Source organism: Clavibacter sp. VKM Ac-2872 (assembly GCF_015351105.1).
Classification (GTDB): Bacteria; Actinomycetota; Actinomycetes; order Actinomycetales; family Microbacteriaceae; genus Clavibacter.
Genome location: NZ_JADKRR010000003.1, coordinates 332,182 through 378,729, shown reverse-complemented (window position 1 = coordinate 378,729; position 46,548 = coordinate 332,182). Strand labels below are relative to the sequence as shown.

Genomic DNA, 46,548 nt, shown 5'->3' with positions numbered 1-46,548 from the left:
GCACCACCGCCGTCACCGACCAGCTCGTCGTCGGCATCGCCAAGATCACCGTCAACACCAAGTAGCACCCCACCCGGGCTCGACCCCGGGACAGCACCACCTGCGATCACAGCAGAACGCATCGACGGCCTCGTCTCCCCTCCGGGAGCCGGGGCCGTCGGCGCGTGCGGGGGCGATCCCGCTGCGGTCCGCGCGAGCTCAGCCGATCGTGACCTCGAAGCCCGCGACGCTGCGCGTCACCGTGCCGGTGGCGAGCTCGACGAGGAGCGTCGTCACGGTCGTGTCGCGGGGGTTCCGCGGGTAGTCGTCGCTGGCGCCGCGCGCCGGATCCGGGACCGTCTCCAGCACCGCGAAGCGGCCGTTGGGGGTGACGGAGAGGCCCGTGATGCGGGTGGCCGGGTCCGCGGGGACGTAGACGTCGCTCGCGCGGCCGTCGCGCACGACGACGAGGCGCTGCCGGGCGGTGCCCGTCGTGGGATCCAGCGCCGTGCGCACGCGGAGCACCGCGCCGTCGTCGCCGGGCACGAACGAGATCGCCCCGTCGTACTGCAGGTCGGCGCCGCCGGCCTCCGTGGGCAGCCTGGTCTGCTGGGCCGTGCGCAGGTCGATCTCCGTCGTGGAGCCGGGATCCGTCACCGCGAGCCGGGTGCCGTCCGCGGAGAACGGGCCGAGCGTGCCGTGACGGCCGAGGGGGACGATGGGGGACGAGCCGTCGATCGTCACGAGGTACAGGTCGCCGTCCTGGCCGTGCGCCACGAGCTGCGGGCGCCCGGGCACGAAGCCCCAGGCCTGCGCGCTGATCGGCTGGCCGTCGAGCCCGAGGACGGGCGTGGGCGCGGCGGCCGCCCCGACGTCGTCGACCATGAGGGTGTCGTCGAAGGGGCCGCCGTCCGCGCTCGTGAAGCGGAAGCCGATCGTGGTCCCGGTGTCCTCGGCGCGGAGGTCGCGGAGCGCGCCGCGGCCGGGGAGCGGCAGGTCGGCCTGGCCGGATCCGTCGAGCGCCGCGATGACGAGGCCGTTCGTGCCGTCGTCCTGGAGCGTCGCCACGATCAGGGACTGCCCCACGACGGCGTACTCCTGGATCTTCGTGGCCTGGAACACGACGTCGCTCGCGCCCTCGCCCGTCCCGGCGACGCTCTGCCGGAGGATCCGGTCGGGCTGCTGCTCGCCGCCGCGGACGAGCACGTACATGCCGGGGTCGCCCGTGCGGAACGCGGTGCGGAGGTCGGACGCCGGGCCGCCGCCGACGCCCTGGACGCCGTCGATCGACACGGTGTAGTCCGCGTCGTAGGCCAGCGGGCGGGTGAAGTCGATGATGACGCGGTCGGCCTGCGTGTCGACGGTGAAGTCGGCGCCGGGCTCCATCCGGATGCGCGACGCGTCGACGGGCTGGATCGGCCGGTTCGCGGCGAGCACGAGCCGCTGCCGGGACTGCTGCACGACGGCGAGCGGATCCACGTCGGTGCGCACGAGCCGCGGCCCCTGGCTGCCGGCGACCGCGAGCAGGCCGCCGCAGGCGAGCACGAGGACGAGGACCACGGAGGTGAACGCCCGGCGGAAGGCGCGCGGGGAGGCGGGGAGGTCGGTCACGGGCGGCTCAGTAGACGTAGGGGTCGGCGGGCTGGTCGACCGGCTCGACGCCCTGCGGCATCACGGCGAGCGGCTGGCGGCTCTTCGCGCTCGGGTTCGAGGCGAACGGGCCGGTGACGCGCACCCACTCGTCGGTCTGGAGCGTCGACTTCCAGTCGGGCTGGTAGACGGGCACGCCGACGGGCTGCGCGTCGACCGCGCAGCAGGTGACGACGAAGCGGGTCACGTAGAAGACGTCGTCGGGATCGTCGGGATCGGCGCTCACGAAGCCCGTGATGTCGACGGACTTCGAGGTGAAGAACGTCGGGTCCGTGGTCTGCGCGAGGAGCTGCGACCAGTCCTTGACGCCCAGCGTGGAGAAGTCGCTGGTGCCGAGGAGCTCCTGGTCGGGCGCGGCGTCGGAGGCGACCGTGCTCGAGTTGAGGGCGCGCTGCGTGACGGTGCTCTGGGTGAGCGTGCGCGGCGGGAGCACGAGGACGGCGACGACCGTGACCGTGACGACGGCGGCGACGGCGACGCGGGAGACGCGGGCGCGGAGGGTGCTCCGGGCGGCGGGGGACGGGGATCCGCCGCCGTCGTGGTCGTGGTCGTGGTCGTGCGCGTGGTCGTGGTCGTCGGCCGCCTCGGCCGGGCGGAGGGCGAACCCGGCGATGGTCGCGACGAGGCCGATGACCGCCATGATCCCCGTGAAGACGAAGTAGCGCGGGTGGATGTAGAGGCCGAGCTGGCCCGTGACGGTGAGCCACAGCGTCGAGACGATGCACGCGGCGAGGAGCACCAGGCCCACGGTGGAGGAGGCGCGGCCACCCGCGGCACGGCGGCCGCGGGCGCGGCGGAGGGCGCTCGTGGTCCGGGCGCGGGGTGCCCGAGCCTCGTGGTCGTCGAGCATCCGGTCGTCAGGCGATGGCATTGACACCCCATCCCAGCGCGAGGCTGATCAGCGCGACGACCGAGGTGATCATCACGAGCGTGCGGGTCGAGTACGTGGTGCGCATGAGCGCCAGCATCTTCACGTCGATGACCGGGCCGAAGACCAGGAAGGCGACGATGCCGCCGGGCAGGAACACGGATCCGAACGAGAGCACGAAGAACGCGTCCACGTTGGAGCAGACCGACACGACGAACGCCAGGAGCATGAGCGCGAGCACCGAGAGGATCGGGCTGCCGCCGAGCGTCACGAGCACCTCGCGCGGCACCGCGACCTGGATGAGGCCGGCCAGCAGGGATCCGATGACGAGCGCCGGCATGATCGTCGTCGCCTCGCGGCCGAACAGCGAGATCGACTTCCGGACGCGCGCGCCGCCGTGCGCGTGCGGGTCGGGCAGCGCGCACTCGGCGCGGAACTCGTCGGTGCGGAGGCGGTCGGGCTCGGGGTGCAGGCTGAACAGCCAGCCGACCACGTTCGCGATGAGGAAGCCGCCGACGAGGCGGGCCACGAGGATCCAGCCGTCCCAGCCGAAGGCCGCGTGCGTCGTGATGATGGTGATCGGGTTGAGGATCGGCGCGGCCAGCAGGAACGTGATCGACTCCGGCACCGTGAACCCGCGCACCACCAGGCCGCGGGCGAGCGGCACGTTGCCGCACTCGCAGACCGGCAGCGCCATGCCCAGGAACGAGATGCAGGCGCGGCGGGCGAACGGGTTGCGCGGCAGGCGGCGCTCGATGACGCCGGGCGGCACCCAGACCTGCACGACGATCGACAGCACGATGCCGAGGATCACGAACGGCAGCGACTCGACGATGACGCTCACGCTCAGGGTGACGAGGTCCTGGAGACGGTCGGGGAGGACGCCGTCGCCGAGCGCCGGTGAGGCGGCGCGCAGCGCGAGGAGCAGGAGGACGAGGGCGAGGCCCGTCGCGAGGCCCGTCCGGAGGCCCGCGGGGGTGGCGCGGGCCGGGCGCGGGGCGTCGTGGTCGTGCGGGTGGCGGGGGCCGTCGGGGACGCGGGTGGCGGTGGCGGTGGCCGTCGCCGGGGCGACCGCGGCGACCGCGGCGGAGGAGGCGTCGGCGGGCCGGCCATCGCGGGTCCGGCGTGCGCGGCGCGGGCGGGCGGGGCGGTCGAAGGGGGACGCGTCGTCGTCGTCGGGCTCCCAGGGGGTGCGCCGGTCCGTCATCGCGGACCGGTGGCCGCGGGCCGGGGTCCGAGGGGCGTGCGCACGGCCTCCACCCTAACCGCGCTGAGAAGCGTCCTCAGCAGCCCGGGCGGTGGGGCGGCGGAAGGGGGAGGCCGACGTGATGGTCGGGCCGCCCGCCGAGAGCGGCATCGGGTCGTCCCGCAGGCGCCGACGCAGGGCCTCGGCGGGGGAGGGCGGGGACGTCACCGGTACGCCGCCGGGAGTGCCGGGCACGCGTCGGCCAGCCGCTCGTCCATGGCGTCGGGGAACGGGGTCCAGGGACGCTCGGCGCGCACGCCGGCGATGAAGTCCTCGACGGCGGGGACGTCGCCCTCGTAGGGGCTGCCCTCCGCGGCGTAGCAGGGGATGAGGAAGGAGAGGTAGTAGTCGTGGATGTAGGCGAGGTCGGCGTCGGTGCGCCCGCCGGTGTCGCGCAGGGGGAAGCGGACCGAGCACGTGTAGACGGCGACCGGATCCGCGTCGGTGATCGTGTAGCCGGCCTGGCCCTCCATGTAGGCGGAGACGCCCGCGTCCCGCAGGCAGGCGACCTGCTGCTCGGCGTGGTCCTCCTCGTCGTCGATCACCCGCTCCGTCGCGACGTCGGGCCGCACCGCGTCGGGCTGCTGCTCGAGCACGAGGCCCCATTCCCGGTCGGCGCGGACCCGCAGTCCCTCGGCCAGCTCGGCGTCGGTCGGCGGGACCCGGACGGGCGGATCGGCCGTGAAGTCGGGGACGACGGATCCGCGTCGGCCGTCGGGCGTGCCCATCGCCTGCCCGCGCGGGGTGGCGGTCGAGGTCACGGCGGAGCCGACGTCCTCCGAGGTCGGCGGCGAGGTGGCGGTGCGGCCCGCGTCCAGGACGCCCGCGGCGGACGCGACGCCGAGGCCCGCGAGCACGATGGCGCCGGCGGCGATCGCGGCGAGCGGGCCCGGCCGGATGGCCCGGCGGCGCGCGGGCGCGGCGGGGGATCCGGCGTCCGTGTCGTCCTCGGCCGCCGTGGCCGGCGTGGCCGCGACCGCGGGCCGCTCGGCCGCCAGCAGCGCCGCGCCCTCGTCGACGAGCCGCGCCTCCTCCGCGAGCAGCGCGACGAGCGGGGCCGGCAGCACGGCGTCGTCGTAGCCGGTGCGCGCACGCAGGTCGGCGGGGACCTCGACGAGCGGCGCGGCGGATCCGTCGCGGCCGTATGCGGTGCGTCGCAGCTCCTCGAGACGGCGCGCGGCCTCGGGATCGTCGCGCAGGCGCCGGGCCAGCGCGGCGTCGGGGGCGTCGAGCGGGTCGATCATGCGGCCTCCTCGTCGTGGGCCCGGACGTCGTCGTCGGGGCGGCGACCGTGTCCCGCCAGGCTACGGCGGCGGATCGTCCCGGACGAGGCCCCGTCCGGGTCACGGCGGGCGCCCCGTACCCTGGGCGGGTGGCTACCACCTTCATCGCCTGGATCATGACCGTCGCCGGCGCCCTCGTGGCTCTCGACGCGCTGGTCACGGTGGTCGTCGCGCGCCGCGCCGGCCGCGGATCCGCTCGCCGCACGTGGATCCAGCTCGCCACCGGCGTCGCCGGCCTCGCGCTCGGCGTCCCGCTCCTCGTCACCTCCTGACCGCGCCGTCGCGGCCGGATCGGGCCAGGATCCGGACATGACCCGTGACGACCGCCCCGCCCTCACCGACGCCCAGCTCACCGCCCGCGACCACGTCCCCGGACTCGTGCACCACGTCGTGCTGTTCCGGCTCCGCGACGGCGCGACGCCCGCCGATCGCGACGAGGTGGAGCGGCGCTTCCGGGCGCTCGCGGATTCCCCGCACCCGGACGGATCCGGTCCCTACATCCGCTCGCTGCACGCCGGTCGGCAGTCGAGCCCCGAGGGCGTCGGCCGCGGATTCGAGCTCGGCTTCGTGCTGACCTTCTCGTCGGAGGGCGACCGCAACACCTACCTCGGCGCGCCGCTCGTCGCGGATCCGGCGCGCATCGACGCGCAGCACGCCGCGTTCACGGACTTCGTGGGGCCGCTGCTCGCGCCGGATCCTCACGGGGTGCTGGTGTTCGACTTCACGGAGCCGGAGGCGGGGGGCGCCGTCGGGGTCGCGCGTCGGGGACCCGGCGACCAGCATGGGTGAGGACGCCCGCCGCCCCCGATCCGCCGACGAGACGAGTCCCGTGCCCGCATCCGCCCGCCCCTCCGCCTCCACCCGCACCGCTCCCGGCGGTCGCGACGACCCGACGACCCGGGCGCCGGATCCGCGCCTCGACGCGCAGACGCGCCGCCCGCAGCCGTGGATCCGCGCCGTCGCGGTCGCGCTGCTCGCCTGGGTCGTGCTCGGGCTCGGCCTCGGCCTCGCCATCGGCATCGCGGACGCGGTGGTGCAGGCGACCGGTGCCGGCCTGCTCCTCGAGGTCGTGCTGCAGGCCGTCCTGATGGCCGCGCTCGTCGTGCCCGCCGTCGTCCTCCTGCGGCGGCGGCTCGACCGCAGGAGCCTCGCGAGCCTCGGCCTCTCGCGGCGGGTCGGGCGGCCGATCGCGCTGGGCGTCGGGGTGGGAGCGGTGACGGGCGCGGTCGTCTGGGTCCCGGCCGGCCTCCTCGGCTGGATCCGGGTCGACGGCGTCGACCTCGCCGCGTTCGCCGGCTTCCTCCTCCTCAACGGGCTCGTCCTCGCGCTCTACGAGGCGATCCCGGAGGAGCTCGCCCTCCGCGGGTACATGTGGACGAACCTCCGCGACGGTGCCGGCCTCGTCGTGGCCACGCTCCTCACCACCGCCCTCTTCCCGGCGATCGGCGTCGTCATCGAATCCGGCCGCTGGATCCTGCTGACCATCGCCGGATCGGACACCGGCGCGTTCACGCCGATCCCCGCCGGGAACGACGCGGTCGTGTACGTGCTCCAGCTCGCGTTGTTCGGCCTCGCGCTCGTCGCCGCGCGGCGGATCCCGATGGAGGGCGCCCTCCTCATCGGGATGGCGTTCCACTGGACGCAGCTCACGGTCACCCGCGTGGTGCTGGGCGGGATGGACTGGGCGTCGTCGGGCTGGGACGTCGTCTTCGTCGAGCCCGACGCGATCGCGCTGGTGCTCGCGCACATCGTGCTCGCGGGCATCGTCTTCGTCGCGGTGCGGTGGCGGCGGGAGCGGCAGGCGCCCACGCTGCGGGCAGCGCGCGGAGGCCGCGTCCAGGGACCCGACCTACGGTAGGTATGTCCATGCGATCGCATGGATCAGTGGCTCCGCCCATGAGACGCGGGCCGCCGTCCCCGACTCGTCAGGAGACCCCATGACCACCACCCGCTTCACCGACAAGGTCGTCCTCATCACCGGCGGAGGATCCGGCCTCGGCCGCGCCGCCGCCGTCCGCCTCGCCGCCGAGGGCGCCCGCCTCGCCCTCGTCGACATCTCCGAGCAGGGCCTCGCCGCGACCGACGAGGCCGTCCGCGCCGGCTCGCCCGACGCCGAGGTCCTCACCGTCATCGCCGACGTGTCCGAGGAGTCCGACGTCGACGCGTACGTGCAGCAGACCGTCGCGCGCTTCGGCCGCATCGACGGGTTCTTCAACAACGCCGGCATCGAGGGCCGCCAGAACCTCACCGAGGACTTCACGGCCGCGGAGTTCGACAAGGTCGTCGCGATCAACCTCCGCGGCGTGTTCCTCGGCCTCGAGAGGGTCCTCGCCGTCATGCGCGAGCAGGGGGCCGGCATGGTCGTGAACACCGCCAGCGTCGGCGGGATCCGCGGTGTCGGCAACCAGTCCGGCTACGCGGCCGCGAAGCACGGCGTCGTGGGCCTCACCCGCAACTCGGCCGTCGAGTACGGGCAGTTCGGCATCCGCGTCAACGCCATCGCGCCCGGTGCCATCTGGACCCCCATGGTCGAGGCGTCGATGAAGCAGATCAGCGCCGACGACCCGCGCGGCGCGGCCGAGGAGTTCATCCAGGGCAACCCGACCAAGCGCTACGGCGAGGCCGAGGAGATCTCGTCGGTCGTCGCGTTCCTGCTCTCGGACGACGCGGCGTACGTCAACGCGGCCGTGCTGCCGATCGACGGCGGGCAGTCCGCCAAGTACTGAGCGGCGCCGATCGCGCCGATCGCGCCGATCGCGTCGGCCGCGTCGGCCGCGTCGGCCGCGTCGGCCGCGTGGGCGGTCGGCGCGGTCACGGCTGTCGGCGCGCTCAGCCGAACGGCGCGGTGGGCACCTGGCAGGTCACCGGCTGGCCGGGCGCCGCGGTCGACGACGCGATTACCACCCGCGGGGAGCGGGCGGGACCGCGGCGGCGGTATCCGGGTCGTCGGCGCCTCAGACCACGGCGCTCCGCAGCGGCGCCGTCGCGAACTCGCGCATGCCCTCCTCGAAGGTCATCCGCGGCTCCCAGCCGAGCTCCGTGCGCAGCCGCTCCGACGACGCCGTGATGTGCCGCACGTCGCCGAGCCGGTACTCACCCGTGGTGACGGGCGCGGATCCGCCGGCCTCCCGGGCGAGCGCCTCGGCCATCTCGCCGATGGTGTGCACGGTGCCGCTGCCGACGTTGAAGGCCCGGAAGGATCCCGCCTCGCGGTCGGCGGTCCAGGCGAGCGCGGCGAGGTTGGCGCCCGCGACGTCGCGGACGTGCACGAAGTCGCGGCGCTGCCGGCCGTCCTCGAAGACGCGCGGCGCCTCGCCGCGCGCGAGCGCCGAGCGGAACAGCGAGGCGACGCCCGCGTAGGGCGTGTTCTGCGGCATGCCCGGCCCGTAGACGTTGTGGTACCGCAGCGCGGCCGCACGACCACCGGTGGCGCGGGTCCACGAGCTCGCGAGGTTCTCCTGCGCGAGCTTGGTGGTGGCGTACACGTTGCGCGGATCCAGCGGCACGTCCTCGCCGATGAGCGCGGGGACGAGCGGTTCGCCCGTCGCGCGGTCGAGGGGATCGAAGAGCCCCGCGTCGAGGTCGGCGACGCGGCGGGCGGGCGGGCGCACCGGGCCGTCGGCACCCCGGTAGGCGCCCTCGCCGTAGACGACCATGGAGCTCGCGAGCACGAGGCGGTCGATGCCCGCGCGCGTCATGGCGGCGAGGAGCACGGCCGTGCCGCCGTCGTTCGTCGTCACGTAGTCGGGGGCGTCGAGGAAGTCGACGCCGAGGCCGACCTTCGCGGCCTGGTGGCACACGACGTCGACACCGTCGAGGGCGCGGGCGACCTGGTCCGGATCCGTGACGTCGCCGTGCACGAGCTCCACGCGCGGGTCGATGTCCGGGGCGCCGCCGTGCACGTCGGCGCGCAGCGAGTCGAGGATCCGCACGCGACGCCCCTCCGCCAGCGCGGCCTGCACGATCGCGCCGCCGATGAAGCCCGCGCCGCCCGTGACGAGGAGGATCCCGTCGCTCACGAGCGCGCGCCCGACGTCTCGCCCGCGCCCGAGGTGGGCCGCGCGAGCACGGACGCGACCGCGTCCGGGTCGATGAGCGGCCGTCCGCGGTAGTCGTCGGGGATGGCGCGGACGACCGCCTCGATCGCCCGCACGATGCGCGGCTGGGCCTCTCGGAGGCGTGTGAAGACCAGGTCGGCGGTGACGGCGTCGCCCTGCTCGCCCGGCAGCGGCGCGAGGCCCGCGTCGGCGTCGGTCACGAACGACAGGTTCACCGTGCCGATGTTGAGCTCGGATGCCAGCACGACCTCCGGGTACTGCGTCATGTTGACGATGTGCGCGCCCGCCTGGCGGAACCAGAGCGACTCGGCGCGCGTCGAGAACCGCGGTCCCTGGATCACGACGACCGTGCCCGAGGTGCGCAGCGGCCCGGCGGGATCCGCCCGGTCGCCGCCCTCGAGCTCCACGAGCGCGGCGGCGGCGCGCGCGTGCAGCTCGGGGTCGAAGGGATCCGCGGCGGAGAGGTGCTGCACGACGCCCTGGTCGAAGAACGTGTCGGGGCGGCCCCAGGTGCGATCGAGCAGCTGGTCCGTGAGCACGAGCGATCCCGGCGGGTAGTCCGGCGAGACGCCGCCCACCGCGGACGACGACACGATGGCCGCGACCCCGAGCGAGGCGAGCGCCCACACGTTCGCCCGGTAGTCGATGAGGTGCGGCGCCACCGAGTGGTCCGCGCCGTGGCGGGTGAGGAACGCGACGCGGCGGCCGGCGAGCTCGCCGACCGTCACCTCGCTGGAGGTGGGCCCGAACGGCGTCTCGATGCGGTGCGACGTGCTGGTCGCGGGGTCGAGGAGGGCATAGAGGCCGGATCCGCCGATGACGCCGATGTCGGCGCGGGGGGCGGATGCGGGTGCGGAGACGTGCGTCGGTGCGGGGGTGTCGGTCACGGGAGCTCCTTCGGGGGCGGTGGCAGCAGTCAACCAGGGCTCGCCGGACCCGGGCTCCGCCTCGGCGGCCGAGCCCGGGATCCGGTGGACCGCATCAGTTGAGAGGCCGCGTCCCCTCGGGCAGCGCGCCGCCCGCGTAGAGGTCCGTGGCGGTGTCCTGCAGGGCGGTGAGCGCGACGCGCTGGGTCCACGGGCCGTAGGAGATGCGGCCGACGCCGAGCTCCTCGAAGCGCGCGGGGGAGAGGGATCCGGGGATGCCGATGACGGTGAGGCGCTGCGGGCCGACGGCCTCGACGAGGGTGCGCACCTCGTCCTCGGTGAGCGGGCCGGGCACGAAGACGCTCGTGGCGCCCGCGGCCATGTAGGCGCGCGTGCGCTCGACGGCGTCCGCCAGGATGTCGGAGCGATCGCGGTCGCCGCCGAGCACGTACGCGTCGGTGCGCGCGTTCAGCGCGAACGGCACGCCCTCGGCCTGCGCGGCGGCGACGGCCGCCTCGACCGCGCGGATCGAGTCGTCGAGGGGGCGCATGCCGTCCTCCAGGTTCGCGCCGACGACGCCCACGCCGATGGCGCGGCGCACGGTCTCGCCCGGGTTCCCGTAGCCCGACTCGAGGTCGGCGGAGACGGGCTGCTCGACGGCCGCGACGATGCGGCCGATCATGTCGAGGTGGAGGTCGAGCGGGATCCTCTCGCCGTCCTCGTAGCCGAAGGTGGCGGCGATGGAGTGGCTCGCGGTGGCGAGAGCCTTCGTCTCGGGGAGCGAGCCGATGGCGGCGGCCGTGATGGCGTCCCACACGTTCACCACCCTCAGGAGCTCGGGTGCGGTGTGGAGGTCGACGAGGGTCTGCCCGCGGGCGGCGATGGTCATGTTCTGACCCTAGGACGGCTGGGCGCCACGGGGCGGGGGCGGGTTCGGGAGGCGGACACGGCGCCGCCGACGCGGCCTGGGGAGGAGCGGGTCCGGATCAGCGCGGGCGGTCCGCCGCGGATCGCACGGTCGCGACGACGAGGCCCGCACCCGCCGTGAGGAGCGCGAGGGCGGCGACGAGCAGCAGGAGGCCGAGGTCGGCCCGATCCGATCTTGCCGTGCGAGGTCACGGCGGTGACCCGCTGCGCTGCGATGCTCCCGACTCTTCCGGGTCGCGTCGCTTGCTGGCGATGGACATGGACACAAGACAGGCGATGGCGGACGCGAGGAAGACGACGGCGAAGACGAACAGCGACGAGTCGAAGTCCGGTCGTGAAAGCGCGGTGACGATGCCGAGCATGGCCCCGCATTGGACGGCGACCGTGTAGAGGCTCGTGCCTCCCGTCGACGTTTCCGGCAGGAGGCGCTGGAGGAATGTCAGGCCGAGACTCTGGTACCCAGCCCCGAAGGCGGCGTACAAGATCTGCGAGCCGACGAGGACGATGACGTCGTCGTCTCCGAGCGCGATCGAGAGGAAGCTCGCCGCTCCGCAGCAGTTGACCAGGACGAGGATCGGGACCACTCCCATGCGGCGCGCCGATGATGCGAGGAGGGGGAGGAGAGAGATCTCGATCACGGAGGCGGTCATGAGCAGCACCGCGCTCAGCCAAGGCGGGTGACCTCCGTGGAGAAGATGGAGGGGGAGGTAGTTCGCCCTGATGCTGTCCGCGGCGCGCATGAAGAAGATGGATCCGAATGCCGCCACGAGCCCAGCCGCCGGTACCTCTCTCGTACCGGCAGGACGTACCCGCCGTGTCTGTGCGACCGCCTCCGCCCCACCGCGACCGGATGCGGAGGAGGCGGCGAAGGAGGAGGCCTGAGCCATGGCGGCGATGATCAGGATCCCGGACGCCGTGACACCAGCGGAGGACAAAGCACCGGCCGAGCCCAGCCCGGCGAGGTACCCCACGATGAACACCTGTCGCGCACGTCCAGACGCGCGGGGGTCCGCGCGCGGAAGGGAGCTGACGGACAACGAGAAGACCACCGAGGAAGCGCCTATGAGCGGTGCCGCGAGCAGTGGGGGGACGGGGAAGGTGAGCAGCGCCGCTCCGAGGGACGCAGAGCCGGAGCCAACGAGCAGGGCGACCTTCGCGGTGCCGATCTGATGCCGACGCGCGAGGATCACGGCATTGGCGATGATGGCCGTCAGGACGACGGTGATGTTGAACGTCACGATGGTCGTGGTCGGGGTGGCCTCCGAAGCGAAGGCGGTGGGGATGGCGACCGATGTCTGCCCGATGTAGGCAGCGTTGAGAGCGATCGCCATCACGGGGGCTCTGGTGCCGCTTCGCCGGGTCGAGACGGACATCACACCTCTCCGAGGCGCAGCCGGGGCGTCGCATGATCTCGGATCCGAGGCGGCACGTCACGACGGCTGTGCGGCTCGACGACGAGGCGCACCCGCACGCCGGGATCCGCGTCACCCAAGGTCGGCGTGCTCCGCCGTCCAGGCGGACGGCACGACGCGCTCGGCGGGCACCCCGGGGACGTCGTTGCGGTCCGACGGCCGGATCAGTGGCAGGCCCTCGAAGAAGAGCGCCGCCGCGCCGCCGCCGTCGAGGGCTGCCGCGTGGTGACACCCTGCCGACAGGATCTCAGCGGTCAACGAATGGACGTCCACACCGAGCACATCCTGCCCGGGGATGACGCTTCGCGGCTCGCAGCCCTCCGCAGCCACGACGACCACATCACCGTTCTCCTTCACGCCGATCGCGATCCTCGCCCGGAGGTCGTCCGTCTGCCGGTAGGAGGTGAGCGCGATCGGGGGTATGCCGTCGTCGACGCCCTCGATGCGCGGAACGTACTCCTCGCCCATGTCTGCGAGGAGCGCGGCGGGATCGCATGGTCGACCGTGGCGGAGGAGCCGGGGGCCGACCTGGGCGGCGGAGCGCACTGTCCCGGCGAATTCCCTCAGCCGGAGCGTCACGCGGATTCCGCCGCCGTCCGAGGCCGCGTCACGGGCATCTCTCGTCGCGGCGGATCGCGGCAAGGAGATCACGAACCCGTTCTGGGGGATGAAGGATCCTCCGCCCCTGTTGACAGCCGCGACCTCATCTCGGACGATGACGAACTCATCCCGGCCGGCAGCGAGCGGAGTCCGCGTGCTGGTTCGACCGGATCTCGCGAGGGCGTGCAACCGGTTGTAGAAGACCGCATCATGCTGTGAATCATCTCGGGCAAGCCGCTCCCGGCAGCTGGAGACCCGGAGGCCGGTGGAGAACTCGACGTCGATGTCGGACAGGGAGACGCTGCGGATGTGCACAGCTCGGCGTGCTCCTTCGTCGCTGACGATGACGGCGGATCGACGGTAGACGGGGGCGGAGTCGATCGCCCCCTCCACCGCGCTCAGGCCGATGGGCTCGCCGGCCGCGGCGAACCCGTCGGAGAACTCCTCGTCGAGCCAGACGTAGTACCCGCTGTTCCACGCCGCCCCGGCTGCTCCTCTAGCTGCCTCGGATAGCAGCCCGCAGGCCGGGTCGAACGGCACCGACAACTGGACCCGGCGCGGGGACCCCCCTGTCGGATTGCGGAAGTCGCTGCGCCCTCCTGGAGCCGTGACGATCTCGCCGCGGGCCGTGAGCTCGGACAGCACCCGCCTTTCGCTATCGGACGCGTCGCCGACTATCTCCGGGTACGGCGCCGCGACCACAAGCGCTTGCCGCGCCACGAGATCCCTCATGACGATGGCCTCTGCCAGCGTCGCGGAGGTGATCTCGAGGAGCGGATCGCACGAGATGTCCGCGCGGGGGTACGTGGCGCGGAGCGAACGACCACGACGGCTGGCGTGGACCGTGACCGGGCGAAGCGCAGGAGCCTGGCGCCCGAACTGCGAGAGCTCCGCCGCGAGTGTTGCCATCGCTCGGCGCGGATCCGCGCCCGCCGCTGCGACCCTTCGGTGGACGAGACCGGATAGCCGGTCCGCGCTCAGCGTCACCTTGTGAAATCGCGGTGGCGGGGGAGCTGCTTCGTACGCCGTCGTCATCGAGCTGCGGTCTCGCGGAGCCAGGAGGCGAGAGCGGCGAAGGTCAAGGGCGTGAACGATGCGGAATCGTGCTTCATGCGCTGGGCCACCTCCTCGACAGCCATCCACTGAGCGTCCCTGCTGCCGTCACCCCGTGCCAGGGGTGAACCCTCCCCGTCGGCGTGCAGCACGAGGATCGCGGAAGGGTAGGGGCCGCGGACCATCTGGACGACGGAGGCGCCGCTCAACGCGATGACGCTCTGGTCGTTGAGGTCGCTCTCTGACTCCGGCTCGACGATGCGGGTGAGCTCGATGCCGCTCTCCTCCAGCACCTCTCTCCTGAGGCACTCGTGGGCGCTCTCCCACGCCCGCCATTTCCCACCCGGCAACTCCCATCTGCCACTGTTGAGGGGGTCGGATACCGGTTTCCACCGTCTCTGGATGAGCACTGCTTTGACACCGTCTCTCGTGGACGAGACGATTCCGTACACATTCGGCAGCACGAGCTCCTCGGTCACGACGGTCCCGCTCCCATGCTCCCGGTCCCCCACTTCGTGCCCCTGTACTTCCAGGGGAGCAGCTCCCGGGAAGTCGAGAACCGGAATGACGTCGTGCTGTCGCCGCTCACGGCCACGAGGGCATCAGGCGCCCAATCGGCGATGAGCTCGCGACAGATGCCGCACGGGGGTACGACGCGTGTGGCACCCCGCTCCTCGGGCCTGGGGTGACGCACGGTCATGATCATTTGCACCGGACCTCGCCTTGCCGCGAGCACTCCGCTGAGCGCCGCCGCCTCCGCGCAGACCGAAGCGCGACCGATGATGGTCTCGACGTGCAGGCCGTCGAAGAGCTCACCCTCTGCCGTGAGCACCGTCGTCGCGATCTGATGACGCGACGCCGCGTATCGAGAAGCCAGGAATCGGCTGGCACGATCGAACAGCATGCTCGCCGTGCGGTGGTGATTGTGACGAGGCCCCACATCCGGGAGCCGCTCCACGACTTCGCGTACCCGTTCGGCCAGAGAGCTGATGTCCGCGTCGTTCGCGATGACCTCATCGGGTGTGATCGTCCCTGCCTCAGTCATGTGGTCATCGTCACCCGCGCGTACATCGCCCCTTCCCGCCTTCCGGACCAATCGGAGATGTTCGGGCGCCTGGATGAGCACGATGGAGAATCCGAGTCGGCGGAGATCTGCGACATCGACGGGGCGTGCGTCGTCGCAGACGATCATGTCGGCTCCCCGGTCCTGGGCGAAAGCCACTCGCTCCTCGAAATCATTGATCAGTGAATCCGGTCGGACCGATCGGAAGTGCTGACCGAGGAAGTTGAGGAGCTGTCCGTCCTGTTGTCCATCTCGCAGCGGCGCGCCGAGCCGTTCGTAGAAGGCTCGTTGCACAGCGTAGAGGGGCGCGGCCAGCGAGACCCTCGCGGCCCCGGGCCACGTGTCGATGATGGCCTTCGTGCTCGTGCTCTTACCCGCGCCGGGGCGGCCGACGAATGCCACCTGTCTCATCGATGCCCCGCAGTGCAGGAGAACACCGTGTTCTCCTTGTTCACGATGAAGGCGCCCTCCTCGTCTATCCGCTTCTGGACGGCCACCCCGACGCGATCGGCGAGCTGTTCCCAGAACGAATCCGGCACGCGGCCCTCGAGGAGCGGGTGGGCTCCACAGAACCGATGCCCTCCGGCGTAGAACTCGAGGAAGGGCTCGACCTCGGTGAATACGAGTGCGTCGGAATACGGCAGGTCGGTCACCGCGGAGAAATGCTGCGACAGCATCTCGTTCCCGTTGTGGGTCGAGAGGGAGCCCCTGCGCCCCTGAGGCAACCCATCCACATCGGCCTCTGAGATGCCGAGGTCACGGAGGGCCTCCAGATGGATGAGGTACATCTCCTCCATCGAACCGAGTCCTTCAACCGTCACGATGCATCGTCCCCCTGGCTTCGTCATGGTGCGGAGAGTCGAGCAAAAGGACTGGGGATCGCTGATGTAGTGGAACACGTAGTTCGCCATGACGATGTCGAAGCGATCGTCGATCAGCGTCGGCAGCTCGCGGCCATCTCCCTCGATCCACGTGATGGGGCACCACTGGAAGTTCACGTTCTCCTTGGCCGCCGCGAGCATGCCGGCAGAGATGTCTATAGCTGTGATCTGTCCGCCGGCCCGCATCCTGCTGGCGACATCGCGGAGGATGAATCCGTTGCCGCATCCGACGTCCAGGACGGCCTCCGTGCCGTCGAGTGCGATCGCATCGACGATGTGCTGCATCAGTGTCAGGGGGTTGCGTCGATGACGGTTGTGGGTGAGCTGCTGGATGGCCAGCGGCGTGGCATCACCGAAGTGCGAGTTCACGTACTCCTCTCCCAAGAGCGTCATGTAGTACGCGCTCCGCTGGTCCTTCGTCATGTTCGCTTGCCGGTTCATGGCGTCTCGCCTTTCGCTTCGAGGTGGCGGGCGGACATGCGAGATGCCACGGGCCCGGTGCTGTGCTGGTATTTGCCGTCGTACAAGCCGATTTCGCCCTTCGGGACCCAGAAGGTGATCTGGGCCACGAGCATGCCGGGGTATACCCGGAGTGGTTGGACCGCGTGGAGCTGGAGTGTCAGCTGTCCGTGCCAGCCGATGTCGACGAGGTCCGCGGTGACGTGGATGAAAAGCCCCAGACGCGCGACGGATGACTTCGCGCGCACGATCGGGACGAAGTGATCGCTGCCGAATACCTCGACCGTGTGGCCTAGCACGATCTTCCCCGGCTCGATGACCTCGCCTCCGGGCCCCATCTCGTGGAACGCCATGGCATTCTCAACCGATGCGTCGAGGATGGCCTCCTTGTATCTCCCCACGGTCGTCCCCATGGTGAGGTCGTAGCTGTTCGGATTGAGCTGCTGGGGGTTGAAGGGGTTCATCTCTATGCGCCCCGAGCGCCTCTGCCGGCGGATCTCCTCGCCTGTGAGGATCACGATCCGTTGCCCGCCGCGGAAGAGGAGAACATCGCCTCGGGAATAGACTGATGAGGGTCGTCGTGCCTGCCCATCAAGCCGTCGTAGAGATGTATGTCACCCATGGGTTCCCAGAACGAGATCTGTCCGCATTCCATCCCCGGGTACAGTCGGATGGGTTGGGTGACGACTATTTCCAGCGTCCATTTGTGGATCGCGCCGAGGTTCCCCAGATCAGCGGAGACCTGGAGGAAGACGCCCAGGCGACCCAGAGATGACCTGCCTATGAGAGAAGGCACGTAGAAATTGCTTCCCATCGTCTCTACGGTTCCCGCGAGGTAGCCGGTGTCGGGTATGAAAAGCATTCCCGCTTCGGGCAGCGTCTGCTCGTCCCAATCATTCCCCAAGGAGGAGTCCAGGGATTCGGCGGACGTCGTCTTGACCACCGGGCCGAGGTGGTAGTTCACGCTGTTCGGATTCACGTCACGCGGATCGAACGGGTCGAAGTGGATCCTCTTCAAGCGGATCTGGCGCTGGATCTCGCCTCCGGTGAGTATCATCCCGGCTTCCTCCTGAGTACGTCGCTGTGCCCTTCGCTTACGGTATGTGCGGCTCGGCGAGAGTGTCAAGAGAAAAAGCGCGATAAAAAGGCGGATAAATCCGTAGCGCGGGGAAACGAAATTTCGACAACAGTGCAAATAGATACGCGACGACGAGCGGGCGGCGCTTCTGAACCGGGGATGGAGCGGACCGAGTCGGGGACGGCTGGGAGGCGAGCCGCGAGGCCCATCGCGACCGGCGTGGGGCAATCGATTCGGGGATGATGGAGGCATGCCCCCCGCCCACCCCGCCGGCCGCCGACGACGCACGGTCGACGAGCACCGCGCGGCCGTGTCCGCGCTCCTCGCCCCGTTCGCTGACCTGCCCGCGGAGGAGCTGCCCGTCGCCGCGGACGCCGTGAGCGCGGATCCGCACCGGTACGCCGACCGCGTGCTCGCGCGCGACGTCGTGAGCCCCATCGACCTGCCGCCGTTCCGCAACTCGCAGATGGACGGCTACGCGGTGCGCGCGGCCGACCTCGCGGGCGCGAGCGACGCGGTTCCGGCCGTCCTGCGCATCGCCGCGCGGATCCCCGCGGGCGTCGCCCCCGCGCCGCTCGCGCCCGGCACCGCCGCGCCATGCATGACGGGCGCGCCCGTCCCGCCGGGCGCCGACGCCATCGTGCCCATCGAGGCCGCGACGCCGGACCGCTTCGTCGACGAGTCCGTCACGGACGCGACCGTCTCCTTCGCCGCCCCCGTGGATCCGGGCGCCTTCGTCCGCGCGCGGGGCAGCGACGTCGCCGCGGGCGCCGTGCTCGTCGCGGCGGGCACGCGCCTCCTCCCGGCGCACTGGGGCGTCCTCGCCTCGGCCGGCGTCGCGACCGTCGCCGTGCGCCGCCGGCCCGTCGTGCTCCTCCTCTCCACGGGTCTCGAGCTGCGCGGGCCCGGCGAGGAGCTCGCGCCCGGGCAGATCCACGACGCCAACTCCGTCGCGCTCGCCGCCGCGGTCACGGCCGCCGGGGCGGAGGTCCGCACGCTGCGGGTCGCGTCCGACGATGCCGACCGGGTGCGCGACGCGCTCCGCGACACGTCCGTCGGGGCCGACCTCCTCCTCACCACGGGCGGCGTGAGCGCCGGCGCGTACGAGGTCGTCCGAGACGTCCTGGAGGGCGGCGGCGTCGAGTTCGTCTCCGTCGCCGTGCAGCCGGGCGGGCCGCAGGGGCTCGGGACGGCGGAGGTCGGCGGCGCGCGGATCCCCGTGGTCGCCTTCCCCGGCAACCCCGTGAGCGCGCTCGTCTCGTTCGAGCTCTTCCTGCGTCCGGTGCTCCGCGCCCTCGCCGGGCACCCGCGCCCGGAGCGCCCGTCGCGCGAGCGCCCGCTCGCCGAACCGCTCGACTCGCCCGCCGGCAAGCACCAGGTGCGGCGCGGGCGCCTCGACGCGGACGGGCGGGTCGTCGCGGTGGGCGGACCCGGATCCCACCTCCTGCACGCGTACGCGACCGCCACCCACCTCGTCCACATCCCCGCAGGTCTCGACCGGCTCGAGGCCGGCGACCCCGTCACCGTCTGGAGCATCGATGACTGATCCCGCCACGGCCCCCGACGCCGCGCCGTCCCTCACCCACCTGCGGCAGGACGGATCCGCCCACATGGTCGACGTCACCGACAAGGCCACGACCAGGCGCCGCGCGGTCGCGCAGGCCGTGCTCGTGACCCGGCCGGAGGTGGTGGACGCCGTGATCTCGGGCGACCTCCCCAAGGGCGAGGCCGTCGGCACGGCGCGCATCGCGGGGATCATGGCGGCGAAGCAGACGTCGAGCCTCATCCCGCTGTGCCACCCGCTGCCGATCGGGCGCATCGAGATCGACATCACGGGCGACGACGACCGGCTCACGGTGGTCGCGTCGGTCAGCACCACGGGCGTCACGGGCGTCGAGATGGAGGCGCTCACCGCGGCCTCGGTCGCGGCGCTCACGCTCTACGACATGGTCAAGGCCGTCGACGCGCGCGCCGTCATCACCGACGTGCTCGTGCGCGAGAAGCAGGGCGGCAAGTCCGGCGACTGGGTCCGGCCGTGAGCGCAGCGGATCCCCGTGGCCGCGCCGTCGTGATCGTCGCCTCCACGCGCGCCGCGGCGGGGGACTACGAGGACCGCACGGGTCCCGTCATCGCCGCCTGGCTCGCCGAGCGCGGGTTCGAGGTCGGGGCGCCGGTCGTCCGCGCGGACGGACCTGGGGTCGCCGCGGCGCTCGCCGAGGCGGTCGCGGGCGACGCGCGCGTGATCCTCACCACGGGCGGCACGGGCATCACCCCCACCGACCGCACGCCCGAGGCGACCCTGCCGCTGCTCGACCTCGAGATCCCCGGGATCATGGAGGAGGCTCGCCGCATCGGCGTCGCGCACACGCCCACGGCCGTGCTCACGCGCGGGCACGCGGGCCTCGCGGGCGGCGCGTTCGTCATGAACCTGCCGGGCTCGCCGGGCGGCGTCCGCGACGGCCTCGGCCTCCTCGACCGGATCCTCGACCACGTGCTCGAGCAGGCGCGCGGCGCGGTCCACCCCGCCACGGACCCGGCCGCCGACACCGCCGACACGGCTCCCGCGGCCGACGCCGGAGCCGGCTCGTGACCGCCGACCGCGTGCTCTTCGCGCGCATCGCGGGCGGCGCGATCCGCGTGGAGGACTGCGCCGACGCCGTGCGCGCCGACGACGCGGGCGCGGTCGTCACCTTCGAGGGCGTCGTGCGCGACCACGACGACGGCCGCGGCGTCCTCTGGCTCGACTACTCCGCGCATCCGGCCGCCCGTCAGGCGATCCGGCAGGTCGCGCTCGACGTCTCCGCGCGTTACCCCGAGGTGCGGATCGCCGTCGAGCACCGCATCGGCCGCCTCGGCATCGGCGACGTCGCGCTCACCTGCGCCGTCTCCTCCGCGCACCGCGCGGACGCGTTCGCCGCGTGCGGTCTCCTGGTGGACGAGGTGAAGCAGCGCGTCCCGATCTGGAAGCAGCAGGCCTTCGACGACGGCACGAGCGAGTGGGTGGCCTCGCTCGGCTGACTTGCTCGGGTCGAGCGCTTCATATTCTCCGCCCTGTGGACTGTGTCGACGGGCTTCGATCACGAGTTCTAAGTTCAGCCTCGAGGGCTCAGTCGATCCTGGAATTCCGACCGGAGCCCACGTCACGCGAGGCATATCTGAATGCCGAGCCCTGCCTTGCTCCCTCGGTACACTGGGTGTAGGTCGAGCGACATCGGTGCGCGGATTGTCTCACTCCTCTATAGAAGGAAAGACAAATGAACAGCAGATCGAAGGCTCCAATCTATGTTGCTGTGGCGGCAGTCGTCGCCCTCGGATTCACGTGCATCTCCTCCGGGGCAGCAGATGCGGCTGAGATGGCTCAGCCCCCGGGGTCGTCCGCGATCTCGGGACAGGCGACCAGTCGCTTGCACGCCGAACTGGACGCGTCGGACGTCCCACGAGAGATATCGCTTGTCGATGGGCGGTCCGTCACGACCTACCACGTGGGCAGCGGAATCGAAATCGTATATCCTGAAGGGGCGGCAGCCACCCCGCCCCAGGGGGAGTTCGAATCGAAGATTTCCGGCGGACTCGACGACGGTACCGGGCATCCATACATCCTCTTGAATTCATTCGATCAAGATGCAATCATCAACGGCAGCGGCTTCCTTATAGGAATCGCCGCGTGCGGCGCATTCCCCGAGACCTGTGTCATCACTACCGGTGTCCTCGCGGCCGCGCAGCAGTACCTCAGCTATAATGGGAAGTGTTCTGACGATCGTCAACTGCTCCTCCCCTTTTTCGGTCATGAAGCGGCGTGGTCTGGCGTAGACGATTCATGGATTCGGTGCGTCTGACGCTCACACTACCTAAGAGGTGGGTGCTGCGAGAGCCGCGGTGCCCACCTCCGGAAAAGAGGCCAAATTGAGGTACAAGATCGCGGGAATCGTCGTCCTCGGGCTCGGGGTCGTCCTGCTCATTCAATATTTCACCTTCGAGCGAACCGGAGTGATCCGAGTCGTGGGGTCGATTGCCTTCGGCGTCACCATCGTGATCTCTGGTCTCGCGATCAATGCAGTCGTACGCCACGATGGCCAAAAGAGCTCTGAGTGAGGAGACGTCCATCGACCAAATCGACGGTACGGTGTCCGGGCCGTCAAGTGGAGGGCAGGGGCCGGCCGTTGATCCGAGCGTCGTCAGGCGTCTCTCGGCGGCACGGCTTTATCTGAAAGCACATCGAGCACCGCATCGGCCGGCTCGGCATCGGCGACGTCGCGCTCACCTGCGCCGTCTCCTCCGCGCACCGCGCGGACGCGTTCGCCGCGTGCGGTCTCCTCGTCGACGAGGTGAAGCAGCGCGTCCCGATCTGGAAGCAGCAGGCCTTCGACGACGGCACGAGCGAGTGGGTCGCCTCGTTGGGCTGACCCGGCGATCCCGCACGGGCGCCCGGCGCCGGCTTGCTACCCTCTCAGCATGCCCGCCAGCCTGAGCACGACCCTCATCGTCATGCCCGCGTTCAACGAGGAGGAGGCGGTGGGGCAGGTGGTGCGGGAGGTCCTCGACACGCTCCCCGGCATCGCGTGCCTGGTGGTCAGCGACGGATCCAAGGACCGCACGGTCGAGGTCGCGCAGGCCGCGGGCGCCCGGGTGCTCGAGCTGCCGTTCAACCTCGGCGTCGGCGGCGCGATGCGCGCCGGGTTCCGCTACGCGCAGCGCCACGGCTTCGACAACGTCATCCAGATCGACTCCGACGGCCAGCACAACCCCGAGAGCGTGCCGCAGCTGCTCGCCGCCCTCGAGCGCAAGGACGTCGTCATCGGCGCGCGCTTCGCCGGCGAGGGCGACTACGAGGTGTCCGGCCCGCGCAAGTGGGCGATGAAGTTCCTGAGCTTCACCCTCAGCCGCATCGCGCGCACGCCCCTCACCGACACGACCTCCGGCTACCGCGGGTCCGGCCCCCGGGCCGTCGCGCTCTTCGCCGAGAACTACCCGGCCGAGTACCTCGGTGACACGGTCGAGTCGCTGGTCATCGCGGCCCGCCACGGCCTCACCATCGAGCAGGTGCCCGTGTCGATGCGGCCCCGCGCCGGCGGCGTCGCGTCGCACAACCCGGCGAAGGCCGCCATCTACCTGGCGCGCGCCGGCATGGCGCTCGTGATCGCCCTCATCCGTCCCATCAGCCGACCCGTCAAGGCGGTCACCGCGTGAACCCCACCAGCTACGTCTTCACCCTCGTCGCGGCCCTGCTGGCCGTGGGCGTGGTCATCGAGCGCCTCCGTCGCCGGCGCCTCCGCGAGCGTCACGCGGTCTGGTGGCTCGTCGCGGGGATGATCGCGCTGGTCATCAGCATCTTCCCGCCGCTGCTCTCGGGCCTCGCCGCGTTCCTCGGCGTGCAGGAGCCGCTCAACCTCGCGTTCTTCGCGAGCATCGTCGTGATCTTCCTGGTGTGCGTGCAGTTCAGCGCCGAGCTCACCGACCTGGAGGACAAGGTGCGTCGCCTCGCCGAGGAGAGCGCGATGACGGACCTGCGCCTGCGCGAGCTCGAGCAGGAGGCGCGCACGGGCCGCCCGGACGCGGCTCCGGCGACGGACGCCGACCGGGATCAGCCGGCGGCGGGCTCCGACGGGCGCGGGTCGTCCGCCCCGTCGTCCCCGACGGGGACCGCCGACCGGTCCGCGAACACCCAGAACCTGTAGGCGGCGTAGTTCCAGAGCGTCGTCAGGGCGGTCGACACGAACTTGCCGACGATGTAGCCGAGGCCGATGCGGTCGAACAGCTCGATGATCAGCACGGTGGCGAGCGAGTTGACGGCCACGAGCACCCCGTACTTCCAGAGGCTGTGCCAGTCCGACCGCTGGTCGCGGAACGTCAGGAAGCGCTGCATCACGTAGCTGACGACGAGGCCCGCCCAGAACGAGGTCGCGCTCGCGGCGGCCAGCGGCCAGCCGAGGAGGTCGCGTCCCACGATGAGCAGTCCGAGGTCGACGACGAAGGCCACGCCGCCCACCGCGAGGTAGACGAACGGGCCGTAGAGGCGGCCGGAGCGGAAGCGCGCGAGGCGGCCGGGGATCCCGGTGCTCATGCGTCGCGCGACCCGTCGGCCGTCGCGTGCACGGCTGCCGTCGGCGCGGCGTCGGCCGTGTCGTCGGGGTGGTGCGCCTCGGCCGACGCGGCCACCGTGCCACGGCCGGCGGCGGCGACCGGCATGCCGACGCCCGGGAGCCCGCGCGGCCCGGCGTCGAGCGCCGTCTCGGCGGGGGCGTCGCGCCGGGCGGCCAGCACGGCCAGGAGCAGCGCGGCGCCGGCCACGACGGACCCGGCGGCGATCACGAGGATCCACGGCTCCACGCCCACGACGGGCGGCGACCAGCGCGGTCGCAGCAGGAGGTCGGACCACGAGGCGCTGAGGCCCACGGAGTTGCGGCGCAGGAAGGTCATCAGGCCGACGAACGCGGCCGCGGCGTGCACGACCGCGACGAGCACCAGGATCCGGCGGCGCACGAGGGCGGGCACGCGGTCGAACGCGGGGGCCGCCACGACGGCCGCCACCATGATCAGCAGCAGGTACGCGGGCAGGTTGTAGCGGCCCTGCCACACGAAGCCGGACTTCGTCACCGAGGTCGCCTGCACGAGCGCCGGCAGCAGGACGAAGCCGACGAGGGCGACGACGACGGCGCGCCGTCCGCCCTTCGCGGACGGGATCATGAGGGCCGCGGCGACGATGACGCCCCAGCCCACGAAGTACGGGAACACCGCGTACGAGGGGATGGCGGTGTCGAGCCAGCCGAAGTTGCCCACCATGTCGCGGGCGTAGTCGAAGGTGCGCTCGAGCATGATCACGAGGCCCTCGCCGAAGCTGGTGCCCGCGCGCTCGTACACGCCGACGGCCGCCAGCGAGCCGGTGCGCAGGATCCACACGATCGCGAGCACGGTCGACACGGCCACGACGCCCACGGCGGTGAGCACCTGCGGCCGGCGCAGGTACGCCCAGAAGCGGGACCAGCCGACGAGGCACGCGCCCGCCACCACGACGACGCCGAGCCACATGGGCGACAGGCCGCGCGCGTGCACGAGCAGGCCGCCGGTCACCGCGAGGAACGCCGCGGTGCGCCAGCTCACGGGGCCGCCGCGCACGAGGCCCGTGATGTAGGCGGCCGCGAACGCCGCGGTCGCCGCGATCTCGAACGCGTTGGGGTTCACGGATCCGAACAGCGAGTGCGTCATGGGCGTGAGCGCCGCGAAGGTGGCGAGCACGGGGAGGACGGGGCGCGGCAGGCGCGCGAGGTACGCCAGCGCTCCCGCCGCGAGCAGCGTGCAGAGGAGCGCGCTCACGAGGCGCATCCCGAACACGGCGGTGGTGCTGCCGCCCCAGATGAGCGTCGGCCAGCCGACGAGCACGTAGTAGACGGGGTCGTAGAGGCCGGCGCTCGTCTCGGTGGAGACGATGCGGTCGGCCGCGTCGCCGGCGGGGAAGCCGGGAGCGCAGTCGGCCGTCTTCTCGCCGTCGTGCCGGGCGCACGCCGAGGGATCCGAGTACGCGACACCGGCGGGCACCTGGACGACGCGCACCTGCGGGTCGTCGGTCACGTCGCCGACGAGCTGGCCGCGCACGACGGAGGCCGCCTTGTTCATGTGCGCGGGCTCGTCCGGGCTCGCGCCGAGCGGCGTCGTGACCGCCCACAGCACGCACAGCACGCCGATCCCGATGAACGCCGCCAGGAAGACGAGGAGCGACGCCCTGCCCGGCCGGCCGTCGGTGCGCGGGGCGCGGGCGTGCGGGGGCGTTCGCATCATGGTCTCTCCGGGACGTGCAGCGCGTGCGGACAGGAGCGGCCGGCGGGCCCCCTGCGGACGGCGACCTGCACGTGGCGGTCCCGCGGTCCGAGACGAGGATAGCCCGTCGTCGGCGGAGGGCCCGGGAGAGCGGGCGGGCGCTACGCCTTGGGGGTCTTCGCGGCGTTGTAGCGGCGGCGGAGGCTGCCGAGCACGATCGTGCCGAGGATGAGGATGATGCCGATGATCCCGAGCCAGATGAGGCCCTTGATGGCGAAGCCGACCACGGTGAGGATCAGCCAGAGGACGAGCAGGACGACGATGAACGCCATGGAGGCGACCTTCCGTTCGGGACCGGAGCCGGGCGGGATGCCGGTCCGGGGGCCGGCGGGCGGGGTCCGCTCCGGGTCCCGGCCGTTCGGCGAGCACGATGCTACCCCGGAGCCCGTGCGGCGGCGGCCGCTGTCCTGAGCCGCGGCGCGGCGTCTACCCGGCGGCCTCCCGCGCGTCGGCGATCCGCTCCGCGCGGCGCGTGCGGCGGCCCGCGAGCTGCAGGACGAGCGCGACCAGGGCGCTCGCCGCGACGAACGCGCCGTAGACCGTGAGCACGAGGGGCAGGCCGTCCGCCTCGACGAAGATCCCCGCGACGATGCTCGGCAGGCCGAAGGCGAGGTAGCTCGCCACGTAGACGGACGAGAGGAGGCTCGCGCGCTGGTCGACGGGCGCCTCCGCGAGCACGAGCCGGAGCCCCGCCTGGAACCCGGCGCCGAAGCCGACGCCGCCCACCACCGCGGCGACGCCGAAGAGGGGGAGCGAGGCGGTCCAGATCGCCGCCACGAGGCCGATCGGCCCGAGGACGAGCGCGATCACGCCGACGATGAGGCTGCGGCGGGCGTCGCGGGTGCGGATCACGATGCCGGTGATGGCGCCCGTGCCCGTGAAGACGGCGATGGCGGCGCCCGTGAGCGCGGCGCTGTGCAGGCCGAAGGTCGTGCCGAGCACGGATCCGATGAAGGCCAGGAACATGCCCCCGAGCGCCCAGCTCGCGATCATGCCGCCGACGACCGCGGTGAACACGGCTCGGGCGGCGCGCGGAACGGCGACCGACGGCACGAGCGAGCGGAGGGCGCCCGCGCGGCGCGGCTGGCGCTCGGGCACGAACGCGACCGCGACGCCCGCGGCGACCATGAGCCCGGCGAGCGCGACGAACACCGTCTCCTCGGGAGCGGGCCCGTAGGCGACGAGGAAGCCGCTGCCGAGCGCGCCGACCGTCAGCGCCACGGGCGGCACGACGCCGTTGAGGAAGGCGGCGAGGCCCGAGCGGCGCCGCGGCTGGTGGTCGATCATGCCCGCGCCGAGCGCGCCGGTCGCGAGGCCGATCGCGAGGCCCTGGAGGATGCGGGCGATCACGAGCGCGAGCCCGTCGTGCGCGAACGCGAAGACGAGCATGGCGGCGACGGAGACGACGAGGGCGCCGAGGATCACCGGGCGGCGGCCGATGTGGTCGGAGAGCCGGCCCGCGGTGAGCAGCGTCGCGAGGAGCCCGGCGACGTAGACCGCGAACACGAGCGTGAGCACCACGGGCGGCAGCGCCCACTCCTCCTGGTACACGGGGTAGAGGGGCGAGGGCGCGGCGCCCGATGCGACGAGCACGAGCAGCGTGAGCGCGTAGACGAGCAGGCCGGCGGCGGACTCGCGGCGGACCGGCGCGGCGGCGCGTGCATCCGCGACGGGGATCGATGCGGTCGGGGTGCCGGTGGTGGTCATGCGCGCTCCTCGCGGTGGGCTGGTCCCGGCGCGGCGGCGGCGGGGCGGGTGCTCCCCGTCGAGCGCGCGGCCCTCGCGGGCCACGTGGGAGGCCAACGGCGGGCGCTCCGCGGGAATTCCCCGGGTCGGGGTCACCTAGGCTCGTGCGGTGGCCCATCTGCTGGGAGCCGAAGCGCTCCACCTCGAGTTCCCGACGCGCGTGATCTTCGACGACGTGACCATCGGGGTGAACGAGGGCGACCGGATCGGCATCGTCGGACGCAACGGCGACGGCAAGTCGACCCTCCTCTCCCTCCTCGCCGGGCGGCTCGAGCCCGACCGCGGTCGCGTCACGCGCCGCCGCGGGATCACCATCGGCGTGCTCGACCAGAGCGACACCCTGCCCGACGGCCAGACCGTCGGCGAGGCGATCGTCGGCGGCATCGACGAGCACGAGTGGGCGGGCAACCCGCTCGTCCGCGACGTGATCGACGGCCTCGCCTCCGACGTCCCGTGGGACGCCGACGTCGCGAACCTCTCGGGCGGCCAGCGCCGCCGGGTCGCGCTCGCGAAGCTCCTCATCGGCGACCACGACATGCTCTTCCTCGACGAGCCCACCAACCACCTCGACGTCGAGGGCATCGCCTGGCTCGCCGGCCACCTCCGCCGCCGCTGGGCGCCGAACTCCGGCGGCCTCATCGTCGTGACCCACGACAGGTGGTTCCTCGACGAGGTCGCGAACGCCACGTGGGAGGTCCACGACCGGCTCATCGAGCCGTTCGAGGGCGGCTACGCGGCGTACATCCTGCAGCGCGTCGAGCGCGACCGCAGCGCCGCGGTCTCCGAGGCGAAGCGGCAGAACCTCATGAAGAAGGAGCTCGCGTGGCTGCGCCGCGGGGCGCCCGCGCGCACGGCCAAGCCGAAGTTCCGGATCGAGGCGGCCAACGCCCTCATCGCCGACGAGCCGCCCGCGCGCGACACGGTCTCGCTCGCGTCGATGGCGATGCAGCGGCTGGGCAAGGACGTCGTCGACCTGCTCGACGTGTCCGTCAGCTACGGTGAGAAGCAGATCCTGAAGGACGTCGAGTGGCGCATCGCGCCCGGCGAGCGCACGGGCATCCTCGGCGTGAACGGCGCGGGCAAGTCCACGCTGCTGTCGCTCGTGGCCGGATCCCTGCAGCCCACCACCGGCAAGGTGAAGCGCGGCAAGACCATCAAGGTCGCCGTGCTCACGCAGCAGCTGGACGAGCTCAAGGACGTGCTCGAGGACCGCGTCTCGACGGTCATCGGGCGCCAGCGCACCACCTACGTCGCGGGCGGCAAGGAGATGACGCCCGGTCAGCTCCTCGAGCGCCTCGGCTTCACGAGCGCGCAGCTGTCCACGCCGGTGAAGGACCTCTCGGGCGGCCAGAAGCGCCGGCTCCAGCTCCTCCTCATCGTGCTCGACGAGCCGAACGTCCTCATCCTCGACGAGCCCACCAACGACCTCGACACCGACATGCTCGCCGCCATGGAGGACCTGCTCGACTCGTTCCCCGGCACGCTCCTCGTCGTGAGCCACGACCGGTACCTCATCGAGCGCGTCACCGACCAGCAGTACGCGGTGATGAACGGGAACCTGCGCCACCTCCCCGGCGGCGTCGAGCAGTACCTCAAGCTCCGGTCGCAGCCCGGCAACGCCGAGAAGGCGACCGTCGCCCGGCCCGACGAGGTCGGCGGCCAGGCCACGGCGACGCTCGGCGGATCCGGCGGCTCGCAGCTCCAGGGCGCCGAGCTGCGGAACGCGCAGAAGGAGCTCGCGAGCATCACGCGCAAGCTCGAGAAGGCCGACACGCGCCGCCGCCAGGCGCTCGACGCCATGGCCGAGCACGACCCGAACGACTACGACGGCCTCGGGAAGCTCAACGAGGGCGTGCGCGCCATCGAGGCCGAGGTAGAGGCCTTCGAGAGCCGCTGGATGGAGCTCAGCGAGCTGCTCGAGGGCTGACGCGGCGGGTGGTCAGTAGGCGACCGCGCGGTCCGGCGACGCGAGGGTGACCATCCCGTTGCCGTCGACCGCGGCGGTGAGCGTCCCCGCGCCCATCGTCACGCTGCCGTCGAAGGCGCGCGTCGGGACGTTCGCGACCCACGTGACCTGGAGGCCCGAGGCGGCGAGCTGGGCGGACGGGACGCACGACATGATCCCGGACCCGGGGCTGTCCCCATCCGCCGGGACGGATCCCGTCCACGGGTACACGAGCAGGCACACGTCGTCCGAGATGGTGCGCGCCGCGTAGAGGCCCACGCTCGTCTGCACGCCGCGGATGGAGCTGAGGTCGACGTCGCCGTCGGGCGAGCGGGGCGGCGTGTCCGCCTGCTCCTGCTGGCGGTCGAGGATGCCCGAGATCCCCATGGCGCGCGACCGGCCGAGGATGTCGGTGCCGAGCAGTGAGCGCACGCTCGCGGGATCCGGCGGCTCCTGCGCCGATGCGGTCGGCTCGGCGGACGCGCTGCCGGAGGGCTCGGCGGACGGTGCCGCGGATCCGCCGAGCCCGGCGGCGATGCCCGCGCCCGCGAGCAGCCCGACGACGAGCGCGCCGCCGGCCCACGCGAGCGTCCGGCGGCCGGAGCGCGCGGGCGCGTCCGCGTCGGCGGACGACTCGGCGGGAGCCTCGGCGTGGCGGGGATCGACCGCGGCGGGGGACGACGCGCGTTCGCGGCGGGTCAGCTCGGCGGCCGCGCGGATCCACCGCTCGTCGGTCTCGTCGGCGCCCTCCGCGTAGACGAGCTGCCGGAGCGCGTCGAGCGGGAGCGTGGTGAGGTCGTCGTCCGACCCCGTTCCCCGTGCGTCCATGGCGGTGTCCCCTTCCGACGCGTCGACCCTCCCACACGGCCGATGCGGTCCGGGAGAGGCCGCTCAGTACGCGAGGATGCGGTCCGGCGTCGTGAGCGTGATGAGGTCGTCGCCCGACCAGGTCGCCGTCACGTCGCCCGTGATCATGCCCGTCGAGCCGTCGCGGTTGCGGGACGGGAACTCGGTCGTCCACGAGATGCGGAGCCCGTCGGACGCGACGCGGTCGGGCGACGCGCAGGTGACGACCCCGGCGCCGCCGCTCGGGAAGACCAGGAGGCACAGGTCGTCCGAGACGGAGAGCCCGGCGTAGAGGCCGACGCTCGTCTGCACCGCGCGGATCGTGGTGGCGTCGACGTCGGCGCGGACGGCCTTGGGCGGGCGGTCGCCGTCCTCCTGCGGGCCGTCGAAGATCGCGGCGACCGGGCGGCTGCGCTGGTCGGAGGTGGAGTCGGGGCCGAGGAGCGCGGGGCCGTCGGGGCTCGCGCCCGGGGCGGGGCCGGATCCCGCGGCGGCTGGGGGCGCGTCCGCGCCGGGGCTGGGCGCGCCGTCGGCGGAGGTCGTGACGGGCGATCCGCCGACCAGGGTCGCGCCCACCGCGCCGCCCGCGGCGAGCCCCAGCGCGAGCGCGGCGGCGGCGACCCCGACGACGATGCGACGGGATCCGCGGGGCGGAGCGGGGGGCGCGTCGTGCGGGTCGGCGGGAGCGTCGCCGTCGACCGGGGCCGGCCGGGACGCGCGCTCGCGGCGGGCGAGCTCGGCGGCCGCGCGGATCCACCGCTCGTCGCTCTCGTCGGCCCCCTGCGCGTAGACGCGGCGTCGCAGCTCCTCCAGGGGGAGCGCGGAGACGGCGTCGTCGTCGTCGTGCATGGGCACCTCCGTGGCCGACCCTGCCACATCCTCCCGGCCGGCGCGGGGTGTCCCCGTGTTACGGCCCGGTTCGACACGCCCCCGCCCGGCCGCCTACCGTCGAGGTGCTGCAGGGACGCGGCCATCGGCCGTCATCGGCGTCCCGCGTCGCCGGCGGGCCCGTCGTCCCGCGCACGCCTCCCCGGGAGCATCCCGAGCGGCGCCGCCGTGCGCCCGAGGGACCTCGTCGGCGCGCGCACCCGCGCGTCGTCCTCCCGCATCCCCGCACCCGCACCCGCACCACCACCGGACAGCACCGGCACCCGCACCACCGAGAGGATCACCATGACCACCCAGGCACCCCTGATCGACGCCCCGAAGCGGAGGAACCGCCTCGGCCTCCTCATCGGCGCGGTCGTCGTCGTCCTCGCGGTCGTCGCGGCCGTCCTGTTCGCCACCGGCGCCTTCTCGGGCGGCGGCAGCAAGGCGGTGAAGATCGGCGTGGTCGGCGCGAGCGACCCGCAGTGGCCGCTCTTCGTGGACGCGGCGAAGAAGGAGGGCATCGACGTGCAGATCGTGGACTTCACCGAGTACCCGCAGGTGAACCCGGCGCTCTCGGAGGGCGAGATCGACCTCGACCAGTTCCAGCACCTCGTCTACCTCGCGCAGTACAACGAGGGCGCGGGCGAGGACCTCACGCCCATCGGCGCCACCGCGATCTACCCGCTCGGGCTGTACTCCTCGAAGCACACGTCGGTCGCCGACATCCCGCAGGGCGGCACCGTGATCCTGCCCAACGACGAGTCGAACCTCGCGCGCGGCCTCCTCCTGCTCCAGCGCGAGGGCCTCCTCACGCTGAAGGGCGGCGGATCCAGCGTCTCCACGCTCGACGACATCGACCAGGGCGCCTCGAAGGTCAGCGTCACCACGGTGGACGCGGCGCTCACCGCCACGTCGCTGCCGGACGCGGACGCCGTCATCATCAACAACGACTTCGTCACCGACGCCGGCCTCACCGCCGACGACGCGATCGCGCAGGACGACCCCAGCGACCCGAAGGCGCTCGCCTACGTGAACGTGTTCGCGGCCCGCGCCGCCGACGCGGAGAACGAGACCTACCTGAAGCTCGCGCAGATCTTCCGGGACACCCCCGCCGTCGTGGACGCGGTCGTCGAGAACTCGGGCGGCACCGCCATCCCGCTGCAGACCCCGGCCGACGAGCTGCAGAGCCTCCTCACGACCACCGAGAAGGCCGTCGCCGAGAAGAAGGCGGCTCGATGACGGACGCCCCGCACGTCTCCCTGCGCGGCGTCGGCAAGCTGTACCCGCCTCGCGCGAAGGGGGATGCGGGGCTCCATGCCCTCGCCGACGTCGACCTCGACATCCGCCGCGGCGAGGTGTTCGGGATCATCGGCTACTCGGGCGCCGGGAAGAGCACGCTCGTGCGGCTGGTCAACGCGCTCGAGCGGCCCACCTCCGGCACGGTCTCGGTCGACGGCCGCGAGATCCAGGCCCTCCCCGAGCGCGAGCTGCGGAAGCTCCGGCTCGGCATCGGCATGGTGTTCCAGCAGTTCAACCTCTTCACCTCGAAGACCGTGTGGGGCAACGTCGCGTACCCGCTCACGGTCGCGGGCATGCCGAAGGACCAGCAGCAGCGGCGGATCAGCGACCTGCTGCACTTCGTCGGCCTCGCCGACAAGGCGCACGCCCGGCCCGACGAGCTGTCCGGCGGACAGAAGCAGCGCGTCGGCATCGCCCGCGCGCTGGCGACGAGCCCCGCGATCCTCCTGGCCGACGAGGCCACGAGCGCGCTGGATCCCGAGACCACGAGCGAGGTCCTCGCGCTGCTGCGCCGGGTCAACGAGGAGCTGGGCGTCACCATCGTCGTCATCACGCACGAGATGGAGGTCATCAAGTCCATCGCGCACCGCGTCGCCGTCATGGACTCCGGCCGCGTCATCGAGCAGGGCGAGGTCTTCGACGTGTTCTCCCGTCCCACGAGCGACGCGGCCCGCCGATTCGTGTCCACGGTCGTCGCGGGCGTCCCCGAGACGGACGAGGTCCAGCGCCTCCGCCGCCGCCATCCCGGCCGGCTGGTCGCGCTGTCCTTCGCGGACGGCGGCGCGACGCAGACCGAGGTGTTCCAGGCGCTCGCGGATGCGGGCATCGCCTTCGAGGTCGTGCACGGCGGGATCACCGACATCCAGGGCCGCACGTTCGGCAACCTGACCCTCGCGCTCGGGGGCGATCCCGCGCGCATCGACGAGGTGCTCGCGGCCGACCGCGCCGGCGTCACCGTGACGGAGGTGGTCTGAGATGGACGCGCTCACCCCGCTCCTGCCGCTCTTCGGCCAGTCCACGGTCGAGACGCTCGTGATGGTGCTGCTCACCGTCCTGTTCGGCGGGCTCGGCGGCCTCCTGATGGGCCTCGGCCTCTACCTCACGCGCGCCAGCAGCCTGCTGCCGAACCGGGCCGTGTTCGCGGTCCTCAACGTGGTCGTCAACACCTTCCGGCCGATCCCGTTCATCATCTTCCTGGTCGCGGCCCAGCCCCTCGCCCGCCTGGTCACGGGCACCGGCATCGGGCAGCCGGCGATCATCTTCACGCTGTCCCTGGGCGCGTCCTTCGCGATCAGCCGCATCGTCGAGCAGAACCTGCTCACGGTGCAGCCGGGCGTGATCGAGGCGGCCCGGTCCGTGGGCGCGAGCCCGGTGCGGATCATCTTCACGCTGCTGATCCCGGAGGCGCTCGGCCCGCTGATCCTCGGCTACACCTTCGCCTTCGTCGGCATCGTGGACATGACCGCGGTGGCGGGCTCCGTCGGCGGCGGCGGTCTCGGCAACTTCGCGATCGTCTACGGCTACCGGCAGTTCGAGCCGGTCGTGACGTGGGCGGCGGTGCTCGTCATCATCGTGCTCGTGCAGGTGGTGCAGTTCGCCGGCAACCGGATGGCGCGGGCGGCGCTCCGGCGCTGACGCGGCCCCCGTCGACGCGTTCCGTGGCCGCCCGCTCCCTAGCGGAGCGAGGCGGCCGCGGTGCGCACGTGCCGGGTGAGCTCCGCGAGCACGGGGGAGTCGACGCTCCAGCGCTGCCAGTGCAGCGCCACGTCCACGTGGGATCCGGCGTCGAGCGGCACGAGCGCGCCCGACGCGACGAGCTCCTCGCTCTGCAGGTCGGGCAGCATGCCCCAGCCCATGCCGAGCGTGACCGCCGTCACGAACTCCGCCGACGACGGCACGTAGTGGCGCGGCTGGCCGGCAGGCGCGCGGCGGCCCCGCAGCCAGCGGTCCTGCATGGCGTCCTTGCGGTCGAACATCACGAGCGGCGCCAGCGCCAGCGCGCTCGGCGTCGGCCCGTCGGGCAGGTACGCGGCGACGTAGGCGGGCGTCGCGAGCGCGCGGTACCGCATCCGGCCGAGGCGCTCCGAGGTGCAGCCCTGCACGGGGTCCCTCACGCTCGTGACGGCGGCCATCGCGGATCCGTCGCGCAGCAGGTCGAGGGAGTGGTGCTCGTCCTCACGCAGCACCTCGACCGCCTGCCCGGTCTCCGCCGCCAGCGCCGCGAACGCGGGCAGCAGCCACGACGCGAGCGAGTCGCCGTTCACGACGACGGGCACGGCCGTCGTCCCCGTGCGGGGCGCGTCGCCGTCGCCCACGCCGAGCAGCCCGTCGAGGTCGCGCTCGAGCAGGAGCACCTGGCGCGCGTGCCGCAGAACGGCGTCGCCCGCCTCCGTCGTGGTGGCCGGCCGGGTGCGGCGGAGCAGGACGCGTCCTGCGCTGCGCTCGAGGGCCGTGATCCGCTGGCTCACCGCGGAGGGGGTGAGCCGGAGCGCGCGGGCGGCCGCGTCGAGGGTGCCCGTGTCGATGACGGCGGCCAGGGTGCGCAGGTGCTCGGTGCGGATGTCCATCATCAGCGATGCTAATGGTGCACCAGGAACGTGAGCTGGTCTGATGCGCGCCCGGTGCTTACCGTGGGGGCATGCACCCGCTCGCGCACGCGCTCTCCGGCTTCGGCCTCGGCTTCTCGCTCATCGCCGCGATCGGCGCGCAGAACGCGTTCCTGCTGCGGCAGGGCACGCGGCGCGAGCACGTCCTCGTCGTGGTCCTCATCTGCGCGGTCTCCGACGTCATCCTCATCGGCCTCGGCGTCGCGGGCGTCGGCGCGCTGATCCAGGCGGCACCCGTGGCGATCGTCGTCATCCGGATCCTCGGCGCCTGCTTCCTCGCCGGCTACGCGGCCCTCTCGCTGCTGCGCGCCGTCGCCCCCCGGGGCCTCGCGGTCGCCGTGTCCGCGCCGCGCGCGCTCGGCACCGTGGTGGCCGCCTGCCTCGCGCTCACCTGGCTGAACCCGCACGTCTACCTCGACACGGTTCTCCTCGTCGGATCCGTCGCCGCCGGCCACGGCGACGGCCGCTGGGCGTTCGGCATCGGCGCCATGGTCGCCAGCTGCGTCTGGTTCGCGCTGATCGCGACGGCTGCCCGGGTCTTCGCGCCCGTGCTCGCGCGGCCGGCCGCCTGGCGGGTGCTCGACACCGTGATCGCCGGGGTGATGCTCGTGCTCGCCGTGCAGATCCTGCTGCCGCTCGTGCCGGCCGGGCCGGGGGAGGGGGCGCGGATCCTCCTCGCCACCGCCGTCTGCGCGGCGCTCGCCGGTGTCGTGGCCGCGTGGTCGGTCGCGCGCCGTCGTCGCGCGGACGCCGCGCGCCGTGACGAGACGACGGCCGCCTCACCCGCCGCCCCCGCTCGGGACCAGCTCGGAACAGTCGAGGCACCCGCGCTGTTGGGATGAGCATGACCGTCCCGCTCTCCATCCTCGACCTCGCCCCCATCGCCCCCGGGGAGACCGCCCGCGACAGCTTCGCCGCGTCCGTCGCCCTCGCCCAGCAGGCCGAGCGGAGCGGGTACCGCCGCGTCTGGTACGCGGAGCACCACAACATGGCCTCGATCGCGTCCAGCGCGACGAGCGTGCTCATCGCGCACGTGGCGAGCCAGACGTCCACGATCCGGCTCGGGTCCGGCGGCGTCATGCTGCCGAACCACTCGCCGCTCACCATCGCGGAGCAGTTCGGCACCCTCGAGACGCTGCACCCGGGTCGCATCGACCTCGGCCTCGGCCGCGCCCCCGGCAGCGACCAGGCCACGTTCCGCGCGCTCCGCCGCGACCCGGGATCCTCCGACCGCTTCCCCGAGGACGTCGTCGAGCTGCAGGGCTTCCTCTCCGGCGAGAGCCAGGTGCCCGGGGTGTCCGCGACGCCCGGCGCCGGCACGCGCGTGCCCCTCTACATCCTCGGGTCCTCGACCTTCGGCGCCCAGCTGGCGGCGGCCCTCGGCCTGCCGTTCGCCTTCGCGTCGCACTTCGCGCCCGACATGCTGCTCGACGCCATCGCGATCTACCGCCGCGACTTCCGCCCGTCGGAGCAGCTCGACGCGCCGTACGCGATCGCGGGCATCAACGCCATCGCGGCCGACGACCGCGCCGACGCCGAGCGCCAGTTCGCCGGCGTCCGCCGCGCGCGCCTCATGATGCTGCTCCGCCAGAGCGGCCAGATCCCGGCCACGCAGACCTTCACGGACGACGAGCTGGACCGGCTCCTCGAGGCGCCCGTCGGCGCGCACGTCGCCAGCATGATGACCTACACAGGGCTGGGCACCGGCGCCGAGGTCTCCGACTACGCGAACCGGTTCGCGGAGCAGGCGGGCGTCGACGAGGTCATCGTCGGGCACGCCTCGCAGCAGACGCCCGAGCGCCTCCGCTCGGTCGAGCTCCTCGCGGACGCGCACGCCCTCGTCGCCGCCTAGCCGGATCGTGGTCGACGACGCCGCGCCCGCACGGCTGGATCCGCGCGCGGCCCTCGCCGCGCTCCGGGCCGACACGCTCGCCCTCATCCGCGGCCTCGACCGCGACGTGGCCGCCATCGTCGAGGCGCGCCAGGACGCCAACTCCGACGACGAGCACGACCCCGAGGGCGCGACCCTCGCGTTCGAGCGCTCGCAGTCCGACGCGATGATCCGCGAGGCGCGCATCCGCCTCGCCGACGTCGACGCCGCGGTCGCGCGCCTCGACGCGGGCGCCTACGGGCGCTGCGAGGTGTGCGGCGAGGCGATCCCGGCGGGCCGGCTCGAGATCCGCCCGGCCGCGCGCCGCTGCGTCGCGCACGCCTGAGCCGGAGCGTCGGCCCGGGAGGGGCAGGTCAAACCCCGTCGTCGTCGAGGTCGAGGATCAGCTGCCGCAGCAGCCCCGCGAGCACGTCGCGGTCGGCGCCCGGCATCGTGTCGAGCAGCTCCGCCTCCTCGGCGACGAGCCGGGTGATGGCGGTGTCGACGCGCGTGCGGCCCGCGTCCGACATGACCACGAGGATCCCGCGCCCGTCGTGCGGGTCCGTCCGCCGCTCCACGAGACCGCGCGCGACGAGCCGGTCGATGCGGTTCGTCATGGTGCCCGAGGAGACGAGCGTCTGCTGCAGGAGGGCCTTGGGGCTCAGCTGGTACGGATCGCCCGCCCGTCGCAGCGCCGACAGCACGTCGAACTCCCACGACTCGAGCTCCGACTCCTGGAACGCCGAGCGCCGGGCGCGCTCCAGCAGACGCGACAGGCGGCCGACGCGCGACAGCACCTCGAGCGGGGAGAAGTCGAGGTCGGGCCGCTCGCGCCGCCACGCGTCGACGATGCGGTCGACCTCGTCGCGGCTGGGCATCCCCCCATCATGCCGGTCCGGGGGCGTGCGCCCGGTCGCTAGCGTGAGGAGCATGGCCGACCTCCCCTCCCTCCGCTCCGTCATGCCGTGGTGGTACGTGGGCGGGTTCGGGCTGGCCCTCGTCGTCGCCGTCCTCCTGGTCCCGGTCGCGAACCTGGGCCTGGCGCTGCCGATGTGGGGCGCCCTCGTCGGCACGACGATCCGCGATCGCCGACGCGACGCCGAGCCCATGACCCCGTCGCAGGAGGCCCTCGTCGCGGCGGTGCTGACGCCGCTCCTGCTCGGGATCGCCGCCCTCGCCAGCCAGCTGTGGCCCTTCCAGCAGGGCGCCTTCGACGCGCGCGTGCCCGTCGGCGGGGCCGTGGGGCTCGCGGTCGGCGGCGCGCTCCTCCTGGCGCTGCGGATCCGCGGCGTCCTCCGCCGACGCCGCGCGCGCGGCGCCTGACTCCCCGCCGGACGCGAGTCCTCCGCCCGCGGGCACCTCTGGCAGACTCGTCGTGCGCACGGCCGGACCGTGAGCGGTCCGCCTTGGTGTAACGGCAGCACTTCAGCCTTTGGAGCTGTGAGGTCCAGGTTCGAATCCTGGGGGCGGAGCCACGCCCGCCGGCCGCGCCGGACAGACGCACGAGGATCAGGGAGATCGCCATGACCGACTCAGACATCACGCCGACGACCCGCGAGATCCCCATCGTGACGGGCGAGCTCGACGTGGACGGCGAGCCGCGCAGCCCCTCCATCGCGGTCGTGATCCTCGCCGCCGGCCAGGGCACCCGCATGCGCTCGCGCCTCCCGAAGGTCCTGCACCCGCTCGCGGGCCTGCCGCTCGTCGGCCACGTGCTCGCGACCGCGGAGGAGCTCGGCGCGCGCCACATCGTCACGGTCGTCCGCCACGATCGTGACCAGGTCGTCGAGGTCGTGCGCGCGCTGTCGCCGCAGGCGCTCGTGGTCGACCAGGACGAGATCCCCGGCACCGGCCGCGCGGTCGAGGTGGGCATCACGGCCCTGCCCGAGGGCTTCACCGGCCAGGTCGTCGTGCTCTCGGGCGACGTGCCGCTGCTCGACGCCGCGACCCTCCGCTCGCTCGTCTCCGCCCACCGCCAGGCGCGCAACGACCTGACCCTCCTCACCGCGCGCCTCGACGACCCGACCGGCAACGGCCGCATCATCCGCGGCCAGGACGGCGCGTTCGAGGCCATCGTCGAGCAGAAGGACGCGACCGGCGATCAGCTCCGCATCGACGAGGTCAACGCGGGCGTCTACGTGTTCGACGCGGAGGCGCTCCGGCAGACCCTCGGCGCCATCGGCACCGACAACGCGCAGCGCGAGAAGTACCTCACCGACGCGGCCGACGTGATCCGCCGCGCGGGCGGCGCCATCGAGGGCCTGCCGGTGCGCGACAGCTGGCTCGTCGCCGGCATCAACGACCGCGTCCAGCTCACGGCGGCGGCCACCGAGCTGAACGCGCGCATCATCCGGCGCTGGCAGCTCGCGGGCGTGACGATCCAGGACCCGCGCACCACCTGGATCGACGTCAAGGCCACGCTCGCCGCCGACGTCACGGTCCTCCCGGGCACGCAGATCCTCGGCGCCTCCACGGTCGCGACCGGCGCGACGGTCGGCCCCGACACGACCCTCCGCGACACCGAGGTCGGCGAGGACGCCGTGGTCCGCCGCACCGACGCGGAGCTGGCCGTCATCGGCGCCCGCGCGACGGTCGGCCCGTTCTCCTTCCTGCGACCCGGGACGCGCCTCGGCGACGACGGGAAGATCGGCGCCTACGTCGAGACGAAGAACGCGGAGATCGGCGCCGGCAGCAAGGTCCCGCACCTCAGCTACGTGGGCGACGCCACCATCGGCGAGCACACCAACATCGGCGCCGGCGCGATCTTCGCGAACTACGACGGGCACGCGAAGCACCACACCGAGGTGGGCGACCACGTGCACCTCGGCTCGCGGAACGTCCTGGTCGCACCGGTTAGTATCGGTACCGGCTCCTACACGGGTGCCGGTGCCGTCATCCGCAAGGACGTCCCGCCCGGCGCACTCGGCATCTCGGTGGCGCCGCAACGCAACATGGTCGGCTGGACCGAGGCGAAGCGACCGGGCACCCCCGAGGCCCGGGCCGCCGTCGAGGCCGCCGAGGGGCACCAGGACGTTCCGTCCGGGACCGAGCACACCGAGCAGCACTGACGAGACGGAGTCCCGTGTCCGCAATCAAGACCGCCGGAGAGAAGCGGCTCGTGATCGTCACGGGTCGCGCGCACCCCGAGCTCGCCGAGCAGATCGCGGAGGAGCTCGAGACGAGCCTCGTGCACACGGACGCGCGGACCTTCGCCAACGGCGAGCTCTACATCCGGTACGACGAGAGCGTCCGCGGCAGCGACGCGTTCGTCATCCAGTCGCACACGGCCCCCATCAACGAGTGGCTCATGGAGCAGCTCATCATGGTCGACGCGATGAAGCGGGCCTCGGCCAAGCGCATCACCGTGGTCGCCCCGTTCTACCCGTACGCGCGCCAGGACAAGAAGGGCCGCGGCCGCGAGCCGATCTCGGCCCGCCTCGTCGCCGACCTCTTCAAGGCCGCGGGCGCGGACCGCATCATGTCGGTCGACCTGCACGCGGCGCAGATCCAGGGCTTCTTCGACGGCCCCGTCGACCACCTCTTCGCCATGCCCGTGCTCCTCGAGCACATGCGCTCGGTGCTCGACTCCAAGACCCTCACGGTCGTCTCGCCCGACATGGGCCGCGTGCGCGTCGCCGACATCTGGAGCGACAAGCTCGGCGCCCCGCTCGCCATCATCCACAAGCGCCGCGACCCGAAGGTGCACAACCAGGTCACCGTGCACGAGATCGTCGGCGACGTCGCCGGTCGCGTGTGCCTCCTGGTGGACGACCTCATCGACACCGGCCGCACCATCGTCTCCGCCGCCGAGGCCCTGAAGAAGAACGGCGCCACGGGCGTCGTCGTCGCGGCCACGCACGCGGTCTTCTCGGACCCGGCGACGCAGATCCTGAACAGCCCGCACATCGACTCGGTCGTGGTCACGGACTCGCTCCCGATCCCCGAGGAGAAGCGCTGGGACAAGCTCACGGTGCTGCCCATCGCGCCGCTGCTGGCCCGGGCCATCCACGAGGTGTTCGACGACGGATCCGTCACGAGCATGTTCGACGGCGCCGCCTAGGCCGAGGCGCCGTCTCCCGGGTCGCCCGTGCGGGCGGCTCCGGGATCAGTCCCGGGAGTTCCGTTCGACGACCTCGCGTGCGACGCGCCCCGACGGGATGAGCCCGAGCGACGTGATGTGCTCGTCGCCGCCGAAGGCGTACTTCGTGTAGCACTCGTACCCCACGACGCCCGGCCCGAACAGCTGGAACCGCACCTCGTAGGAGGGGGAGTCGGGCCGCTCGTACGCCACGAAGTCCTTGCAGGCCATGTCGGCCGTGCTCGCGCCCACGCGCACCATGGTGACGACGCCGGGGAGCAGCAGGCTGACGATCCCGACCACGACGACGACCCGCATCACGACGAGCGTGCGCCTGCTGCGCAGGCTCCGCGGGCGGTGCGGCTCGTAGCCCGCGAGCTCGGGGTGCTCGTCCTCGTCCATCCGTCCCAGTGTGACAGACGCCCCGCCGGACCCCGCCGTCGTCGAACCGCCCGCATGTGGGCGGGATCCGCGGCGGAGCGGCGGCCGTTCCTAGGCTGCGTTCGACCGCGGCGATCGGTCCGCGGCCTCATGCGACACGGTTCCAGGAAGGACAGGACAGATGAGGGGATCCATGCGCGCGGCGGCCATCGTGCCGGCCGCGCTGCTCGCGCTCGGGTTGGGTGTGACGAGCGTGCTGACGGGCCCGGCTCCGGCGGCCCATGCGGAGAGGGGCTACCGCGTGTGCGGCGTCTACAACTCGGCCACCGGCGGCAACTACGGCACGGGCCTCGTGGTGAAGATCTACAAGGACGACAAGAACAACGAGACCTGCAGCCAGAAGATGGACTACATGCGCAGGTACTACGCCCAGGCGTATCCGGGCTCGAGCGCGCAGCTCAGCTTCGTGATGGTGACGTGCGAGCTGTTCACCTCACGGATCGGAGCCGACAGCATCGGCGACGAGTGCCTCGGCACGACGGTCAACAAGATCTACAAGTACACGTCGCGCTACGACGCGCTGCACCCGAGCTCGCCGGGCCTCACGTTCTGGCGCGACTGAGCCCGAGCGCACGACGAGCCCGCCGGTCACCGACCGGCGGGCTCGTCTCGTGTCGCGGAGGCGTGCGGCTAGTGCGTGTCCTCCGCCTCGACCTCGGAGCGGTCGCCCGACCACAGCGTGTGGAAGGTGCCCTCCCTGTCGGTGCGGTGGTACGTGTGCGCGCCGAAGAAGTCGCGCTGGCCCTGCACGAGGGCGGCGGGCAGGCGCTCGGAGGCGAGCGAGTCGTAGTAGCTCAGCGCCGACGCGAAGCCGGGCACCGGGATCCCCGACAGCGCGGCGACCGAGACGACCCGGCGCCAGGCCTGCTCGCCGTCGGCCACGGCCTTCGCGAAGTACGGGTCCTCGAGGAGGGTCGCGAGGCCGGAGTCCTTCTCGTACGCCTCGACGATGCGGTTGAGGAACTGGGCCCGGATGATGCAGCCGCCGCGCCAGATCTCCGCGACCTTGCCCTTGTCGATGTCCCAGCCGTACTCCTTCGCGCCCGCGATGATCGCGTCGAAGCCCTGCGCGTACGCGACGACCTTGCTCGCGTACAGGGCGGCGCGGACATCGTCCTCGAAGGTGTCGCCCGCGGGCTGGATCTCCGGACGGCTCGTGATCGTGGCCTGCACGGCCTTCCGCTGCTCCGGCTTCGAGGACACGGCGCGCGCGAACACGGCCTCCGCGATCCCGCCCACCGGCACGCCGAGGCCCACCGAGTTCTGGACGGTCCAGACGCCCGTGCCCTTGGATCCGGCCTGGTCGACGATGACGTCGACGAGCGGCTTGCCCGTGGCGGCGTCCTTCTGGCGGAGCACCTCGGCGGTGATCTCGATGAGGTACGACTCGAGGTCGCCCCCGTTCCACTCCTCGAACACGTCGGCGATGGCGTCGGGCTCGTGGCCGCCGACGCGGCGGAGCAGGTCGAACGACTCGGCGATGAGCTGCATGTCGGCGTACTCGATGCCGTTGTGGATCATCTTCACGAAGTGGCCGGCGCCGTCGGTGCCGATGTGGGTCACGCAGGGCTTCCCCTCCGCGACCGCGGCGATCGACTCGAGGATCGGGCCGAGCGTCTCGTACGCCTCGGCGGTGCCGCCGGGCATGATGCTCGGGCCCTTGAGCGCGCCCTCCTCGCCGCCGGAGATGCCGGCGCCGACGAAGTGGAGGCCCTTCGCGCGGACCTCCTTCTCACGGCGGATCGTGTCGGTGAACAGCGCGTTGCCGCCGTCGACGATGATGTCGCCCTCCTCGAACGCCTCGGTCAGCTGCTCGATGACGGCGTCCGTGCCGCGTCCGGCCTTGACCATGATGATCGCCGTGCGGGGGCGCTGCAGCGACGCGGCGAACTCCTCGATCGTGGTGGCGGCGACGAAGCCCGCCTCGGGGTGCTCCTCGACGAGGCTCGTGGTCTTCTCGGTGGTGCGGTTGTACACCGCGACCGTGTTGCCCTCGCGGCTGGCGAGGTTGCGGGCGAGGTTCGAGCCCATCACCGCGAGCCCCACCACCCCGATGTTCGCCGTGGCCTGCTGGTCATCTGACATCTGATGCCTCCTTGTCGACAGTCGCCATCAGGCTACGCCCGGGCTCCCGACCGTCAGCGGGGCGTCGGGGAGCGTCTCGTAGGATGGATGAGCGCACCACGACGGAGCGCCGCACGAGTTCCTCACCGAACCGCAGGGAGTGATCCGCATCGACGCCGTCCGCCCGTTCCCGCCCGTGATCGTGATGGGGGTCTCCGGATCCGGCAAGTCGACCGTGGGCGAGCTCCTCGCGCAGGACGCCGGCGTCCCCTTCATCGACGGCGACGACCTCCACCCCGAGGCGAACCGCCGCAAGATGGCCGAGGGCCACGCGCTGGACGACGACGACCGCCGACCCTGGCTCGAGCGGGTGAGTCGGACGCTCGCCGACCGCCCCGAGGGCGGACCGGTCGTCGCGTGCAGCGCGCTGAAGCGCTCCTACCGTGACGTCCTCCGCGCCGCCGCGCCCGACGCCGTCTTCGTGCACCTCGCCGGCGACCACGAGCTGCTCGCCGAGCGCCTGGGTTCCCGCGAGGGCCACTTCATGCCGTCGAGCCTCCTCGCGTCGCAGCTGCGCACGCTCGAGCCGCTCGGCGACGACGAGCAGGGCATCACCCTCGACATCACCGACGATCCCGTCGCCCTGGCCGACGCGGCCGTCCGCGAGCTGCTGCCGGGCGGTCGCACGGCGTCCCCCGGCCGGGTCGACGACGCACCCGCCACCGCGACGGAGCCCGCGGCCGCCGTCCCCGAGGCGGACGTCCCCGCGGTCGTCCGCGAGGCGCGGTCGGCCGCGGACGTGCCGCGCGCGGACGTGCACCGCGCCGACGCGGCACCGTCCGCTGGCGCCGCCCCGTCCGCCGGCGCGGAGGGAGCGCCCGCCGCCGCCGTCCACGAGCCCATCCGCGTCGCGATCGTCGGCTGCGGCGTCATCGGCACGCACCACGCGCGCGTCCTCGCCGAGCACCCCGAGTTCCGGGTGGCCGCGCTCGTCGACGTGACGGCCGACACCGCCGCCGAGCTCGCCGACGTCGTGGTCGAGGAGCTGCGCGCCGACCGCCCGCGCGTCTTCGCGCACCTCGGCGACATGATCCGCGCGGACGCCGCCGAGCTCGTCGTCATCTGCACCCCCAGCGGCCTGCACATCGGCCTCGCCGAGGAGGCGCTCGCCGCCGGTCTCCACGTCGTCATCGAGAAGCCGCTCGACGTCGACCTCGCGCGCGGCCGCCGCATCGCCGAGCTCGCGCGCGAGGCCGCCGGGCGGGGGATCCTCTCGACCGTCATCAGCCAGCACCGCTTCAACCCGTCGAGCGTCGTCGTCGACCGGGCCGTGCGCTCGGGCCGCCTCGGCCGCCTCACGACGGCCGTCGCCAGCGCGCCCTGGTGGCGCAGCCAGGGGTTCTACGACTCCGGCCACTGGCGCGGCACGTGGGACCTCGACGGCGGCGGCGCGCTGATGAACCAGGGCGTGCACACGCTCGACCTGCTCGTCTCGTACCTCGGCCGCCCGGTCGAGGTGTACGCGCAGACCGCGCTGCTCGCGCACGACGGCATCGAGGTCGAGGACGTCGCGGTGGCCGTGATCCGCTTCGCGTCCGGCGCCCTGGCGACGCTGCAGGCGACGACCGCCGGCTACCCGGGGCTCGACACCCGCGTGCAGGTGCAGGGCACGCGCGGATCCGCGGTCATCGAGGCCGGATCCCTCACCTACTTCCACGCGGCGCCCGAGTCGGGCGTGCCCGCCCAGGCCGACGTGCGCAACGACGCCGAGCTGGAGATCCACGCGGCCGACCTGCCGCGCTCGCCGCGCCTCGACAACACGTACCTCGAGGGCCACTACCGCCAGTACGACGACATCGCCGACGCCCTGCGCACCGGGCGCCCCGCCGGGGTCACGGTCGACGACGCGTTCCTCTCCCTCGCGACCGTGGTGAGCGTCTACGTCTCCGCCACGCTCGGCACGCCGGTCGCGTTCGAGGACGTCATCGACGGCGTCCACGACGGCCTGCGGCTCCGGGTCGGGCAGTCCACGCCGCCCGCGCCGGGATTGCCGTCGCCGGAGGCCGCACCGGACGCGTCGACCGGGGACCCGTCCGTCCGGTAACATCGGGGGTTGAACTTCGGCGAGGGATCGCAGGAGCCGTGCGCGAGCACGGCGGCGGTCCGTTATCGACGCGGTGGACGGGGCTCGCACCTCATTCCTCACGCGCAAGCGTTCGAGCAGACGACTGACACACGACGCGAGCCCTCACGGGCCGCAATTGGAGCGACACCATGGTTGACAACAACCTCTCCGCGGAGCTGCGCACGCGGTTCGGCAAGGGCGCGGCCCGCAAGATCCGCGCGGTCGGCAAGATCCCCGCGGTCATCTACGGCCACGGCACCGACCCGCAGCACGTCACGCTGCCGGGCCACGAGCTCATGCTCATCATCCGCAAGGCGAACCAGATCATCACGCTCGACATCGAGGGCACGCCGCAGCTGGTCCTCGTGAAGGACGTCCAGAAGGACCCCGTGCGCCAGATCATCGAGCACGTCGACCTCATCGTCGTCCGCAAGGGCGAGCGCGTCGAGGTCGAGGTCCCGATCCACGTCGAGGGCGAGTCCTACCCCGGCACGATCCACAACCTCGAGAACACGTCCATCACGGTCGACGTCGAGGCCACCCACATCCCGGAGCGCTTCGTCGTCTCCATCGAGGGCTTCGAGGAGGGCACCCAGGTCACGGCCGGCCAGGTCGACCTCCCCGCCGGTGCCAACCTGGTCACCGACCCCGAGACCCTCGTGGTCGCCATCTCCGTGCCCCAGCTCGACCTCACGACCGACGCGGTCGACGAGGACGTCGTGGCCGAGGGCGACGCGGGCGTCGCGGTCACCGACGACGGCGCCACCGGCGACCAGTCGGGCGACGACAAGTAGCACCCGTCGCGGCCTCCGGGCCGCGTCGCCGCCACGTGCGGCACCGCACCACCAGCACCACGGAGCCCGTCGGCCGCCGTCCGGGACACCGGCAGCGGCCGGCGGGCTCCGCGCATCCGCCCCCGGATGCGACGACCAGGAGGAGAGCGCACGTGGACGACCGGACCCTGCTCGTGGTCGGCCTCGGCAACCCCGGTCCGCAGTACGCGGGCACCCGGCACAACGTCGGGCAGATGGCGCTCGACGTGCTCGCCGACCGGATGCGCGCCACCTTCCGCTCGCACCGCGCCAACGCGCAGGTCGCGGAGGGACGCGCGGTCCCCGGCGGGCCGAAGCTCATCCTCGCGAAGCCCAGCTCGTTCATGAACCTGTCCGGCGGGCCGGTCGCGAACCTCCTCAAGTACTTCTCGCTCGAGCCCGCGCAGCTCGTGGTCGCGCACGACGAGCTCGACATCCCGTTCGACGCGATGAAGCTCAAGCAGGGCGGCGGACACGGCGGGCACAACGGGATCCGCGACATCATCTCCTCCGCGGGCACGGGCGACTTCACGCGCGTGCGCATCGGCATCGGCCGCCCGCCCGGTCGCCAGGACGCCGCCGACTTCGTGCTCAAGCCCTTCTCCTCCACG

At 72.6% G+C, this 46,548-nt stretch carries 51 protein-coding genes and 1 tRNA gene (1 of these 52 only partly in view); 28 read left to right on the top strand and 24 right to left on the bottom strand.

Annotated features, from left to right (window positions below):
- Window positions 1-198 precede the first annotated feature (198 nt).
- The 4 genes from ITJ40_RS14610 to ITJ40_RS14595 all read right to left on the bottom strand — a co-directional run bounded on the left by ITJ40_RS14610 (window position 199) and on the right by ITJ40_RS14595 (window position 4,987).
- Window positions 199-1,590, bottom strand: a complete 1,392-nt coding sequence (locus tag ITJ40_RS14610) for a hypothetical protein (protein WP_194667759.1) — start codon at window positions 1,588-1,590, stop codon at window positions 199-201.
- A 7-nt stretch (window positions 1,591-1,597) separates the two neighbouring features.
- Window positions 1,598-2,500: a TIGR03943 family protein gene (locus tag ITJ40_RS14605; protein WP_228512465.1), complete on the bottom strand. Its 903-nt coding sequence runs from the start codon at window positions 2,498-2,500 to the stop codon at window positions 1,598-1,600.
- Entirely contained in the window at window positions 2,487-3,425 is a 939-nt protein-coding gene (locus ITJ40_RS14600) for a permease (RefSeq protein ID WP_228512596.1), read from the bottom strand. Before ITJ40_RS14600 ends, ITJ40_RS14605 begins: the two co-directional genes overlap by 14 nt.
- Window positions 3,426-3,907: 482 nt before the next feature.
- The gene (locus ITJ40_RS14595; protein WP_194667758.1) at window positions 3,908-4,987 is read right to left on the bottom strand and encodes a hypothetical protein; all 1,080 of its coding nucleotides are present in this window, start codon (window positions 4,985-4,987) and stop codon (window positions 3,908-3,910) included.
- 128 nt (window positions 4,988-5,115) lie between these two features.
- Between ITJ40_RS14595 and ITJ40_RS14590 the strand changes: the two genes are divergently transcribed.
- From ITJ40_RS14590 to ITJ40_RS14575, 4 genes are all read left to right on the top strand, one after another.
- Complete coding sequence (locus ITJ40_RS14590) at window positions 5,116-5,298, top strand: hypothetical protein (RefSeq protein ID WP_194667757.1); 183 nt, start codon at window positions 5,116-5,118, stop codon at window positions 5,296-5,298.
- Between the two features lie 37 nt (window positions 5,299-5,335).
- Window positions 5,336-5,815: a Dabb family protein gene (locus tag ITJ40_RS14585; RefSeq protein WP_194667756.1), complete on the top strand. Its 480-nt coding sequence runs from the start codon at window positions 5,336-5,338 to the stop codon at window positions 5,813-5,815.
- A 40-nt stretch (window positions 5,816-5,855) separates the two neighbouring features.
- Window positions 5,856-6,884, top strand: a complete 1,029-nt coding sequence (locus ITJ40_RS14580) for a type II CAAX prenyl endopeptidase Rce1 family protein (RefSeq protein ID WP_194667755.1) — start codon at window positions 5,856-5,858, stop codon at window positions 6,882-6,884.
- A gap of 79 nt (window positions 6,885-6,963) precedes the next feature.
- The gene (locus ITJ40_RS14575; protein WP_194667754.1) at window positions 6,964-7,752 is read left to right on the top strand and encodes a glucose 1-dehydrogenase; all 789 of its coding nucleotides are present in this window, start codon (window positions 6,964-6,966) and stop codon (window positions 7,750-7,752) included.
- A 228-nt stretch (window positions 7,753-7,980) separates the two neighbouring features.
- On the opposite strand, the gene ITJ40_RS14570 is transcribed toward ITJ40_RS14575, so the two are convergent.
- The 10 genes from ITJ40_RS14570 to ITJ40_RS14525 form a co-directional block, all read right to left on the bottom strand.
- The gene (locus ITJ40_RS14570) at window positions 7,981-9,045 is read right to left on the bottom strand and encodes an NAD-dependent epimerase/dehydratase family protein (RefSeq protein ID WP_194667753.1); all 1,065 of its coding nucleotides are present in this window, start codon (window positions 9,043-9,045) and stop codon (window positions 7,981-7,983) included.
- The gene (locus ITJ40_RS14565; RefSeq protein ID WP_194667752.1) at window positions 9,042-9,971 is read right to left on the bottom strand and encodes an MTAP family purine nucleoside phosphorylase; all 930 of its coding nucleotides are present in this window, start codon (window positions 9,969-9,971) and stop codon (window positions 9,042-9,044) included. Before ITJ40_RS14565 ends, ITJ40_RS14570 begins: the two co-directional genes overlap by 4 nt.
- Window positions 9,972-10,065: 94 nt before the next feature.
- On the bottom strand, window positions 10,066-10,839 hold the full coding sequence (locus ITJ40_RS14560; protein WP_194667751.1) for an isocitrate lyase/phosphoenolpyruvate mutase family protein: 774 nt from the start codon (window positions 10,837-10,839) through the stop codon (window positions 10,066-10,068).
- Between the two features lie 226 nt (window positions 10,840-11,065).
- The gene (locus ITJ40_RS14555; RefSeq protein WP_194667750.1) at window positions 11,066-12,208 is read right to left on the bottom strand and encodes an MFS transporter; all 1,143 of its coding nucleotides are present in this window, start codon (window positions 12,206-12,208) and stop codon (window positions 11,066-11,068) included.
- A gap of 153 nt (window positions 12,209-12,361) precedes the next feature.
- Window positions 12,362-13,798, bottom strand: a complete 1,437-nt coding sequence (locus tag ITJ40_RS14550; protein WP_194667749.1) for a phosphodiester glycosidase family protein — start codon at window positions 13,796-13,798, stop codon at window positions 12,362-12,364.
- 122 nt (window positions 13,799-13,920) lie between these two features.
- Window positions 13,921-14,421 carry an NUDIX domain-containing protein gene (locus ITJ40_RS14545; protein ID WP_194667748.1) on the bottom strand — a complete coding sequence of 167 codons (501 nt, stop codon included), beginning with the start codon at window positions 14,419-14,421 and terminating at the stop codon, window positions 13,921-13,923.
- Window positions 14,418-15,407, bottom strand: a complete 990-nt coding sequence (locus ITJ40_RS14540; RefSeq protein ID WP_194667747.1) for a hypothetical protein — start codon at window positions 15,405-15,407, stop codon at window positions 14,418-14,420. The genes ITJ40_RS14545 and ITJ40_RS14540 overlap by 4 nt, the downstream gene beginning before the upstream one ends.
- Before the next feature lie 5 nt (window positions 15,408-15,412).
- Window positions 15,413-16,309 (bottom strand): class I SAM-dependent methyltransferase, encoded by an 897-nt coding sequence (locus ITJ40_RS14535; RefSeq protein WP_194667746.1) that lies wholly within the window; start codon window positions 16,307-16,309, stop codon window positions 15,413-15,415.
- 14 nt (window positions 16,310-16,323) lie between these two features.
- Window positions 16,324-16,863 (bottom strand): dCTP deaminase, encoded by a 540-nt coding sequence (dcd, locus tag ITJ40_RS14530; RefSeq protein ID WP_194667745.1) that lies wholly within the window; start codon window positions 16,861-16,863, stop codon window positions 16,324-16,326.
- The gene (locus ITJ40_RS14525; RefSeq protein WP_194667744.1) at window positions 16,860-17,402 is read right to left on the bottom strand and encodes a deoxycytidine deaminase; all 543 of its coding nucleotides are present in this window, start codon (window positions 17,400-17,402) and stop codon (window positions 16,860-16,862) included. Before ITJ40_RS14525 ends, dcd begins: the two co-directional genes overlap by 4 nt.
- A gap of 271 nt (window positions 17,403-17,673) precedes the next feature.
- Between ITJ40_RS14525 and glp the strand changes: the two genes are divergently transcribed.
- From glp to ITJ40_RS14480, 9 genes are all read left to right on the top strand, one after another.
- Window positions 17,674-18,969: a gephyrin-like molybdotransferase Glp gene (gene glp / locus ITJ40_RS14520; protein WP_194667743.1), complete on the top strand. Its 1,296-nt coding sequence runs from the start codon at window positions 17,674-17,676 to the stop codon at window positions 18,967-18,969.
- On the top strand, window positions 18,962-19,462 hold the full coding sequence (moaC, locus tag ITJ40_RS14515) for a cyclic pyranopterin monophosphate synthase MoaC (protein ID WP_194667742.1): 501 nt from the start codon (window positions 18,962-18,964) through the stop codon (window positions 19,460-19,462). Before glp ends, moaC begins: the two co-directional genes overlap by 8 nt.
- Window positions 19,459-20,013, top strand: a complete 555-nt coding sequence (locus ITJ40_RS14510) for a molybdenum cofactor synthesis domain-containing protein (protein ID WP_194667741.1) — start codon at window positions 19,459-19,461, stop codon at window positions 20,011-20,013. Before moaC ends, ITJ40_RS14510 begins: the two co-directional genes overlap by 4 nt.
- On the top strand, window positions 20,010-20,441 hold the full coding sequence (locus ITJ40_RS14505; RefSeq protein ID WP_012039001.1) for a molybdenum cofactor biosynthesis protein MoaE: 432 nt from the start codon (window positions 20,010-20,012) through the stop codon (window positions 20,439-20,441). The genes ITJ40_RS14510 and ITJ40_RS14505 overlap by 4 nt, the downstream gene beginning before the upstream one ends.
- Window positions 20,442-20,677: 236 nt before the next feature.
- A complete protein-coding gene (locus ITJ40_RS14500) occupies window positions 20,678-21,259 on the top strand; it encodes a hypothetical protein (protein ID WP_079534340.1) in 582 nt (193 codons plus the stop codon).
- A 67-nt stretch (window positions 21,260-21,326) separates the two neighbouring features.
- Window positions 21,327-21,515, top strand: coding sequence for a hypothetical protein (locus tag ITJ40_RS14495; RefSeq protein WP_086515948.1), 189 nt, complete (start codon window positions 21,327-21,329; stop codon window positions 21,513-21,515).
- A gap of 122 nt (window positions 21,516-21,637) precedes the next feature.
- Window positions 21,638-21,826 carry a molybdenum cofactor biosynthesis protein MoaE gene (locus ITJ40_RS14490; protein WP_370532065.1) on the top strand — a complete coding sequence of 63 codons (189 nt, stop codon included), beginning with the start codon at window positions 21,638-21,640 and terminating at the stop codon, window positions 21,824-21,826.
- A gap of 49 nt (window positions 21,827-21,875) precedes the next feature.
- Window positions 21,876-22,610: a glycosyltransferase family 2 protein gene (locus tag ITJ40_RS14485; RefSeq protein ID WP_194667740.1), complete on the top strand. Its 735-nt coding sequence runs from the start codon at window positions 21,876-21,878 to the stop codon at window positions 22,608-22,610.
- Entirely contained in the window at window positions 22,607-23,098 is a 492-nt protein-coding gene (locus ITJ40_RS14480; RefSeq protein WP_194667739.1) for a DUF2304 domain-containing protein, read from the top strand. Before ITJ40_RS14485 ends, ITJ40_RS14480 begins: the two co-directional genes overlap by 4 nt.
- On the opposite strand, the gene ITJ40_RS14475 is transcribed toward ITJ40_RS14480, so the two are convergent.
- From ITJ40_RS14475 to ITJ40_RS14460, 4 genes are all read right to left on the bottom strand, one after another.
- Window positions 23,005-23,484, bottom strand: coding sequence for a GtrA family protein (locus ITJ40_RS14475; RefSeq protein ID WP_194667738.1), 480 nt, complete (start codon window positions 23,482-23,484; stop codon window positions 23,005-23,007). The genes ITJ40_RS14480 and ITJ40_RS14475 overlap by 94 nt on opposite strands.
- Entirely contained in the window at window positions 23,481-25,196 is a 1,716-nt protein-coding gene (locus tag ITJ40_RS14470; protein WP_194667737.1) for a DUF2142 domain-containing protein, read from the bottom strand. Before ITJ40_RS14470 ends, ITJ40_RS14475 begins: the two co-directional genes overlap by 4 nt.
- A 140-nt stretch (window positions 25,197-25,336) precedes the next feature.
- Window positions 25,337-25,507, bottom strand: a complete 171-nt coding sequence (locus tag ITJ40_RS14465; protein WP_167435227.1) for a hypothetical protein — start codon at window positions 25,505-25,507, stop codon at window positions 25,337-25,339.
- A 154-nt stretch (window positions 25,508-25,661) separates the two neighbouring features.
- Entirely contained in the window at window positions 25,662-26,942 is a 1,281-nt protein-coding gene (locus tag ITJ40_RS14460) for an MFS transporter (protein ID WP_194667736.1), read from the bottom strand.
- A gap of 148 nt (window positions 26,943-27,090) precedes the next feature.
- Between ITJ40_RS14460 and ITJ40_RS14455 the strand changes: the two genes are divergently transcribed.
- Window positions 27,091-28,908 (top strand): ABC-F family ATP-binding cassette domain-containing protein, encoded by a 1,818-nt coding sequence (locus ITJ40_RS14455; protein WP_194667735.1) that lies wholly within the window; start codon window positions 27,091-27,093, stop codon window positions 28,906-28,908.
- 12 nt (window positions 28,909-28,920) lie between these two features.
- On the opposite strand, the gene ITJ40_RS14450 is transcribed toward ITJ40_RS14455, so the two are convergent.
- On the bottom strand, window positions 28,921-29,754 hold the full coding sequence (locus tag ITJ40_RS14450) for a hypothetical protein (RefSeq protein ID WP_194667734.1): 834 nt from the start codon (window positions 29,752-29,754) through the stop codon (window positions 28,921-28,923).
- Between the two features lie 63 nt (window positions 29,755-29,817).
- Entirely contained in the window at window positions 29,818-30,621 is an 804-nt protein-coding gene (locus ITJ40_RS14445; RefSeq protein WP_194667733.1) for a hypothetical protein, read from the bottom strand.
- A gap of 324 nt (window positions 30,622-30,945) precedes the next feature.
- Between ITJ40_RS14445 and ITJ40_RS14440 the strand changes: the two genes are divergently transcribed.
- Genes ITJ40_RS14440 through ITJ40_RS14430 form a run of 3 tightly spaced genes read left to right on the top strand, consistent with a single transcriptional unit; the run spans window position 30,946 to window position 33,576 of the window.
- Window positions 30,946-31,881 carry a MetQ/NlpA family ABC transporter substrate-binding protein gene (locus ITJ40_RS14440; RefSeq protein WP_194667732.1) on the top strand — a complete coding sequence of 312 codons (936 nt, stop codon included), beginning with the start codon at window positions 30,946-30,948 and terminating at the stop codon, window positions 31,879-31,881.
- Entirely contained in the window at window positions 31,878-32,915 is a 1,038-nt protein-coding gene (locus ITJ40_RS14435; RefSeq protein ID WP_194667731.1) for a methionine ABC transporter ATP-binding protein, read from the top strand. The genes ITJ40_RS14440 and ITJ40_RS14435 overlap by 4 nt, the downstream gene beginning before the upstream one ends.
- Window position 32,916: 1 nt before the next feature.
- Window positions 32,917-33,576, top strand: a complete 660-nt coding sequence (locus tag ITJ40_RS14430) for a methionine ABC transporter permease (protein WP_194667730.1) — start codon at window positions 32,917-32,919, stop codon at window positions 33,574-33,576.
- Between the two features lie 38 nt (window positions 33,577-33,614).
- Here ITJ40_RS14430 and ITJ40_RS14425 read toward each other — a convergent pair whose 3' ends face one another.
- Complete coding sequence (locus tag ITJ40_RS14425) at window positions 33,615-34,511, bottom strand: LysR family transcriptional regulator ArgP (RefSeq protein WP_194667729.1); 897 nt, start codon at window positions 34,509-34,511, stop codon at window positions 33,615-33,617.
- Window positions 34,512-34,579: 68 nt separating this feature from the next.
- Here ITJ40_RS14425 and ITJ40_RS14420 point away from each other — a divergent pair, with 68 nt between their 5' ends.
- From ITJ40_RS14420 to ITJ40_RS14410, 3 genes are read left to right on the top strand one after another with little or no spacing between them, the layout of a single operon-like run.
- A complete protein-coding gene (locus tag ITJ40_RS14420) occupies window positions 34,580-35,389 on the top strand; it encodes a LysE/ArgO family amino acid transporter (RefSeq protein ID WP_194667728.1) in 810 nt (269 codons plus the stop codon).
- Between the two features lie 2 nt (window positions 35,390-35,391).
- Complete coding sequence (locus ITJ40_RS14415) at window positions 35,392-36,399, top strand: LLM class flavin-dependent oxidoreductase (RefSeq protein WP_194667727.1); 1,008 nt, start codon at window positions 35,392-35,394, stop codon at window positions 36,397-36,399.
- Window positions 36,400-36,406: 7 nt separating this feature from the next.
- Window positions 36,407-36,763, top strand: a complete 357-nt coding sequence (locus ITJ40_RS14410; protein WP_194667726.1) for a TraR/DksA C4-type zinc finger protein — start codon at window positions 36,407-36,409, stop codon at window positions 36,761-36,763.
- A 28-nt stretch (window positions 36,764-36,791) separates the two neighbouring features.
- On the opposite strand, the gene ITJ40_RS14405 is transcribed toward ITJ40_RS14410, so the two are convergent.
- Window positions 36,792-37,295, bottom strand: coding sequence for a MarR family winged helix-turn-helix transcriptional regulator (locus tag ITJ40_RS14405; RefSeq protein ID WP_194667725.1), 504 nt, complete (start codon window positions 37,293-37,295; stop codon window positions 36,792-36,794).
- A 52-nt stretch (window positions 37,296-37,347) separates the two neighbouring features.
- Between ITJ40_RS14405 and ITJ40_RS14400 the strand changes: the two genes are divergently transcribed.
- The 4 genes from ITJ40_RS14400 to ITJ40_RS14385 all read left to right on the top strand — a co-directional run bounded on the left by ITJ40_RS14400 (window position 37,348) and on the right by ITJ40_RS14385 (window position 40,477).
- The gene (locus tag ITJ40_RS14400; RefSeq protein ID WP_194667724.1) at window positions 37,348-37,740 is read left to right on the top strand and encodes a hypothetical protein; all 393 of its coding nucleotides are present in this window, start codon (window positions 37,348-37,350) and stop codon (window positions 37,738-37,740) included.
- A gap of 77 nt (window positions 37,741-37,817) precedes the next feature.
- Window positions 37,818-37,892, top strand: a tRNA-Gln gene (locus tag ITJ40_RS14395).
- 48 nt (window positions 37,893-37,940) lie between these two features.
- Complete coding sequence (gene glmU / locus ITJ40_RS14390; RefSeq protein WP_194667723.1) at window positions 37,941-39,485, top strand: bifunctional UDP-N-acetylglucosamine diphosphorylase/glucosamine-1-phosphate N-acetyltransferase GlmU; 1,545 nt, start codon at window positions 37,941-37,943, stop codon at window positions 39,483-39,485.
- A gap of 14 nt (window positions 39,486-39,499) precedes the next feature.
- Window positions 39,500-40,477: a ribose-phosphate diphosphokinase gene (locus tag ITJ40_RS14385; RefSeq protein WP_194667722.1), complete on the top strand. Its 978-nt coding sequence runs from the start codon at window positions 39,500-39,502 to the stop codon at window positions 40,475-40,477.
- A 45-nt stretch (window positions 40,478-40,522) separates the two neighbouring features.
- On the opposite strand, the gene ITJ40_RS14380 is transcribed toward ITJ40_RS14385, so the two are convergent.
- Entirely contained in the window at window positions 40,523-40,897 is a 375-nt protein-coding gene (locus tag ITJ40_RS14380) for a hypothetical protein (RefSeq protein ID WP_194667721.1), read from the bottom strand.
- A gap of 160 nt (window positions 40,898-41,057) precedes the next feature.
- Between ITJ40_RS14380 and ITJ40_RS14375 the strand changes: the two genes are divergently transcribed.
- Window positions 41,058-41,498 carry a hypothetical protein gene (locus ITJ40_RS14375; protein ID WP_194667720.1) on the top strand — a complete coding sequence of 147 codons (441 nt, stop codon included), beginning with the start codon at window positions 41,058-41,060 and terminating at the stop codon, window positions 41,496-41,498.
- A 68-nt stretch (window positions 41,499-41,566) separates the two neighbouring features.
- On the opposite strand, the gene gndA is transcribed toward ITJ40_RS14375, so the two are convergent.
- Complete coding sequence (gene gndA, locus ITJ40_RS14370) at window positions 41,567-43,021, bottom strand: NADP-dependent phosphogluconate dehydrogenase (protein ID WP_194667719.1); 1,455 nt, start codon at window positions 43,019-43,021, stop codon at window positions 41,567-41,569.
- A gap of 139 nt (window positions 43,022-43,160) precedes the next feature.
- Between gndA and ITJ40_RS14365 the strand changes: the two genes are divergently transcribed.
- The 3 genes from ITJ40_RS14365 to pth all read left to right on the top strand — a co-directional run.
- The gene (locus tag ITJ40_RS14365) at window positions 43,161-45,104 is read left to right on the top strand and encodes a gluconokinase, GntK/IdnK-type (RefSeq protein ID WP_194667718.1); all 1,944 of its coding nucleotides are present in this window, start codon (window positions 43,161-43,163) and stop codon (window positions 45,102-45,104) included.
- A gap of 170 nt (window positions 45,105-45,274) precedes the next feature.
- A complete protein-coding gene (locus ITJ40_RS14360) occupies window positions 45,275-45,919 on the top strand; it encodes a 50S ribosomal protein L25/general stress protein Ctc (RefSeq protein ID WP_194667717.1) in 645 nt (214 codons plus the stop codon).
- A 152-nt stretch (window positions 45,920-46,071) separates the two neighbouring features.
- Window positions 46,072-46,548: the 5' portion of an aminoacyl-tRNA hydrolase gene (gene pth / locus ITJ40_RS14355; protein ID WP_086513169.1), read on the top strand. The gene runs 111 nt beyond the window's last position; only the first 477 of its 588 coding nucleotides appear in the window; its start codon is at window positions 46,072-46,074; its stop codon lies beyond the right edge, outside the window.

Coding starts and splice junctions, on each gene's coding strand:
- moaC (WP_194667742.1), top strand. CDS start 18,962: ATGACTGATCCCGCCACGGCCCCCGACGCCGCGCCGTCCCTCACCCAC.
- ITJ40_RS14595 (WP_194667758.1), bottom strand. CDS start 4,987: ATGATCGACCCGCTCGACGCCCCCGACGCCGCGCTGGCCCGGCGCCTG.
- ITJ40_RS14400 (WP_194667724.1), top strand. CDS start 37,348: ATGGCCGACCTCCCCTCCCTCCGCTCCGTCATGCCGTGGTGGTACGTG.
- ITJ40_RS14485 (WP_194667740.1), top strand. CDS start 21,876: ATGCCCGCCAGCCTGAGCACGACCCTCATCGTCATGCCCGCGTTCAAC.
- ITJ40_RS14525 (WP_194667744.1), bottom strand. CDS start 17,402: ATGATACTCACCGGAGGCGAGATCCAGCGCCAGATCCGCTTGAAGAGG.
- ITJ40_RS14470 (WP_194667737.1), bottom strand. CDS start 25,196: ATGATGCGAACGCCCCCGCACGCCCGCGCCCCGCGCACCGACGGCCGG.
- ITJ40_RS14415 (WP_194667727.1), top strand. CDS start 35,392: ATGACCGTCCCGCTCTCCATCCTCGACCTCGCCCCCATCGCCCCCGGG.
- ITJ40_RS14450 (WP_194667734.1), bottom strand. CDS start 29,754: ATGGACGCACGGGGAACGGGGTCGGACGACGACCTCACCACGCTCCCG.
- ITJ40_RS14380 (WP_194667721.1), bottom strand. CDS start 40,897: ATGGACGAGGACGAGCACCCCGAGCTCGCGGGCTACGAGCCGCACCGC.
- ITJ40_RS14560 (WP_194667751.1), bottom strand. CDS start 10,839: ATGACCATCGCCGCCCGCGGGCAGACCCTCGTCGACCTCCACACCGCA.
- ITJ40_RS14375 (WP_194667720.1), top strand. CDS start 41,058: ATGAGGGGATCCATGCGCGCGGCGGCCATCGTGCCGGCCGCGCTGCTC.
- ITJ40_RS14440 (WP_194667732.1), top strand. CDS start 30,946: ATGACCACCCAGGCACCCCTGATCGACGCCCCGAAGCGGAGGAACCGC.
- ITJ40_RS14425 (WP_194667729.1), bottom strand. CDS start 34,511: ATGATGGACATCCGCACCGAGCACCTGCGCACCCTGGCCGCCGTCATC.
- ITJ40_RS14405 (WP_194667725.1), bottom strand. CDS start 37,295: ATGCCCAGCCGCGACGAGGTCGACCGCATCGTCGACGCGTGGCGGCGC.
- ITJ40_RS14475 (WP_194667738.1), bottom strand. CDS start 23,484: ATGAGCACCGGGATCCCCGGCCGCCTCGCGCGCTTCCGCTCCGGCCGC.
- ITJ40_RS14605 (WP_228512465.1), bottom strand. CDS start 2,500: ATGCCATCGCCTGACGACCGGATGCTCGACGACCACGAGGCTCGGGCA.
- gndA (WP_194667719.1), bottom strand. CDS start 43,021: ATGTCAGATGACCAGCAGGCCACGGCGAACATCGGGGTGGTGGGGCTC.
- glp (WP_194667743.1), top strand. CDS start 17,674: ATGCCCCCCGCCCACCCCGCCGGCCGCCGACGACGCACGGTCGACGAG.
- ITJ40_RS14555 (WP_194667750.1), bottom strand. CDS start 12,208: ATGGCGATCGCTCTCAACGCTGCCTACATCGGGCAGACATCGGTCGCC.
- ITJ40_RS14435 (WP_194667731.1), top strand. CDS start 31,878: ATGACGGACGCCCCGCACGTCTCCCTGCGCGGCGTCGGCAAGCTGTAC.
- ITJ40_RS14465 (WP_167435227.1), bottom strand. CDS start 25,507: ATGGCGTTCATCGTCGTCCTGCTCGTCCTCTGGCTGATCCTCACCGTG.
- ITJ40_RS14445 (WP_194667733.1), bottom strand. CDS start 30,621: ATGCACGACGACGACGACGCCGTCTCCGCGCTCCCCCTGGAGGAGCTG.
- ITJ40_RS14500 (WP_079534340.1), top strand. CDS start 20,678: ATGAACAGCAGATCGAAGGCTCCAATCTATGTTGCTGTGGCGGCAGTC.
- glmU (WP_194667723.1), top strand. CDS start 37,941: ATGACCGACTCAGACATCACGCCGACGACCCGCGAGATCCCCATCGTG.
- ITJ40_RS14575 (WP_194667754.1), top strand. CDS start 6,964: ATGACCACCACCCGCTTCACCGACAAGGTCGTCCTCATCACCGGCGGA.
- ITJ40_RS14420 (WP_194667728.1), top strand. CDS start 34,580: ATGCACCCGCTCGCGCACGCGCTCTCCGGCTTCGGCCTCGGCTTCTCG.
- ITJ40_RS14535 (WP_194667746.1), bottom strand. CDS start 16,309: ATGACGAAGGACCAGCGGAGCGCGTACTACATGACGCTCTTGGGAGAG.
- ITJ40_RS14460 (WP_194667736.1), bottom strand. CDS start 26,942: ATGACCACCACCGGCACCCCGACCGCATCGATCCCCGTCGCGGATGCA.
- ITJ40_RS14360 (WP_194667717.1), top strand. CDS start 45,275: ATGGTTGACAACAACCTCTCCGCGGAGCTGCGCACGCGGTTCGGCAAG.
- ITJ40_RS14430 (WP_194667730.1), top strand. CDS start 32,917: ATGGACGCGCTCACCCCGCTCCTGCCGCTCTTCGGCCAGTCCACGGTC.
- ITJ40_RS14550 (WP_194667749.1), bottom strand. CDS start 13,798: ATGGCAACACTCGCGGCGGAGCTCTCGCAGTTCGGGCGCCAGGCTCCT.
- ITJ40_RS14585 (WP_194667756.1), top strand. CDS start 5,336: ATGACCCGTGACGACCGCCCCGCCCTCACCGACGCCCAGCTCACCGCC.